Below are 57,466 nucleotides of genomic sequence, written 5' to 3' on the forward strand. Positions count from 1 at the left end.
CCAGTCGCGGCACGAAGGTCGGGCGCAACAAGCGACTGTCGTAGCCGTCCATGCGCCGGGCGTCCTCTTCCAGGCACAGGGCGATGAGTTCGCGCGGTTTGAGCGACTCGCCGATGTCGGCGGTGCCGGTGGCGAGAAAGTTGGCATCGCGGGCCACGCCATCGGTGTCGATGCCCTTGGCGATGGCCACCCGGTCCCAGATCAGCGCGACCCAGACCGCCGCCACGCGCGCATGGAACCACGGACGCTTCCAGAAGGGCAGATTCCGGCGATGCCACGCGAACCAGTTCACGAAGAAGAGGATGTGCCGCGCTTCCTCCTGCACGACGGGTTCGAACGTTTCGACCAGCGCTTCGGGAAAATAACCGGACCGTTGGGCCGAGCGAAACAGCCCGAACGCCATGAAGCTGTCGATGCACTCGCTGAACCCGGTCTTCAACCAGGCCCATTCGGCGTCCCGGGGTGCCGGATAGGCCGGCTCGGGCGCAAGCTCGATGCCGTACACCTGCACCAGCCGTGAGAGCACGACCTTGTGACGCGCTTCCTCCTCGCCGTCCATGACGAGGGCTGCGCGCAGCAGCGGGTCTCGAACCGTCGACGCGTACGTGGCCACGCGGATCGACGCGCGGCCCTCGGTCTGCACGGCGATATCCCAGATAGGCAGCGAAGTGAGACGAGCCAGCGCGTCGGGCGCGAGCGTCGGCCAGTCGATGACGGCAGGCTTGTACGGGTTGTGGGACTCCAGCAGCATGCGGCAGAACATGCGCTTGTGGGAGTCCGAACCGATTTCCACGGGACCGTCGACGTCGTATTGCCAGTGGCGCATGACGTGATCGGCCTGCGCGACGGCAACCGCTTGCGTGTCGGAGATCTCGTCGGGATATCGCATGAAGGATGAGTCTTGTCGGCGTCGTCAAAAATCATAACATCATGCCTGTCCCGCGCGCCGTGCAGACCTGCCTGCCGCCAGCGCCCGACGTGCGTCCCGCCGGCTCAGAACAGATACATCCCGCCGATGAAGATCACGCCGGAGAACAGCAGCGCCGTCACACAGTAGCCCATGATGTCGCGCACCCCGAGTCCGGCGATGGCGAGCGCGGGCAAGGCCCAGAACGGCTGCGCCATGTTGGTCCACGCCTCGCCATAGGCGATTGCCATGGCCGCCTTGCCCATGTCCGCGCCGAGCGCCTGCGCCGCGGGCATCACGAACGGTCCCTGCACCACCCAGTGACCGCCTCCGGAGGGGACTGCGAAGTTGATCACGGCCGAACTCAGGAAGGCGAGCAGCGGGAAGGTATGCACGTTGGCGATTTCGATGAACCAGTTCGTGATGACACCCGCCAGTCCCGAATGATCCATGGTGGCCTGAATGCCCGCATAGAAGGGGAACTGAATCATGATGCCGCTCGCCCCGCGCGCGGCGTTCGCCACTGCGCGCGCGTAGGCCATCGGGGTTCGGTGCAGCAGGATGCCGATGCCGAGGAACGCAATGTTGACGGTGTCGATATCGAGTGTGAAGCCCTTCGTGACGGTGCGCAGTACGAGATATGCCGCGATGAGCAGGAACACGAGCAACGACAGCAGGCGGCTCTCCTCCAGCTTCTCCGCGAGGGTGGCGTCGGGGCCGAGCACGCGTTCATGCGTCGGCTCGTCGACCAGCAGCTTCGGATCGACCGACACCACTTCGTTGGGGCGGGGCATCATGGCGCGCGCGAGCAGCGGCAGCATGACGATCAGGCCGATGGTGATGAACGCGTTATAGCCGGTGAACAGCGTCTGCGACACCGGGATGAGGCCGACGACCTTCTCCATCGGATTGCCGTGCGTGGCCGCCACGAGCGGCACCGAACCGGACAGGCCGCCGTGCCACGTCAAAAAGCCCATGTAGGCGCACGCCACGAGCAGGCGGTAGTCGGTACCCTTGACGCGTCGCGCGACTTCGCGCGCGAACATCGCGCCGAGCACCAGGCCGAAGCCCCAGTTGATCGCGCAGGCCACGCCGGCGAGCAGCGCGACCATCATCGTCGCCTGTGCCGGCGTGCGCGCCGACCCGGCAAGGGCCGACATCGCACGCTTCATCGGCGCTGAGCTGGCCAGTGCGTGGCCGGTCACCAGGATCATCGCCATCTGCATCGAGAACGCGAGCAGGTTCCAGAAGCCGGCGCCCCACAACTGCACGAGATCGCCCGGCGTCTTGGGCGTGAAGCCCAGCGCCAGCGCGAATGTGATGACGGTGAGGAAGATTGCGAAGATGAGCGGATCGGGCAAAAAGCGATGCACGACCTGCGTGAAGAAACGGGAAATACTCTTGACCACGACTGCCTCGTCCTTATTGTTAACATGTTAATCGGCGCATTGTCGCATGCACTTGGCGCGGAGGCATGACGTAAAACTGCTTAATAGACATTGACGGCGGGACATTGACGGCGGGACATCGACGGCAAGACATTGACGGCAGGACATCGACGGCAAATGACTGGCGAAAGGTCCCTGAATCGCCGGCGCGACGCGTGCGCAGGCAGTCACCACCATGCGGTGCGCGCCACGAAGGACTACGAAGCGGCGCAAGAGGCGGGCGGCACGCGAAGCGGGGCGAGACGGTGCGAAGCGGTGATAAAGACGCACGAAACGGTGCGAAACGTTGCGTTGAGAGCGCTTCAGCGAAGCGTGCGATGCGAGACGAAATATTTGGTAATTGTTGCGGGGCGTGCAACGCAGGTCGTCGGCCGGCGACGTTTATCCGACGCGGGTGGGTGCATAGACTGTGGAGTCCGCTGTCGCAGTTTCACAGCTTTCTTGCAATGGAAACCACATGACACCGACCCTCGAGCAACTCTTTCCCCAGCATCGTCCCGAAGGTGACGCCGTGGCCACGGCGCTCGACAGTCACGCTGTCGTTCAGGCGCTCTCGCTGGCTGTCGCGCATCATCCGGTGGCGTTGCTGCGCATGATGTATCCGGCCACCGATGCGACCACGCACCGCAGCCGGGACGAACTCACGGAAGTGCTGCACCGGCACGGCCTGCACCAGGTCGCGGGACTGATCGAGGAGGAGGCGCCGTATCTGCTGTTCAGTTCGGCCGAGCACGCGCATCTCACGCTCGTCGAGATTCGTCGCTATTCGGCGGCGATTGCCGTGCACCTCTACTATCGCGGGCTGGCGGGCGCGGCGGCGGAAGCGCGATTGCGCGCCGACGCCACGGCACCGGCCGACGGCCATTTCCGCCCGTTCGACGGCTTCGCGCGTGCCATGTGATCGCGAACCGCGGGAGGGCGTCGCGAGCGATGCCTGGCGTAGCACTCCCGCGAGCCTTGGCCGCCCGGTGTTCAGGCGCGCGAGTCGTCCGATGCGCGTGCGCCCGCGCTCGCGGACGGTGCTGGGTTCGGTGACGTGGGCGGTGTCGGCGTCATGTCGTCCGGCGAGCGCTCGCCGTCCCACCCGAACGTGACGTGCCGCTGCGCGCGACGCTGCTCGCGCTCGCGCGCCATTTGCTCCTCGAACTGACGTCGGCCTTCCTTCGCGGCGGCGATCATCTTGTTGCGGTCCTGGTAGGCCGGGTACATCTCGTCGGTCAGTTGCAGGTTCGCGCGGCGAAACGCCAGGGTCGCCTCGCGCGCCTCGGCCGGCGGCCACCCCAGTTCCTCGAGCACCGAACGCGCGCTGCGCAACGAAGACTCGAAGACCTCGCGTTCGATGTGCTTCACGCCGCGATCGCGAAGCTGGAACAGATGGCCGACATTACGGGCGCGCGCGACAACCGGCACGTCCGGAAAGTTCTCGCGCATCAGATCGACGATCTCCAGCGACTGGTCGATATCGTCTACCGCCACGACCACCGCGCGCGCATGCGCCACGCCGGCGATGCGCAGCAGGTCGAGTCGCGTGGCGTCGCCGTAGAACACGCGAAAGCCGATCTGGCGCAGGCTCTCGATGGTGTCCGGATCGTGATCGAGCACGGTGACCGACACGCCCTGCGGTACCAGCGCACGCCCCACGATCTGTCCGTAGCGTCCGAAACCGCAGATCACCACATTGGCGGACTGCGGCTCCTCGATTTCCTTCATGCGTGGCGATCCCTTGACGCTGTAACGCGGCAGCAGCCACTTGTCGATGGCAACGAGCAGCAGCGGCGAGATCAGCATCGAAAGCGCGACCGCCCCGATCAGGAACGACGAGACCGCCGGGGGCAGCACTTGCGGGCCGGCGGACTGAAACACCACGAACGCGAATTCGCCGCCCTGTGCGAGCAGGAGCGTAAAGATCGGACGCTCCTGGTAGGGCAGTTGCATCATGCGCGATACGCCATAGATGGCCAGGCCCTTGAGCGCCATGAATCCGATGACCACGGCGATCATGCGCAACGGCTGGGCGAGGAGCACGCCGAAATCGATGCTCATGCCCACGGCGATGAAGAACAGGCCGAGCAGCAGTCCCTTGAACGGCTCGATGTCGGTTTCCAGCTCGCGCCGATACTCGCTTTCCGCGAGCAGCACGCCGGCGAGGAACGCGCCAAGCGCCATCGACAGACCGACGAGTTGCATCAGCGTGGCGATCGCGACGACCAGCAGCAGCGACGTGGCCGTGAAGATCTCGGGGGTGCGGCTGTTGGCGATCCACCGCAGGAGCGGCCGCAGCAGCAGGCGGCCGCCCAGAACGATGGCGGCGATCACGCCGACGATCTTCAGGCCTTCGAGTGCGCGTTGCGCACCGGTCAGCGCATGACTGTCGACATCGTTCGCGAGCAGCGGCAACAGCGCCAGAATCGGAATGGCGGCCACGTCCTGAAACAGCAGAATGGAGAAGCCCGCCTGTCCGCTTTGCGTGGCGAGCAGGTTACGCTCGGCCATCACCTGCAGCGCGATGGCCGTCGAGGACAGCGCGAGCCCCAGCGCGGCCACGAGCGCGATGCGCCAGGGCGCACCGAGCGCCACGCCGGCCGCGAACAGCACGACGGCACATCCGGCGACCTGTGCCGACCCCCATCCGAAGATCGGCCGCCGCAAATTCCACAAACGACGCGGTTCCAGTTCCAGGCCCACGAGAAACAACATGAGCACGACACCGAATTCGGCGAAGTGCAGCACGTCCTCCACGCGCGACACGAGGCCGAGTCCCCACGGTCCGATGGCGATGCCGGCGGCGAGATAGCCGATGATGGCACCAAGGCCGAGCGCACGGGACAGCGGCACGACGATCACCGCCGCCGCAAGGTAGATCAGGCTGGCAAGCAGCCAGGCCGGGACGTGTTCCATCAGGCGGCCCTCCCGGTGTCGGAGTCCGCCGCGCGGTGAAGCGACGCCGCCTGCGCGTCGAGGTCGGCACAGGCGGTGTCGTTCGCGTCGTCGGCGGCGCGCGGCCGGTCCGACGCGGGAATTTCGCAGCACTCGGGTGCGTCGGCCATCGATATCAGCTCCGGCCACTGCGGATAGGTGGCCAGGCGTCCGGCGAAGTCGCTCACGTGGGCGTCGAGCATGGCATCGTCGCTGCGCCGCGCGCCGTGGAACACGTGCGGCGGCAGGAAGCGCATGCCGCACAGTCGCGCAGTCTGCTCGTACGCGGGCAGGAATGCCGAGAAGTCGTGCTGGTTGTAGCCCTCGGGGCGATAGCTTTCCCGAGGTCCGCCGGTGCTGGCCACCAGCCAGAGATCCTTGTTGGCGAGCGCGTGGCCGTCGTGACCATAGGCCCAGCCCCAGGAGAGCACTTCGTCGAGCCAGAGCTTCTGCAACGGCGGCATGCTGTACCAGTAGATCGGATGCACGAGCACGATCAGGTCGGCGCGCGCCACGCGTTGCTGTTCGGTGGCCACGTCGATGCTGAAGTCGGGATATGTCGAGTAGAGATCGTTGACGTCGACGCCGGCGATGCTGCGTGCAGCATCCAGCAGACGACGATTTACACGCGAGTCGCGCCAGCGCGGGTGTGCCACGATGACGTAGGCGCCGCGTCCGGACGGGGCGGCACCGGTGTTCCGGGCGCTCTCGGAAATGGCGGCGAGGCGGGAGGATGCGGGGGCTGTCATGCCGGGGAGCATACCGCATTCACTTGACGCGGGACATCGCGGCGTTGCGTCGTCGGGGCGACGGCCACCCCAGTCATGACAATCATTAAAGACTGCGGTGGCAAAAGCCGTAAAGACTGATTAAGCTCTGGCTGCTATCGAGCGCGCGGGACCGCAACCCGAGTCGCCATGGGACGACCGAAGGCCGGCGAGCGCTCGAGCGCGGACCGATAACAATAATTTTTCGTGCCGGTGCGGCCTGACCGTCGCCTCGCACGCTGACCCGACATGTCGCCGCAAGCCTTTCGTACTACCGTCAATCTGATCTATCACGGCCGCAATGTGGCGTTGGTGCTGTTGCTCGTCGCGTTGCTCTACAACCAGACGTTCTGGGTGTTCGCGAGCGCGGCGGCGGCGGCGTTGTGCACCGGTGCCCTGCATGAGGCGGGGCGCATGCCCGAAGATGAGGATCTGCCGCCGCGTCCGCTCGTGATCCAGGTGCTGCGCATTTCGGTGCCGCTGCTGCTCACGATGTTCGCGCTCGGCTACGGCGCCGTGTGGCTCAACCGGCATCTCGGCTGAGCCATTTTCCTCGGGCATGGGCGCTGACGGAAGTCAGGTCCGCGCGCCGCTTTCCTGCTGGCTCGTGTGGAGCACGGCGTTACGACGGGCGTAGGTGAAATAGATCACCATGCCGATCACGAGCCACACGCCGAAAGCGATCCACGTGGTGGCCTGCAGATGCGCCATGAGGAACAGGCACAGGCCCGCCGAAATGAGCGGCACGACGGGCGCGCCGGGCACGCGAAATGCGCGCGGCAAGTCCGGGCGTGTGCGGCGCAATACCAGCACGGCGACCGACACCAGCGTGAAAGCCGACAAGGTGCCGATATTGATCAGCTCGGCAAGCACGCCCAGCGGCACGAAGCCGGCAATGACGGCAAAAATCACGCCAATGATCCAGGTGCCGGCGAACGGGGTCTTGTGCGTCGGATGGATACTCGAGAGCATCGGCGGCAGCAGGCCGTCGCGCGACATGGCGTAGGTGATGCGCGTCTGGCCGTAAGTCATCACGAGAATCACGGTCGTCATGCCGAGAATCGCGCCCAGGTCGACGAAGCCGGCGACCCAGTTCTGTCCGGCGTATTGCAGCGCCAGAGAAACCGGATGATCGACGCCCGCGAAATGCGCGAACGGCACGATGCCGGTCATGATGGCGGCAACCGCCACGTACAGCACCGTGCAGACGATAAGCGAGCCGATGATGCCGACGGGCAGGTCGCGAGCGGGATTGCGAACCTCCTCGGCAGCCGACGTGACGGCGTCGAAGCCGATGAAGGCGAAGAACACGAGCGCGGCGGCGTTGAACATGCCGCTGGTGCCGAACGGCATGAACGGCGTCCAGTTGGCGGGCTTCACGTGCCACACGCCCACGGCGATGAACAGCAGCACGACGCCGATCTTGATCGCCACCATCAGGTTGTTGATGCGTGCGGATTCGCGCACGCCATACGACAACACCCACGTGATGAGCAGCATGATGACGACGGCCGGCAGGTTGATGAAGGTCGTCACGCCCGGCACGCTGCCCGGCGCCGCCGTAATGGCGGCGGGCAGATGCAGGCCGAACCCGGCGGCCAGCGACTGGAAGTAGCCCGACCAGCCGACTGAAACGGCCGACGACGCCAGTCCGTACTCGAGCATCAGATCCCAACCGATGATCCACGCCACGATTTCGCCGAGCGTGGCGTAGCTGTACGTGTAAATCGATCCGGAGACGGGGATCGTCGACGCGAACTCCGCGTAGCACAGGGCGGCGAAGCCACACGCCATGGCCGCGATGATGAACGAGAGGGTGAGGGCGGGGCCGGCCGTGAGGGCACCGGTGCCCGTCAGAACGAAAATGCCGGTGCCGATGATGGCGCCGATGCCCATCAGGACCAGATCGACGGGGCCCAGCACTTTCTTGAGACTGCCGGTGCGGCCGGCGACCAGCATGTTCTCGATGTTTTTGGTTCGAAAAAGACTCATGACCTGCTGAAGGTTCCTGCAACGTATGCCCTGGCGCTCGCGCGGCGCGCGCCATCGGGAATTCCACGGGAGACATGTCCCGCGACCTGGCTGCAAGGGCACCCGGGCTTGTGGCCGTTCGTTCCCATGCCTGGCGGATCGCCGCAGGGCTTCACGAACCACGTCGTTGCGTACGCGCCGCCGTGCATGCGCACAGCCTCCGGCCGTGGTCGACGTGCGCGGGGACGCGGCCGGCGACGGCATGGCGTTGGGCAATGGACGGCCGCGACGTGCGGCAAGCACGCCGGGGCGGGACGAACACGATGGAGACTGACGGAGGATCCTGCCGGACTGCCGTGGCCGTTGCGACGGTCGCCATGGCAGACCGGAGAACGGTCGGCTGAAGGCCCTGTCCGATGCCGAAGCCGGAATCGGGAGCAGGCGCCTGGTCTTCAATGTGAGAAGCCCGCACACGCGTCGGGCGTGGTGCGGGCATGGGCTCGCTGTCCTGCGGTCCGGCCATCGGCGCCTGATCGGCGCCACCGCCTGGCCGGAATTGCTCACATTTTAAGCGTTTTTTGCGGACCGCGTTCAGGAGCTGCTGAATTCGGGGTCATAAGCATACCCAGGGCGTCGGGGGCATGAGGGGGCCCCGGGGACACCAAGGCCGCTGACGCCCTCGCGGCGGCCGATCGGCGCGAATGCCCGAAAGCGATCAGCGGTCGCCGCCACCGCCCGGCGGGCGCCCCCCGCCATGCCCACCGCCATGTCCGCCACCACCGGGCGGGCGGGAACCGGGCCCGTGGTTACCGCCTCCCGGCGGGCGCGGGCCGGGGCCCGCCCCATGACCGGGTGGGCGAGGGCCGGGGCCTGCGCCGTGTCCGGGAGGCCGCGAACCCGGGCCCGCGCCGTGCCCGGGGGGGCGATTGCCCGAACCATTCCAATGCGGCGGCCGCGGTCCCGGGCCCGGATAGTGTCCGCCTGGCGGCCGGGGTGCCGGGCCGGGATAGTGGCCCGGCGGGCGTGGCCCGGGTCCGCCCCAGTGCGGCGGACGCGGTCCCGGCGGTGGCCGGTTCCAGTAGCGCCGGTCGTGGTACCACGGCCGATTGCGGTAATAGTTGCCCCAGTACGAGCCGATGGAAAACGTGATGATGGGCAGGCCGATCATCGGGCCGTAGTTGAGGATGGGCACCGGATTGCCCTGATACGGATAGCTGAGCAGCGCGGCATAAATCCAGCCGCGCGTGCCGGGCAGGCCGATGTCGCACCACGAATAGTCGGACAGGCAGCCGTAGACGGTGACCGGCATGCCCGGTGCGGCCTGCGCGACGATCGGATAGTCGCTGGCCGGGCCCGCGCGCACGTTGGCCGACGAATTGATCACCGCCTGTCCAGACTGCGCCAGCGCGGTGCCGGGAACTGCCAGCGCAGCGAGCGAGGCGACGCCCGCGAGCGCGAGCGGTAAGGTCCATCGCTTCATTGTCGTCTCCCTTGTTCGAACCACGGCCAGACCATGGCCGAATCATGGGCACCGGCCGCGACCGGCCGGCATCCACCGCATGTCGGTTCGACCGGTCGCCTCGCGCTTTGGTTTGCGGTAATGCGTAACGAAACCGGACGGAATTGTTTTATTTCGTTACGCCATGGCGACATCGGGTCGATGCGACCGCCGTCGCGATCAGTACAGCACGACCGAGCGGATCGATTCGCCGCGCTTCATCAGATCGAAGCCTTCGTTGATCTGGTCCAGTCGCAGCGTGTGCGTGATGAGATCGTCGATGTTGATCTTGCCTTCCATGTACCAGTCGACGATCTTCGGCACGTCCGTGCGCCCCCGGGCGCCGCCGAAGGCCGAGCCCTTCCACTCGCGGCCCGTGACCAGTTGGAACGGGCGCGTGCTGATCTCCTGCCCGGCGGCGGCCACGCCGATGATGAACGACTGGCCCCAGCCCTTGTGGCAGCACTCGAGCGCCTGGCGCATGGTCGTCACGTTGCCGATGCACTCGAACGAATAGTCTGCGCCGCCGTCGGTCAGCTGCACGATGGCATCGACCACGTTCTCGACGTCGTTCGGGTTGAGGAAGTGCGTCATACCGAACTTCTTCGCGAGTTCCACGCGGCCCGGATTGATGTCGACGCCGATGATCTTGTCGGCGCCGACCATCTTTGCGCCCTGGATCACGTTCAGGCCAATGCCGCCCAGGCCGAACACCACGACGTTGGCACCCGCCTCGACCTTCGCCGAATAGACGACGGCGCCCACGCCGGTCGTCACGCCGCAGCCGATGTAGCAGACCTTGTCGAACGGTGCGTCCGAGCGCACTTTCGCCACGGCGATCTCGGGCACGACGATGTAGTTCGAGAATGTGGAGGTGCCCATGTAGTGGAAGATGGGCTTGCCGTCGAGCGAGAAGCGCGACGTGGCGTCGGGCATCAGGCCGCGACCCTGCGTGCTGCGGATCGCCTGGCAGAGGTTGGTCTTGCGCGACAGGCAGAACTTGCACTGGCGGCATTCGGGCGTGTACAGGGGAATGACGTGATCGTCCTTCTTGAGCGTGGTAACGCCGGGGCCGACGTCGACGATCACGCCCGCGCCTTCATGGCCGAGAATGGCGGGGAAAATCCCCTCGGGATCGGCGCCCGAGAGTGTGTAGTAGTCCGTATGGCAGATGCCGGTGGCCTTGACCTCGATCAGCACCTCGCCGGCGCGCGGCCCTTCCAGATCGACTTCCTCGATGGTCAGGGGTTTGCCCGCTTCCCAGGCAATGGCGGCTTTGGTTTTCATGGCGATATTCCTCGTTGCAACGACGTTCGGGGGAGTCCCTTCGCGACGTACCATACCGCGTTCTCAGGGCGCGCGCGAGTCTTGACAGGCCATGCCGTCGGAAATAGCGGGGCCGGGCGCAGGAATCGCGGGGCGCGGCGGGTTATCGCCGGGCTCCGCTGCCCAGCGGCGCGACGATGTGATAGAACCCCTGCATCTCGACCGGGCGGGCGAACCAGAAGCCCTGTGCCTCGTCGCAGCCCAGTTCGGTGAGACGCTGCGCCTGCGCCTGGGTCTCCACGCCTTCGGCGGTAACGCGAAGGCCGAGCGAGTGCGCCATGGCGATGACCGCGTTCACGATGGCGTGACTCGGCGCGTGCGTGAGCATGTCGCGCACGAACGTGCGGTCGATCTTCAGGCGGTCGACAGGGAAGCGGGTCAGGTAGGCGAGGCTCGCGTAGCCCGTGCCGAAGTCGTCGACGGCGATCTCCACGCCCATGTCGTGCAACGAGCGCAGTCCGCCCAGCGCGGCGCTCGAATCGCCGAGCAGCACCGTTTCCGTGATCTCGATTTCCAGGTGGCGCGGCTCCAGTGCGTGGGCCTTGAGCGCACGTTCGACCATGCCTACCACATCCTGCCGGGCGAACTGCTGCGCCGACACGTTCACGGAAATGCGCGGCAACCGGCCACATCGGCGCAGCAGCCGGCTGGCCTCGCGACAGGCGGTTTGCATCACCCACTCGCCCAACGTCAGGATCAGGCCGGATGTCTCGGCAATCGGTACGAACTCGGCCGGCCCGATGGCGCCCAGCGTCGGGTGGCGCCAGCGAAGCAACGTTTCGGCGTGACGGATCTCGCCGTCCGAGAGACTGACCTGCGGCTGGTAGACGAGATGCAATTGCGAATGCGTGCGCTCGTGAACCGCCGCCCGCAACAGGCCCTCCAGCGCGTTGCGCCGCCTCGCCTGCGCGTCCATCTCGCTGCTGAAGAAGCGCAGTCCGCCGCCCGCGGCGCTGGCGATGCCCAGTGCCACGTGGGCGCGCCGCAACAGCGCCTCGGGGGTGTGGCCGTGTTCGGGATAGCTCACGGCGCCGATACTCGCGTCGAGCGCCACCGCACTTTGCTCGACGTCGACCCACTGGGCGAGCCGGGACTGGATGCGCGAGGCGAGCAGACGCGCACCGTCACCCGTTTCATTCGTGACGATGACGAACTGGCTGCCGCCCAGGCAGGCGAGGGCGTCCTCCGGGCCGGTGGCTTCGCGCAGACGCTCCGCGGCGATGCGCAACGCCAGCTCGGCGGCCGGGGCGCCGAAGGTGCTGTGCAGCTTGCGCAGATGGTCGAGTTCGAGGAGCAGCACCGTAAGCCCCACCTGCTGTCGCGCACAACGGTGAATCGCCAGTTCGAGCCGTTCGTTGAGCAATGTCTGGTTGGGCAGGCGCGTGACCGGGTCGTGGTGCGTGACGTACCAGAGGCGCGACGCGACCTGAACCTGTTGCGACAGGTCGAGCACGATGCCCACCCAGCGCCGCTCGCCGGGGGCATGTTCGACGCAGGACAGGGCCAGACGAATGGGCAGCCAGCTGCGCACGTGCGTGAGCAAGTGCCATTCGTCGTCGTACGGCACTGTTTCGTTGGCCGAAAGGCTGGCGAGCGCAGGCAGGCGGCGGCGCGCCAGTTCGGTGGGGTCGAGTAGCGAGAGGAAGCTGCGCCTGCCCACCAGTTCGCGGCTTCCATAGCCCGTCAGGCGCGTGAACGCGGCGTTCATGCGCTCGAGCATGCCGTCGTCGGTGCAGACGAACATGGCATAGGGCGCACTGTCGAGCGCCGCGCGGCTCAACTCGGCTTGTACGTCGGGTACCCGACGAGGCACGGGATCGTTCATGCCCGCACCTCCCGAATGCCGGTCTGGCCGGCGTTCAGGAACGTCATGCAACACCTCCCTGGCGTCGCGATTATTATCTCGAAAATCGAGCGATCGACTCGCCAGATTTCTTTTGATTTTCAAGCGGTTATGATGGTTATTCTGCCACGTTGCGAACGTGTGCGTGCAAGGGAAAACGCGGGGTCGAAAGCGCTTTCGAAAACGCGCCTTCTCGCGCATGCTGCAAGGGAAGTCAGTAACGAGGAACCGCAGTGCCGAGCCGCACGATGCATCGATTGCCGGTGGCCTGAGTCGAAGCCCTTCGGTATGATTCGCCCTGACCTGGGCGGGATGCGGTGAGATCCGTCGCGCGGGACACTTACGGTACCTCAGGACCAAAGACGTTTCAGGAAAAGGAAGACGGCGTTGCATTGCGTGCGGACATCGACGAGCGGTATGGCAACAGGCCTCTGGCGAGCGCGCCGGATGCCTCGTCATCGGCACGCGCTGGCGCTCTGCCTGTGGCTCGCGTGCTGCGTCTGGTATGGCATCGCCCATGCGCAGACGCCGGAGGCCGGTGCCCCTGGCGACAAGGGCAGTGCGACCGGGGACGTGCGCGAGGCCAACGTGCGTCAGGTGGTGCTGGGCATCATCAGTTTCACCCGGTGGCCGACGCCGCCCGCCAAGGTGCGCCTGTGCGTGAGCGGCAACACCGAATATGCGCGCGATCTGCTTGCCGGACCGCTGCCCGCGAGCGGTCTGCCGGTCGAGGCGCGCCGTCTGTCCGCCGCCGAGCCCGCGATTGGTTCGTTGTGCGACGCGTTGTATCTCGGCACGATCGGCGACAGCGAGCGCCGGCAGTTGCTGGTCAACATCGCGGGCCATCCCGTGTTGACGATCAGCGAACGCAATGACTCATGCACCTCCGGGACGATGTTCTGTCTGAACGTCGATGCCGACCGGGTGACCTTCGACATCAACCTCGACACCGTCGCGCGCAGCGGCGTACGTGTCCACCCCAACGTGCTGAAGCTGGCACGAAAGCCGGGGACACCATGACGACCCGACTCCCCCCAACCCACCCGCCACCGCCCGGCGCCGGTAGTGCCGTGGCCGGATTGCTTTCACCCCAGACCACGGCGCCGGACCAGTATTCGACCGGTACCGGGGCTCAGGCAACCTCGGCGTCCACGACGCACTCGCCTCCGTCCGCTTCCCAGCCCGCGGCGCCGCCACGCCACCCGGCGGGGCCGCCCGCCACGACGGGCACGATGGGCCGGCGTCGCCGACGCCCGTCGTTGCAAGGCTTGCTGCGACGTACACACCTGCGCCTGGCGGTCTCGGCGGTCGTGCTGGCAGCCGTTTCGCTCTCGCTTGTGGCATGGCTTGCCCTGCGCAGTTACGCGGAGAACAACCTTCAGCTCATCGGCAGGTCGCTTGCCTACACGGCGGAAGCCGCCGTGGTGTTCGGCGACCGTGTGGCGGCGCAGGAGGCGATCGCGCTGATCGCGAACGACGAGGATGTGGTGCAGGTACGGGTGCTCGACGCCCAAGACAACCAGTTTGCACTGTGGCGTCGCGCGGACGGTGGTACTCTCGCCCGGGTCGAGCGTGTCGTGGCCGACATCGCGCTGCCCGGTCCGGTGACGTCGCCGATTCGTCATGACGGCAAGGACGTGGGCCGTATCGAGGTGCAGGGACAGGGCCATCAGTTCTTCCTGTTCCTGATCAGCGGCATTGGCGGCGTGCTCGCCTGCCTGCTGGTCACCTTCGCCGTGGCGAACCTGCTGGCCAAGCGAATGCACCACGACATCGTCAAGCCGCTGCGGGCGCTGGCCGAAGTGGCCCACGCGGTGCGCCGGGAGCGTGCCTTCCACCAGCGCGTGGCGGCCACGCCGCTCGCGGAACTGAAGGAACTGGGCGACGACTTCAACGCGTTGCTCGACGAATTCGAAGGCTGGCAGAGCCACCTGCGCGCGCAGAACGCGACACTCGCCCATCAGGCGAACCATGATCCGCTCACGGGACTGCCGAACCGGGCGTACTTCGAATCGCGGCTGTCGCAGGCGCTGGTGGACGCCAGTGAGCTCGGCACGCATGTCGCGCTGTTGTACCTCGACAGCGACCGCTTCAAGGAAATCAACGACCAGTTGGGCCATGACGCGGGCGATGCCGTGCTTGTGGCGATCGCCGAAAGGCTGCGCCAGCCGTTGCGCGAAGGCGATCTGGTGGCGCGCCTGGGCGGCGATGAGTTCGCCGTGATGCTGCCGGGCGTGCGTCAGACATCCAATGCCGTGCGTCTGGCGCAGAGTCTGCTGGCCGCGATGGAAAAACCGATTGCGCTGCCCGGTGGCGGCGAAGTCGTCACGTCGATGAGTATCGGCGTGGCGCTGTACCCGACGCACGCGAGCGACGCCTCCGCGTTGCTGCGCGCGGCGGATGCGGCGATGTACCAGGCCAAGCGTGCCGGTGTGGGCACCTGGCATGTTGCGGAAAGCCCCAAGGAATAAGGCGGCGCGCAACACCTTAGCTGCAACGACAAAACCAGAAATGACGACCGGACCATCTACTGCCATGGGGATTCGCTTTGGACTTCGCTGTTGATACAAACAGTCTGCGCGCTCTTGCGCCAACGCCGGCTTCGGCAACGCCGCGCCACGTCGTGTCGGCTCGCCTCACGCGCGCCATTCGCCGCCTGCTTTCCCTCGTCTTCCTGCTGACGTTCGGTGCGCTCGCCGGCTGCCAGACGACGCCCGTTCACGGACTGACGGCCGAGCAGATCGCCGCGCTCAAGTCCGAGGGGTTTGTCCAGACCGACGAAGGCTGGGAATTCGGGCTGTCCGACACAGTGCTCTTCGATACCGACAAATTCGTGTTGCGCGACGCCGCTCGCCAGACGGTGCTGCGCATCGGCGGCACGCTCGTGAAGGTGGGGCTCGACGCGGTTCGCGTCTACGGCTACACCGACTCGGTCGGCAGCGATACGTATAACGAGCAGTTGTCGGCGCGCCGGGCAGACGCGGTGGCTGACGTGCTCGTCGACGCGGGCCTGAAGCGCAACGGCATCCAGTCGATCGGCGCCGGCAAGCGCAATCCGGTGGCCGACAACAGCACCCCGGCCGGCCGCGCACAGAACCGCCGCGTGGCCATCGTGATCTCGACGCGCTGACGGTCACGACTTGCTGCGCGGTCGTGACAAGACGCTCGCGTTACGCCGACGCCGCCCGTGGGGAACGTCTCGCGCGGCGCGCGATCACAATCAGGCAAAATGACGGCAATTTCGGGGCATGCCCGCAAGCGGCTAGCCCCCTCACCGGCTAGTGCCCGGTTGCCTCAACGTTTCCGATCCACTGCGCTTCCTCAGCTGACGGCTCACCCCGAATGCATCGTGCATTACGTGTTTTCCTGAACCTCGCGTGGCTCGCTTTCCTGACGGGCGGCGCGTTGTCGTCTGCGCTCGCGCAGCCTGCGCGCGTCGGCACCTGGGCGACGGCGCCCCAGGCAGTCGCGCAGCATCCCGCGGCGCCTTCGTTCAATCGGGCGCCGGCCGCCGGTGGCCGAACCGTGCGCCAGATCGTTCATCCGACGCTGTCGGGCAACGAGGTACGCGTGCGATTTTCGAACACGTTCGGCGCGCAACCGCTGGAGATCGGGGCGGCAAGTCTCGCGGTGACCATGCGCGGTGCGGACGTCGATGCCGCGAGCCTGCGCGCGCTGACGTTCGGCGGCAGACCGGACGCCACGATCGCGCCGGGGGCGTCGGTGGAAAGCGACCCGTTGGCGTTCACCGTCCGCGCCGGCACACCGCTGGCGGTCAGCCTGTTCACGCGGGAGGCGCGCGCACCGACAACGTGGCACAAGATCGCGCAACAGACAGCGTTCCTGAGCGGCACCGGCAATTACGTCGATGCCGCGCAGGGCTCGGCGTTTCCGACGCGCTTTACCAATACCGTGTGGCTGTCGGGACTCAGCGTGGTGCCCGACGTGCCGGCGCATGCCATCGTTGCCATCGGCGATTCGATCACTGACGGCATGCGCAGCACGCTCAATGCCAACCGGCGCTGGCCGGACGTCCTGGCGCGGCGTCTGGAAGCAGCCGGGCGCCGCGATGTCGCGGTGCTCAATCTCGGCATCAGCGGCAATCGCCTGCTGCACGATTCGGCGTGTTACGGCGAGCGGCTGCTGACGCGCTTTCGCCGCGATGCGCTGGAGCAACCGGGCGTGCGCACGGTCGTGGTGCAGATCGGTATCAACGACATCAACTTCGGCTACGTGCCGCCGCACGCCGGACTCGACTGCGACGTACCGCACGTGATCGTGACCGCCCCGGAAATGATCGCCGGCTATCAGGCGCTGATCGCCGCCGCGCACGCGAAGCACGTACGTATCCTCGGCACCACCATCCCGCCGGGAAAATTACCGCCCGAGCGCGAAGCGGTCCGGGAAGCCGTCAATCAGTGGGTACGCACGAGCGGCGCCTTTGATGGCGTGATCGATTTCGACGCGGCGCTGCGCGACCCGGCGCAGCCCACGCGCATGCAGCCGAGTCTGGACAGCGGCGACGGCACGCATCCGAGCGATGCCGGATATGCCGCGATGGCGGATGCCGTGCCGCTGCCGCTGGTGCTCGGCCCCCAGAAGTAGCGTCGGTCGGGGTGGGCGGGGGAGGGCGTCAGCGCTCGCGCCGCACGCCGACCGTGATCTCCTGCAGGCGTGCAACCTCGGGCGATCGCAGCCACTCCGGATGTTCGAGGCAGTGGCGGAACATTTCGGTCGCATCGTCTCCCCAATACAGCGCGCCGTCGCAGGCAAATGTGGGTACGCCGAACACGCCCGCCGCGATGGCGCTTTCGGTGTTCTCGCGCAAGGCCGTTTTCACGGCCAGGGCGTCTGCCTTCTCGATGGCCTCGTCGGGAGAGAGCCCGAGGCGTTCGCTGAGGACTTGCCACGCCTGCACATCGGTGACGTCGCGCCCTTCCGCCCAGATGAACCGGAAAATCGTTTGCACGACCTCGTGCGTCGCGCCGAGCGCCACGGCTAGGCGCAACACACGGATCGGATGGAACGGATGCACCGGGGGCATGCGAAACGCAATGCCGTCCTGCTCGGCCCGGAATTGCGCCATGCGATAAGTGAAGACGCGCTTGGCGGGAATCTCCGCCGGCCCCTGCGTCTGCACGTGCGCGAGTATCGCGCCCAGCACGATCGGTTTGTATTCGATCGTCAGCGTGGCGGGTAGCGTGCCGAAGCGCTGGAGCTGCAAGTATGCGAAGGGCGAGGCGAAATCGAAATACCACTGTGCCCGGCGGGCGGGAGCAGCTTGCGACATGAGGACGGTCTCCGATAAGGCGATGTTTGAACGCGTCCGCTTAGGCGACAGCCTTGCCGCCTCTCGTGACGCTGAAGGGGGCACCTCCAGGGATGCTTCTCGATGATCTGCAACAGTGTAGCGGGCGGGCAGGCACGGCCCTCGTGCGGCCTGCGCGGTCGCAAAGCAAAAAATGGCGTGAATTCAAATATTTACGTGAGGGTCGTGTAAATATCGGATTTTTTGATGTTTCTTATCCGATATAACGATTTTTATTATTGAAGCGGAGTTTTTAGACTTGCAGTCATTCCACAGGAGTGCCTGCAATGACAACAAAAACCCACACCGAACGCTCTGCCACGGCCAGCCGTCCCGATACACTGGTGCCGGATCGGCACAACCCGTGGGCCGGTTTGATTCTCTCGACGGTCATCGCTTTCGTGGCGTTGTTGCTCGGTCGCCAGATGCCGCTCGTCGGCGGTCCGGTGTTCGGCATCCTGCTGGGCATTCTCGTGCGCAACCTGTTTGCGCCGGGGGCCCGATACGAGGCGGGCATCAAGTTTGCGTCGAAGTACGTGCTGCAGTGGTCCATCATCGCGCTCGGCTTTGGCCTGAGCCTCTCGCAGGTCGCGCACACGGGGCTCGAGTCGCTCGCCGTCACGGCGGTGACGATCACCGCCGCGGGGTTGTCGGCCTGGGGGCTGGGACGTTTGCTCGGCGTGGGCGACAAGCTCAAGTTGCTCATCGGCGTGGGTACGGCCATCTGCGGTGGATCGGCGATCGCGGCCGTCACGCCGATCGTCAAGCCGGACGATCACGAGACCGCGTTCGCCATCTCGACCATCTTCCTGTTCAATATCGCGGCCGTGTTGCTGTTCCCGGTGCTCGGTCACGTGTTGCATCTGTCCGACCTGGGTTTCGGCATGTGGGCGGGCACGGCAATCAACGATACGTCGTCGGTGGTGGCGGCCGGGTACAGTTACAGCAAGGCGGCCGGCGACTACGCAACGATCGTCAAGCTCACCCGTGCCACGCTGATCATCCCGATCTGCCTGACGCTCGCCGCGATCGTGGCCTATCGCGCCAAGCGCTCCGGCGCCGGCAACTTCAGCCTCGCCCGCATCTTTCCGTGGTTCATCCTCGGCTTCCTGATCGCCTCGGGTGTCCGTACGGCTGGGCTGGTACCGAGCGCGCTGCAACCGTGGATTCACGACGCCGCGGAGTTCCTGATCATCGTTGCGCTCACGGCCATCGGTCTGTCGTCGAACCTGCGTCGCATGGCTTCCACCGGGGTGCGTCCCATCCTCCTGGGACTCGGCGTGTGGGCTGCCGTGTCGGTGAGCAGCCTGGCCGTGCAACTGGTGATGGGACAGCTCTGAGACGCACCCATCCGGTGCCAGCACTAAGGGCAGACCCGGCGGGCAAGCCGGGTTTCGTCACCTAGAATGCAATCACGGACGGCCATCGGTCGTCCGTGAAGTCCTTTTGGGACGGCAATTTCAGGCGGCAACTTTAGGCGGCAATTCGGGAGGCGTCATGGGAACGTCATTCGGTGATATCTGGTACACCATCGGCGCGCTGGTGTTGATCGCGGTGCTGGCCGGGATGGTGTGGGAGCTGGGGGTGTGGTGGACGCGTCACCCGAATCACAGCGCGGTGCAGCGGCTCGAGCACGCCTGGGCGAGGATTCGCCACCCGCGGCAATGAGCGCGGGCGCTCCGCGCGCCGGCGACGTCATCGGGAGGGGACGTGCGGCTGACGGTCGTCAGCCGTGAGGGAAGTATGTGCCGCGCGGCTCAGTCGAGCTTGAGGTGGCGCGGTACGTTGCCGTCCCAGCGCTGCAGGTCTTCGAGGGGATACGGCTTGCTGCCGTGAAGCGCGCGCTTGATGCGGCTCTTGCCGCTCGGCTGCGGCACGTTCGGTAACGCGGCGCCCGCGGGCGTACCCGCCAGATCGAGATAGTCGCGCTTGAACTCCGCCTGCGTCATGCCCCACTTCATCAGAAATTCGCGGCTGCCCCGATTCTTCACCACGCGACCGGTGGAGCGGCACCCGAAGTGATAAACGACGCTTTTGCCGACAATGCGGAACGTACGACAGCCGACGAGCCACAGTTTCATGAGGAAGTCGTCGTCGCTGCTCATACCGGGCCCGAACTCGATGCTGTAACCGCCGACGAGATGCCACAGACTACGGCTCACCAAAGTGGGCTGGGTGGGCACGCCATTGACGTCGTCGCGACCCAGCGACGCGGCGAAAGCGAGCAGTGCCGACTCGTCGAACGTCTCCGGCGTCGTGCCGAAATCCTTCGATACCACCTGTTTGCTTACCCCTGCGTTGGGTTCGATCATCACCGATGACAGGTAATAGACCGGCGTGTCGAGGGTACGGGCCGCCTCGATGAGCGCCGTGTCCCAGCCGGGCGTGACGAACATGTCGTCGTTCAGGAACAGCAACTGGTCATGCGAGGCCAGCGGCGCGAGCTGGTTGAGCGCCAGACAGACGCCCACGTTGCCGCTGCTGTGGGTGTATCGCAGTCCCTGTGCCTGCACCCATGCCAACGTACCGTCACTGCCGTCGTTCACGTGGACGAGAATCTCGTGCGCCTCGCCGGAATGTCGGCGCACGCTATCGATGCACAGCTTGAGGAACGGCAGGTTGTTCCAGGTCGGGATCAGGATGCTTAGCATGGAAGGAACGGCGTGGATTACCGGGCAGCCGGCGTCTTATGGTCGGAATCGCCGTCAGGATATGCGAAGGCCGCAAACACCGCCAGCATCGTTGCGTAGAAGGCGACCGTGACCTTCAGATTGAAGGTCTCGACGGTCAGGCCGAAGACCGCGAACGCGACTGCGGTCATCAGCCCCATGAGCGCGGCGCGGTGTTCTTCAGGGCGCTCGCGAATGCGTGACATGCGCAGATAGAAAAACGCCGGGCCCGCATAGACCCCCAAAATCGAAAGCAACCCGAGGATCAGGCCGTAGTCGACCGTGTAGGCCAGAATCTGGTTGTGGACTTCGCCCTTTCCATAATCGGCGGCCATCGGCGTCAACACACCCGATGCCGCCATTTCCGGCATCGCGTTGCGATACCCGTGCGCGCCCAACCCGAGCAAAGGACGCTCGGCGATGAGTTTCGCGGCAGCCTTCCACAGTTCCAGGCGGATGCCGGTGGAGGTGTCCGGTTGCCCGGCCGTCAGGCTGGTAAGGTCGGTGTGGATGGCCTCGAAGCGACTGCGCACCATAGGCGAGGCAAACGTGCTTGCCAGCAATATCGCGGCGACACCCGCGATCGTCACCCGGCGAGCCATGCTCACGCGATGCTTGTGCCAGAAGACCCACACCAGCAGCAGGCATGGCAATGCGATCCAGCCGCCCCGGGACTGACTGGCCCATGACGCATAGCAACCGGCAACGCCGCCCAGCAGCTTGAAGGCGATTGCCCAAGGCCCGTCATGCGACAGCCAGTGAATCGATACTACGGACAGTATGCCCAGCAGCAGGGCGAGGTCGCCGAAGTGAATCGGATTCAGGAATGTACTCCCCGCCCGGAGGGCGAGGAGGTCCGCCTTGGAATAGAGGGCCATGAGCCCCGCGCAGAGCGCGCCGAGAGCGAACGTCAGATCCACCCATTTCGGCACGAATCGGACAACCATGCGTAATCCGAGGAATACGACGACGGCCAGCAGAAAGCGCAGCGGGGAGTCGAGCGTGTTGGCGACGACATGGCCGTGCAGGAGCTCGACGGTCAGAAAGGCGAAAAATGGAAGACAAAGCGAGGCGACGAACACGCGTGTGGGCATGCTCGCGTCCGGCGACGAACGCGGGATGACCGACCGGCGGTGCTTGACCAGCACCACGGCGCCCAGCGCGACCGTAAGAAACATGATCGTGTTCCCGCCGCGGGGAACGACCAGTGCGGCTGCTGGAAACAATAGGAGCAGCGCGCAGAAAAACTTGGCCAAAAGGGGCCGGCTCGTATCGCTTTCCGGCACAGCGGACTTGCTCATTGGATGACTGGCAGACTTCAGGTTTCCTCAGCACGAAGTATGCCAGAAATGCCCTGCCAGCCACGGTTTCGTCTTCCGTGCGCAACGTCCGCCCGCCAGGCGCCCGCGAACAGGCGAATTTACAGGTTCATCGCGCCGAGCACGCCGCACAGGTGCAGGGCCACATGCGTCCAGGCGGCCTCGTCGTAGGCGTCGCCCTCGCGCGCGAGTTGTTGCGCCTCGTGAAACGCGCGCCACAAGGCGGCGGCGCTCGACGGCGTGCCGCCCTCCAACTGATATTGGCGCTGCAAGGCTTCGGCCAGCCAGGGCTGCTCGTGCGCGCAGGCTTCGGCATAGGCTTCGACGGCAACGCGTGCATAGGGGTCGCCGGCCGGATCGAGCACGACCGGCTGGCGGGCCGCGGGCTGTGCGACGGCCGCGAAAACGTGGCGCTCGGCGGCGCTGTGGCGTGTGGAGAGATGCTTCATGTCGGTCTCGTCTCGTTGGCCGCGCCAGGGCGGCTGGCGCGGAATCACTTACGTGGACTCAGTCGTTTTCCAGATTTCGAATAAACACCATCGCGGCTTGCTTGGCCTGGTCGATGCTCGTGAATGTCCGACCATCCATGGGCCAAATGTCGACCAGCACCGCAAAATTGCCGGGCCGCTCGCCCTGCATGATGCGAATGTAGTGCTGTCGGAATACGCAGCGCGCGAGTTCCACGGTCGGATGCGGTCGGCGAAAGTGGGCGGTTGCCATGACAGTCTCCAGAAAATCGGCCCTCCGGCCTCGACGGGCCGTTGCCAGAGGGGCAGCAATTCCCATGCCAGTGCTCTCGCGACGATTAACTGCTTGATTTGTAAGGGGTGGCCGCACATGGTCCGCGTCGGGGCGACGGAAAACGTTACGAAACCGAAACATGGCGGGAACACCGGACCGTAACAACGCCGGGGGGAGTGGCGCGCCAGTCGCGCGCGAGTGCCGAGTGGCGGGCGTGGGCCGATTCTCGCGGATCGCGCATGCGTTCCCGCTAAAATGGGCGCATGAATCTGCGTTTTCTCGAAACCTTCGTCTGGCTCGCCAAGCTGCGCAATTTCCGACTCACCGCGGAGCGCCTGCATACGACGCAGGCGGGGGTGTCGAGTCGGATCGCGTCACTCGAGCAGAGTTTCGGTGTGCGTCTGTTCGATCGCAGCGCGCGTGAGGTCACGCTCACCGCCGCCGGGCAGAAGGCACTGGCCTATGCCGAGCGCATCGTCATGCTCGGTCAGGAGATGAAGCGCGAGCTGAGCGATCCCGACATGCCGCCGGGCGTGCTCAAGATCGGCGTGGTCGAATCGATCGTGCACAGTTGGTTTCCGGACCTGGCCGCGCGCATCCATCGCGAGTATCCGCAACTCGAGATCGAGGTCACCAGCGAGACGACGATCAATCTGTGCAAGCAGCTCGAAGCCGGCACGCTCGATCTCGTGCTGCAGACCGATGTCCAGCATGGCACGGGCATCGAGAACCTCGCGCTGGCGGAATTCCGGATGCGCTGGGTGGCCAGCCCGAAGCTCGGGCTCGAAGGCGAGACGCTGGACGTGTCGGATCTCGCGGCATATCCGCTGGTGAGCTTTTCCCGCAATTCCGGCCCGCACAAGACGCTCGAGCGCATGTTCTCGGTGGCTGCCGAACGTCCGGTGCGCGTGAACTGCATGACCTCCGTGGCGGCCATCATCCGGCTCGTGGCAGACGGCTTCGGGGTGGCGATGCTGCCTCCGGCCATCATTCAGCGCGAGCTGGGCGAACACAGCCTGCACCTGCTGCGCGTGAACGCCAATTTCCCCAGCCTGTCGCTCGTGGGCTCGTTCCGTACCGGGGCGCTGCTCGCGGAGAACGTGGCACGCCTCGCGCAGCGCACTGCCAGCGAGTTCGCGCTGAACATGGGGCCGGACATCGCGATTCCGCCCGCCGCCGCCATGACGGCGCCTGCCTGGGGCGCGGGCGAGGCCTGACCTCCGCCAGGCACCGCGCCGCCGACGGCGGGCGCGGGTCATAAGAATTTGCTGTCGCGGCGAATTTGATTTCTTGTTGGACGCCATTTCCCTCGTTTTGCACACTCGGCAAGACGGTCGGCCCCTGCGCATCGCCGCTTGCCACGCGGCGCGCGCCGGGGTCGATCTCCCCCGATTGTCGAAACGATGGATTGCCTCATGACTGTGACTGCACCGCGCGCCCAACTCTGCATCTGGACGAATATCGACCCGGCCTTCGAAGCCGACTTCAACCGCTGGTACGACCGCGAGCACATGCAGGAGCGCGTGGCGATTCCGGGCTTCCGCTTCGCCCGTCGCTTCAAGGCCGTGCATGAAACCGCCCGCCCGTATCTGGCGCTCTACTGCACGCAGGACGCCTCCGTGTTCACCAGCGAGGCCTATGCCCGGGCATTCCAGAACCAGACGGAATGGTCGCTGCGCAACTTTGCACGCATGCAGGGCACGCAGCGCCGTGTCGGTACGCTCGATGTCGAGGCAGGCGAAGGGCAGGGCGGCATGCTGGCCGCCTTTGTCCTGACCCAGGCCGTCGTGGCGCAGGCCCGGCCGCGACTGGATGCCCAGCTCGCCGAACTGGCGCAAGCCGACGGCATCGTGCGGGCCACCTTGCAGGTCACCGTGCCGGCGTTGTCCGTCTCCCTCACGGCCAAGGACGCGCCGCCGCCCCCGGCCGACGCCGTGGTGCTGATCGAAGGCACCGACCCCGACACCGTGCGAACCGTCGCCGAGACGCTGGCCGCCGCCCATGGCGTGCCGGCTGGCGAGGTGACCCGGTTTGCCATGCTCTGGCGCCTTGGCGCCAACGACGACTGACGCCCCGCCGCCTTTCCGCGAGCGATCCCGCGGACCCACTGGAGACATCCATGACGACTTATTCGAATACCCGCGAAGCCGCGCAAGCGTCGGCCGGGACACACGACGCCGCGCGCGCCGGCCGCGCCAACAAGGGGCGCCTGGCGACGGCCAGCATGGTGGGCACCACGCTGGAATGGTACGACTTCACCGTCTACAACACGCTCGCCGCGCTCGTGTTCAACCATCTGTTCTTCCCGTCGGTCGATCCGCTCGCCGGTACGATCCTGGCACTGTCGACGTACGCCGTGGGCTATGTTTCGCGTCCGCTCGGCGGGTTCGTGTTCGGCAACCTCGGGGACAAGATCGGCCGCCGTGCCGTCCTGGTGCTCTCGCTTGTGGTGATGGGCCTGACCACGGGGCTCATGGGGTTGTTGCCCACGTACGCCTCGATCGGCATCTGGAGCCCGGTGCTCCTCGTGGCGCTGCGCTTCGTGCAAGGGGTCGCGCTCGGTGGCGAATGGGCGGGGGCGGTGCTGCTTTCGGTCGAGCACGGCGATCAGCGCAAGCGGGGATTGAACGCCTCGTGGACGCAGGTCGGACCGTCGTTCGGCACGTTGCTTGCGACGGGCCTCATCGCGCTGATCACGCTCGCGATTTCGCCCGACGACTTCCTCTCGTGGGGATGGCGCGTGCCGTTCCTGCTGAGCCTGGTGCTGGTGGGGTTCGGTTTGTGGGTGCGTCGCGGCGTGGAAGAAACGCCGATGTTCGAACAGATCCAGCATTCGGAGCGCAAGGCCGAAATGCCGATCGCCGACGTTTTCCGCTCGCACTGGCGCAATCTGCTCGTGGCCGGTGGCTCGCGCATCGGCTCGGACGTGCTTTACGCGCTGATGGTCGTCTTCACGCTCACTTACGTGACCGGCACGCTGCATCTGTCGCGCCCGCTCGCGCTCACGGCCGTGCTCGTCGGCACCGCGTGCAACGCGCTCACGGTGCCACTGTTCGGTGCGCTCTCGGACAAGCTCGGCCGCCGTCCGGTATACGGCTTCGGCGTGTTGTGCGCGATGATTTGGGCCTACGGCTTCTTCGTATTGCTCGATACCTCCCATCCGGCGCTCATCGTGCTGTCGGTCGTCATCGGCCTGGTGATCCACGCGATCATGTACGGTCCTCAGGCAGCGTTCGTTACCGAGCAGTTTCCGACCCGCGTGCGCTACGCGGGCGCTTCGCTGGCCTATACGCTGGCGGGGATTCTGGGCGGCGGGTTCGCGCCGCTCATCATCGTGAGCCTGTACAAGGAATACGGCACCACGGTTTCGGTATCGTTGTATGTCACGGCGGCGCTCGCCGTCACGGCCGTGGCGCTGTTCGCGGCGCGCGAGACCGCGCACAAGCCCCTCAGGGACTGACGGACACCGACGTCCCGGCATGACGCGACGGCACGCCCACGGGCGTGCCGTTGTCGTTTGCCGTGCGCGAAGCGGTGCCGGGCAGTGTCGAATGGTGTCGGACGACGCCGGGTTAGCCGGCGGGTGTTTCGCACAATGCGGCGAGCCCGGCCAGATCGCCGCGTTGCGCGAGTTGGTGGACGTGCCGGGCGAAGGCGTCGAACTGGGGCGCCTGATCGCTTAGCTCGCGCGCCCAGTCCATCAGATCGGTGATCGCACCCATCGCAATCAGTTGCCGCGCCTGCGTCAGATGTTCCCGGGACGGCAGTATGCGCGGCAGCTCGCCCGGGGCGTCGGCGTTCGACGCGCTCGGCGATTCGTCGCGCTGCAGATCGAGCAGCCGCGCGAGCGTATTGCGCAGGTCGGCCAGCTCGATGGGCTTGAGCAGGCACGCGTCGTAGCCGCTCGCTTCCACTGCCTGGGGCGAGGCCGAGACGGCGAGTACCGGCACGCCGGGCCAGCGACGCCGGGTGGCACGGGCGACGGCGAGTCCGTCGGCGTTGGGCATCATGTGGTCGGTAAGCACGAGATCCGGCGCCGACGCTTTCGGGTCGCCCAGCGCCGCGATGAGCGCGACGCCGTCGCCGAACGTGCGAACGGTGAAGCCCAGGCTCGCCAGTTCATCGTGCAGGAACTGCCGGATGTCCGGCGAGTCCTCCGCGAGCCAGATGCGATAGCCGCTGCCGTCCAGCGCGGGCAGCGCATGGGGCATGCCCGGGAACGAATACGACACGAGATCCGTTTCGCGCGCGATGCGCAACGCCAGTGTGAACGCCACGCGCGTGCCCTCGTCGGGCGCGCTGTCGATGGAGATCGTGCCGTCCATGCGCTCGACCCATTGCTGCACGATGGCCAGGCCGAGACCCACGCCCGGCACGCGTCTTGCCCGGTCGAGCCGCGCGAATGGCTCGAATACGCGAGGCAGATCGTCGCTCGCAATACCGCAGCCGGAGTCCTCCACCGCGAAGCGCACGTGCACGAGGTCTGCTCGCGATGCGTCCGCGGTGGCGTGCAGCGAAAGCGTGATCGTGCCATTCGACGTGTACTTCGCGGCATTGTCGAGCAAATTGCCAAGGACCTGGCGCACCCGCTTGGCGTCGAATTCGAGCAGTGGCGGCAGCGGTGCGCGCACGTCGAGCACGAACGTGTTGTCATGCTTGCGCGCCAGGCTCATGCCTTCGTGCGCCATGGCGTCGACGAAGGCATGCGTGTAGACGGGGGCGACGTGCAGCGCGTCGGCCGCGCCGCCGCCGGCGTATTCGATCAGGTCGTTGACCATGGCGAGCATGTGATGCGCGCTGCGTCGGATGATGCGGCCCCGGTCGGCGTCTTCGCGGCCGCCGGCCTGCACCAGATCGGCGAAGCCGATGATGGAGGTCAGCGGTGTGCGCAGGTCGTGGCTGATGCGCGCGAGGAAGTCGCTCTTCGCGCTGTTCGCTTCATCGGCCGCGATGAGCGCGGCCTGCAATTCGCGCGTGCGCATGTCGACGGCGTTGGCCAGCCTGACTTGCTCCTCGCGGCGCGTTTGCAGCACTTCATGCTGCGCGGCACGCTGCTCGCGCACGAGCTCGCGCGAGCGGCCGGCCACGATGATCGTGAGCATGAGCAGCACGGAGACATTCGTGCTCCAGGCCATTGCGGTATTGGCCAACCAATCCTCGGGCAGCACGCCATAGATGATGGCCAGTCGCCAGAACAGCACGGCGCATCCCGGCGAGAATGAGAGCAGCGACAACCGCGCGTTGGCGTTGCCGCGCCGCCAGCCGTCGATGAGCGACACCACCCAGATGGCATTGAATGCGGTGAGCAGACGCAGGTGCGTGAGTGCAGCCGCGCGGTGATCGCCGAAAGCGACCCAGAGCGCCATGACGGCCATGCACGCGATCATCGCGCGGTAGGTCCAGCGCCAGATCGCGATGCGTCGCAGGCCGGCGAAGATCATGAGCATCGCGCTGAAGAAGCCCGCGGTGAGCGTGGAGAAGAAGCTCGGCGCCCGCACCACGAATTCCCCACCCTGCGTGAGCAGGTACCGGTAAAGAAAGCCCTGAAACGCCATGTCCTGCGCGACCTGGGTGACGGTGATGAGCGCGAGCAGCACGAACACCGTGTCGCGACGCGCCACGCCGAGCACCATGGCGTACAACGCGATCGAGAGCATCGACCCGGCAAGCAGCATGGCGACCATCGCGTTGTGCGACTCCTCCAGGCGGAAGTCGTCGGGACGCCAGAGCTCGGGCACGATGCTGACCGACGACCGGGACTGCACGCGCACGAGGAACGTCATGCGCTCGCCGGGCGCCAGCGTGATCGGGAAAACCGAGGTTTCCGAGGTGACCGGATGCCGGTCGAGCGGGACGGTGTGACCGGCACGCCACGTCACGGTCGGCTGCGTGCTGCCGAACGGCATCGCGTAGAAGCGCACGTCTTCGAGGCGCACGATGCCCACGCTCAGCCAGCGGGTGACGGGCGCCTTGCCGAGGTTCTCGAAGTGACCCGCGAGCCAGAACGCGGCGCTGCTGTAGCCGGGATTGAGCATGCGCGGCGCAACGTCACGCCATCCGGGGGCGACGAGCGCTTGCGACGGCGTGAGACGCGCGGACGTGTCCTCGAGAATGCGCAGCCGCGTGTCGAGCCTGAGCGGCGACGGCGCGCCGTCGATGTCGATGAACGACGCCGTCGCCGCATTCGCGGATGCTGCGGATGCGGCGGATGCAGCGGACGCCGCGGGGGCGATGCCCGCGCCGGCGAGCAGCACGACCAGCAGGATCCAGCCCGTGATGTTCGCCATGCCGTGGATCACGGGCTGGATGAGCCGTACGAGCCGTACGAGCGGTACGAGCGGTACGAGCGGTAAGGCGGCGCTCCGTCGTCGTGCGCCGACGCGTACGCGCGATGACGCCGCCGTCATGGCGTGGTGGACGTTCCCGGTACGTCCGTTACCGGGGGATTCTGCGGCATGCCCCTAAGTGCGCCCGACGCCCCGAGCTCGCGAAAACCGCTCGGCGGCATGCCGAAGCGTTCGCGAAACGCCGTGGCGAAGTTTGCGGCGCTGGCGAAGCCGACGGCGCCGGCGATGTCCTGGACGTCGAGCGACGTCTCGGAGAGCAGGCGTCGCGCTTCCTTCATGCGTTCCTCTCGCAGAAAGTCGAATACCGTCACGCCGACACACCGGCGAAACGCCAGGTTCAGGCGGCGCGTGTTCGTGCCCACGGCGCTCGCGAGCCCGGCCAGTTCGGGCGTGAGTTCGAGCCTGTCGAGCAGCAGCGCTCGCGTGGCGCGAAAGAGCACGGCGTCGAGCGTGTGCGCCTGCACGGGCAGCGGCGGCGCCTTGCCCGCCTCTGTGGTCGAGCCGGGCAAGGGCGCGGGTGCACCCGCCTTCAGATGGATCGAAAGACGCAGCCGGACTTCTTCGAAATCGTACGGTTTGGTCACATAGTCGACGGCGCCGGCCGAGAGCCCGGCCACGCGCTCGCCGGGCAGGGCCGCCGCCGTCAGGAAGATCAGCGGGATGTGACGCGTGCCCGGGTCGGCCTTGAGCAGACGGCACGCCCCCAAGCCATCGCAGACGGGCATGCGGATGTCCATCAGGATCAGGTCGGGTTGCACCGTGCGTGCCTTCGTGTAGCCGTCGCGGCCATCCTGCGCAATGTAGACGCGGCATCCCTGCTGGCTGAGAAAGTCCATGAGGAGCATGCGGTCGTCCTGATTGTCGTCGACGACGAGCACCCGCACGCCCGAGAGCTGACGGGCGTGCGGCGAGGCGGGCCAGGCGTCGCCCGCCTGACGTGCGGCGGGTCTGACAGGCGGCTGCGGAGGCTGGGGACGATCGCTCATGATGGTCGCCATTCTTTCACATTCGCCGCGTTGCGCCGCGGCGGTTGCGCGCGAAATCCGACCCGCGAGAAATATTTTTCCGTCGCGCAAACGACACGTGCCGTCGGGCAAAGGTACGGGGATTTCAGGCGGGAAGCGCTCGGGTATTGTCGGGCGTCGGGTTCGTCGGAGCGAGGACCGGCGTGCGGGCGATCGGGGGGTTGTCCGCCGGCGGCAAAGCCTACGCGGCGGGCCCGGCCCCCCGCGGGGGAGGCCGGTGGGCCCGGCGCTCATTCCGTGGGTGTCCACACGACGTCGGCGCCGACGGAGCAAAGGTTTTCCACGAAGCGCGGATGCGCACGGCGGATCGGATCGGCGTTCTTGATCGTCGAATGCCCGTCGATGCTTGCCGCGACCATCAGCAACGCAATCGCCACGCGGATGATGTACGGGCTCTCCACCACGGCGGGCGAAAGCGGTACCCCGCCGAAAGTGATCAGGCGATGCGGGTCCGACTGGAACACGTGCGCGCCGAACTTCGAGAGTTCCGTCGACCAGCCCATCGCACCGTCGTACACCTTGTTCCAGAACATGGCGCTGCCTTCGGCCTTGACGCCCAGCGCGATGAAGATAGGCAACAGGTCGACCGGGAAATACGGCCAGGGCGCGGCTTCGACCTTTGTCAGAATGTTCTGCGTGAACGGCGTTTGTACCTTCAGCTTGCCCTGGGCGGTTGCCGTGGACCAGCCGTCGCGATGTTCGACCTTGATGCCGAACTTCGCAAACGTACGGTCGATGAGCGGAAACTGTTCGGGCGCCGTGTTCTTGACCGTGATCTCGCCGCCGGTGATGGCGCCGAGCGCCAGGAACGTGGTGATCTCGTGGAAGTCCTCGGCGAAACGGAATTCGCCGCCGCCGAAGCGCTCCACGCCTTCGATGGCGAGTTGGGACGTTCCCACGCCTTCGATGGGCACGCCCAGCATCTGCATGAAACGGCAGAATTCCTGTACGTGCGGCTCGGACGCCGCGTTGTTCAGCTGCGAGCGGCCGTTGGCGGTGGCCGCGCACAGCACGAAGTTCTCGGTGGTGGTCACCGACGCATAGTCGAGCCAGTGATGGATGGCCGGGCGCGCCTCGTCCGCATGGATGAGCAGCGAGCCTTCGGTGCGCTCCACGCGGCCGCCGAAGTGGCGCAGCACTTCGATATGCGGATCGATCTCGCGCACGCCGAGCGTGCAGCCCTTGATGTTGTCCTCGATGCGCGCCACGCCGAAGCGCGCGAGCAGCGGCGGCACGAGCATGATCGACGAGCGCATCTCTTCCGGCAGATGGTCGGTGCGCGGGTCGAACCGGGTGTGCTTGTGGTGGACGTCGAGCGTGCCCGCGTCGAAATCGACATTCACGTCGCTGCCCAGCTGACGAAAGATGTCGAGGATCTTGCGCACGTCGGTGATCTCCGGCACGCCGATGAGGCGAACCGGCTGATCGGTGAGCAGGGTGGCGCAAAGTACCGGGAGAACGGCGTTCTTGTTGGCTGAGGGGGTAATGCGGCCGCGTAGCGGCTGGCCGCCGTGGACTACCAGATGGGACATGGGCTTCCTTCGGGCTTCTTGCCTTCGTGCATCGTGCGGGGGGAGGAAATGGCGGGCCTGAGGCCTGTCGCAAACAGGCGCAATATACCCCCATTGAAGGGTGTGCGCCACGCGAACCCCCTCGTCCGTGGTGGGATTGCCGCGCGGCTTGACGCGCGACGGACGATGCCATCTCGTCCAGATTCCCCCAGTTCGGCCAGTTCGCCCGATTGGGCGGATTGGGACGATTGGGCCGATCCCGGCGATCCGGCCCGACGCTGCCGGCTTGGCCGGTCCCGGTGGACCGCCGTCGGCCTCAGCGGGCCGCGTCGGCGAAGGCTTCGGCGAAAATCGCGCGGAAGTCGGGCGTCTCCGCCGCTGCCGCGCGCGTGAGCACGCGGGCCTCGAGCTCGTCGAGGTGAGCGGTCGCGAGGGCGATCGCGGCCTCGGTCTCGCCATTGCGCAACTGGTCCACCAGTTGTGCGTGCTCCGTGGGCGCGCAGTGGATGAACTCCGCCGGGTCGTACAGCGCCTTGTAAAGCTCCGTTTTCGCCACGAGCTGGCGCGCGAAGACATCGAGTTCGGCGCTGTCGGCCATACCGATCAACTTCAGATGAAACTCGCCCGCAAGGCGTATCGAGCGCTCGTGCGTGCCGTCGGCATGCGAGCGGGCCTCGGTGGCCACATGCGCGTCGAGTTCGGCCAGCTGGCCGGCGCTCAGTCGCGTGCAGATACTCGCGATCACGCCGGTTTCGAGCACGCGGCGGGCGCGATAGGTCTGGCGGATGTCGTCGAGCGACGGCTGCGGAACGAACGCACCGCGATTGGGCTCGAGCACCAGCTTGCCCTCGAAGCCGAGCCGCGCGAGCACCTTGCGCACCGCACCGCGCGTGCAGTCGAAAGCCTGCGCCAGGTTGCGCTCGCGCAGCGGCATGCCGGGCCGCAGCTTGCCGGAGAGCAAGGCTTGCGAGATGGCCTGATAGACGCGCGCCTCGATGGGCTGCCCCGTACCCGCCGACGCGCCTTCGAGCTTCGATGCGGGATCGTCGGCAGCAGCGGGCGGCGCATCGACGTGCGATGCACCTCGGGACTCACCAGGGGACGCGTCGCGTGGCGACGCCGGTGCTGCATTGCGGCTCAAGCCTCTTCTCCTTCATCCGCGAGGGCATGGGGACGACGCGCTTCGCGTCGGTGTCGGCGAATTGTACCTGTCCCCACGCTCGCGCCACCGCCCCAGGACGGCGATCCCGTGCCGACGCCCCGTGACGGGGCGCCAACCGGTGCCGACACCGCCCGCGTACGTTTGTCGCGCACGCCGCCGCGCCCCTGCCATGCGCCTTCGGCCCCTATCGCAAACCCGCACTCCAACACCGCGACCTTGCATTTCGGCAATTCGTTGCCGATAATGGTCAACAAAAATGGTTAACCATTTTGTGGTGTTTGGTTGATGATATGGCAATTCGTCGTCACTCGCCAGCCACGAAGCGGGCAAGCCATCGGGACACGCCATTGCGGCGGTCGTTCGATTCCTGTTGGGTCTGGAGACGTCATGAAACCTGTACATTGCCTGGCCGCGCTTCCCATCGCGGCCTTCTATAGCGGCGGTTGGCTCGCCGAGCATCTGGGCACCCGGCTCGCCGGGCTGCCGTTCCTGATGACGTGGAACATCGTCTGGCTGCTGCTCACCTCGGCCGTCATGGTCGTGATGTTCCGCTTCGACGGATCGCGCGATGCCGGGCGCAATCCGGGGGTGGGCGACGGTGTGGCGCCCGACGCTTGTGCCAGGCGCGACGGAGCGACGTCATGAATGCCGCGCTGGCCGTCATTGCGGCGTTTCTTGCCTTCGCCCTGTTCGTGGGCATTCGTGCGCGGCGCGGGCGCACCATGAGTCTGGAGCAGTGGGCCGTCGGTGGCCGGGGCTTCGGAACGCTGCTCGTGTTCCTGTTGATGGCGGGCGAGGCGTTCTCGACGTTCACGTTCCTCGGCGCGAGCGGGTGGGCCTACAGCAAGGGGCCGCCCGCGTTCTACATCCTGGCCTACGGCGCGCTGGCCTATCTGCTGGGGTACTGGATGCTGCCGGCGGCGTGGCGTCATGCCACGCGACACCATTGCGTGTCGTTCTCCGACTTCTTCGCCACGGCGTACCGCTCGCGTGCGCTCGGTGTGGTTGTCTCGGTGGTGGCCGTGCTGGGCATGAGTGCGTTGCTGATCATTCAACTGCGTGGCCTGGGCATCATCGTGTCCGAGGCGTCGTATGGCAGCATCTCACCTGCCGTGGCGATCTGGTGTGGTGCGATCGCGATGGTGCTCTACATCACCGTCTCGGGCATTCACGGCTCCGCGAGCATTGCCATTTACAAGGACGTTCTGATTCTCGCGATCGCGGTGTTCCTCGGCATTTATCTGCCGCTGCACTACTTCGGAGGATTCGGCGAGATGTTCGACCGCATCGAGGCCGCGCGACCTGGCTTCCTGCAACTGCCCACGAGTGGCCTCACGCTGTCCTGGTACAACTCGACGATTCTGCTGACGTCGCTCGGCTACTACCTGTATCCGTACGTGTTCACCTCGGTGTATGCGGCCAAGACGGAAAATGCGGTGCGCAAGAACACGATCCTGATGCCGCTCTACCAGATGGTCATTGCGTTCATGTTCTTCGTCGGCTTTGCCGCGATTCTGCAAGTGCCGGGGCTCACCGGCGCGGACTCGGATCTGGCGCTGCTGCGTATCGTCAAGCAGACGTTCTCGCCGTGGTTCGTGGGTGTGATCGGCGGCGTGGGGGTGTTGACCGCGCTCGTGCCGGGTTCGATGATCCTGCTCAACGCCTCGACGCTGATCGCCAAGAACATCTATCGCGACGGCTTCGCTCCCGACGCGAGCGAAGCTGCGGTCGGCAAGCTTGCCAAGCGCGTGCTGCCGGTGTTCGGGCTGGTTGCGGTGTTCTTCGTGCTGCGCGGCGGCGCGACCTTCGTGGCGCTGGCGCTGTTCGCGTCGAGCCTGCTCACGCAGCTGTTCCCGTCATTCGTGGCAAGCCTGCTGCCGCGTCCGTTCGGCAACAAGTACGGCGCATTCGCCGGCATTGGCGCCGGGGCTGTCGTGCTGGCCGCGGCGGTCGGCTTCGACGTCAACCTGCACACGTTGATGCCGAACGCTTCGGCGACGGTCGCATCGATCAACATGGGGCTGGTGGCGCTGGCGGTGAACGGGGTGACGTTCGTGGCGGTGAGTCTGCTCACGCGTTCGCGCAACGTCGCCGGGGAAATCAACCTGAGGAAGGCATGACAATACTGGACATTCGCAACGCACGCGCGCTCGACGGGACGCCGGTGGACGTGCGCGTCGAGGACGGACGGATCGCGGCCATCGGGGCATCGCTACCCCCGGTGTCGCCTCCGTCGGCTCCGTCGGCTTCGCCTCTGGCGGCAGATGGCGTCACGCGCATCGATGCGCGCGGCGCGTTGTTGCTGCCGGGGCTCGTGGAGTCGCACACGCATCTGGACAAGACCGTGTGGGGGATGCCCTGGTACGTCAATGAATGCGGCTCGCGGCTCATCGACCGGATCGACAACGAGCGTCGCTGGCGTGCCGAGAGTGGCCACGACGCGGGCGCGGCATCGCTGGCGCTCGGTCGCGCGTTTCTCGCCGCCGGCACCACGCGCCTGCGCACGCACGTCGACATCGACACCGATGCCGGTCTGCGCCATCTCGAAGGGGTGCTCGCCACGCGCGAGACACTGGCCGACACGCTCGACATGCAGATCGTGGCGTTTCCGCAGTCGGGCGTGCTCGATCGCGAGGGCACCGTGGCCTTGCTCGACGCGGCGCTTGCACGTGGCGCCGACGTGCTCGGCTGGCTCGATCCGTGCGCCATCGACCGCGATCCGAAAGCCTCGCTCGACGCCATGTTCGCGCTCGCGGACAAACACGGATGTCCCATCGACATGCACCTGCATGAACCGGGCGAGATGGGCGTCTTCACATTCGAACTGATGCTCGAGCGCATTGCGGCGCTTGGCATGCAGGGCAGGGTGGTGGTCTCGCATGCGTTTTGTCTGGGGGAACTGGATACGGCGCGGGCCGATGCCATGCTGGCCCGGCTGGCGGATGCCGGTGTGGCACTGATCACCACGGCGCCACCGTCACGCGTCGTGCCGCCGCTCATGGCGTGCCGTCGCGCCGGGGTGCCGCTCGCGGGCGGCAACGACGGCATTCGCGACACCTGGACACCGTATGGCGTGCCCGACATGCTCGAGCGCGCCATGATGATCGGATTGCGTTACAACCTGCGACGCGACGACGAGCTCGAGATGGCGCTCGATTGCGTGACGCACCAGGGCGCGCGCACCTGCTGGTTCGACGACTACGGTCTGCACGTGGGCGCGCGAGCCGATCTGGTACTCGTCGACGCCGTCAATGCGGCGCAAGCCATCGTCACGCGCGCGCCGCGTCGCTGGGTAGTGGCCAACGGACGCGTCGTCGTCAGCGAGGGCGTTGCGGTATGACCCTCTGGCTGGCCATCGTCGCGGTGGGCCTCACGCTGCGCCCGACGCTCACGTCCATCAGTCCCTTGTTGCCGCAAATTCGCTCCGCCACGGGCATGACCTATCCGGTGGCGGCGTTGCTGACGTCGCTGCCCGTGCTGGCCATGGGCGCGGGGGCGTTCGCGGCCGGCGGGCTGACGCGGCGTTTCGGCGAGCGTCGCGGCGTGCTGCTCGGCCTGGCGGCGCTGGCGCTTGCCTGTGGCGTGCGCTTCGTCGCCGACGATACCGTGACCATGATCGCCACCGCGCTTGCGTCGGGCGTTGGCATTGCCATCGTCCAGGCATTGCTGCCCGGCGTGGTCAAGGCGAACTATGGTGCCGCGCGCATGAGCGCGATGATGGGCTTGTATTCCGCCGCGCTCATGGGGGGCGGGGGACTCGGGGCGGCGCTCAGTCCCTGGGCGGCCTCCGGGGCCGGCGACTGGCGCATCGGACTCGGCATGTGGCTGCCGGTCGTGCTGGCGGCGGCGCTCGCGTGGTCGCGCGCGCCGTTGTCGGCGTCGCCGGCCACAGGCGGCGCGCGGGCCGCCATTGCCGTGGAATCGCGCCCCGCGAATGAAGCGGTCGGCGAGCGCGCGACGTCGTCTGCGGATGAAGCGCCGTCCATGTTGCACCTGCTGTGCAACCACCGGGCGTGGACGCTCGCCGTCTACTTCGGCCTCATCAACTGCACCTACACGACCATGGTGGCCTGGCTGCCGCCGTTCTACCAGCAGCATGGCATGAGCGCGACGCGAAGCGGCGCCCTGCTCGCGGGCCTGACCGCGTGCCAGGTCGTGGCCGCCCTCATGCTGCCGTGGCTCGCGCGCCGCAACGTCGACCGGCGCCGCTGGCTCACTCTGGCACTGGCGGCCACCCTGGCCGGACTCGCCGGTCTGGCCTGTGCGCCCGACCTCGCCCCGTGGGCATGGGTCGGCGGCATTGGCTTCGGCCTGGGGGGGACCTTCTCGCTGGGACTCGTGCTGGCCCTCGATCATCACACACAGCCGCGTCACGCCGCCGCGCTTGCGGCCTTCATGCAGGGCGTGGGTTTTTGCATCGCGGCAATTGCGCCGTTCGCGGCCGGTGCCGTGCTCGCCGCGACGGGCAGCTTCCTGCCGTCGTGGGCCGGACTCATCGTCGTCAACATGACGCTGATCGCGCTGACCTGGCGCTTCGATCCGGCCGGCTACGCGGCGGCCCTCCGCCTGGCGCGTGATCGACGACAGGCGCGTCATCAGCGCGCGTGACGTGCGCGCCGGAGGGCTCATGCGTTGCGCACGCGAGACACGATTCGCCAATGCAAAATTCATGCGAATCCCTTCGCAATCCGCGCTAAGATGGCTCATCGTGTGATGTCGCAGCGGGACTTCGGCGCGAGACCGTCGTTGCCGGTCCGGTCGGTGCTCTCGGTCCGCAGGGCCCGATTGGCTGCGTATCTTCAGAGACCAGGCCAAAGGGAGAACGGATGCTCGGAATGTCGCGCGGGACCGTGGGACGATCGTTCGGGACGACACTCGTCACGGTCGGTGCCCGCAGCGTCGGCGCGGCCGCATTGATGCTTGGACTCGGCACGTTCTCCCCCCTCGTTCCGGCTGCTGACACCCTCTTGCCCGGGCGACCGGGCAATCCTGTCGTGCGACCCGCCGCGGCTTCCGCGCCTTCGGCGCCCGTTGCCGCCAGCGCGGCGCCGGCGGCCAAAGCCTCCCCTTCCACCGGCGTCGACCAGCGCGTGTTGCGCAGCGATGGCGCCTATGCCGAACTCCACGTCTTCCGTCCGCCGGCGGCCTGCAGCGGCGTGGCCGTGCTGAGCCCGGGGGCGGGTGACGACCGCGACGCGCTCGCGTGGCTCGGCCGGGCCCTGTCGCAATACGGGTGGCTCGCCGTGACCATGGCACACAAGGAAAGCGGGCGCGACTCCTTGCGCGAGCGGGTGCGAAACGGTGGATTGCGCGATGGCCTGCTCGCACTCACTACGGACCCCGAAGCGTATGACGACCGGTTCGAAGATACCGGGGCAGCACTGCATTGGGCGCGAACGCAATGCCGTGCGGGGCCCTCCGTGCTGGTGGGGCATTCCATGGGGGCCGTCACTGTCATGATCGAGGCGGGGGCGAAGAACAAGCTCGGGCTCGACAGCGACGACCGCTTCGACGGCTACATCGCGTTGTCGCCCCAGGGCAGCGGGCCGATCTTTCCGGCGGGGGCCTGGCACGACGTCCACAAACCCGTGCTGCTCGTCACCGGCACGCGCGACGCGCCGCTCGACGGCAAATGGCAGACGCGCACCGAGCCCTTCGCCGATCTTCCTCCGGGGTGCCATTGGCAGGCTGTCGTCGACAACGCCACGCATTTCAACTTCGCCGGGTTCGGATACGGTCACGGCGACATCGAGGCCAAGGTGCTGCCTATCATCCAGCGCTTTCTCGACAATGTGCGCGCGCACCGATGCGCCGTGCCCACGCCGGCATCCGGCGTGAAATTCGAAGCCAAATAGCGCACCATGGCCGAAAGGGATCTGACGCGCGGCCCCATCGGCAAGACGCTGTTCTGGTTCTCGCTGCCCGTGCTCGGCAGCAATGTCCTGCAGTCGCTCAACGCGTCGATCAACGCCATGTGGATCGGGCATTACCTGGGCGAGTCCGCGCTGACCGCGGCGTCGAACGCCAACATCCTGCTGTTCTTCCTGCTGGGCGTGGTGTTCGGCATCAGCATGGCCAATACCATCCTCATCGGCCAGTCCATCGGCGCCAAGAATCGCGAGCTCACCCAGCGAATCGTCGGCACCAGCGCCACCTTCTTCGTACTGGTCTCCGTGGCTGTGGCCCTGATCGGCTACTGCTTTACGCCCGAACTGCTGCACATGCTCGGCACGCCGGGCGACGCGCGCGACTTCGCCGTCGCTTACCTGCGCATCATCTTCGTGGCCTTGCCGGTCATGTACTTCTACAACTTCGTCATGATGGCGTTACGGGGGGCGGGCGATGCGCGCACGCCGTTCCGGTTCATGCTGCTTTCGGCCGGCCTCGACGTCGCGCTCAATCCGTTGTTCATCTTCGGGTGGGGACCGGTCCCGCCATTCGGCATCGCGGGCTCGGCGGGCGCGACCCTCGTGGCGCAGAGCGTGAGTCTCGCGGCGCTCCTGTACACCCTCTATCGCCGGCGCGATCCCTTGTGGCTGCAGCGCAAGGACTGGAAATACCTTCGCATCGATCCGGGGTTGCTCAGGCTCATCGTCGTCAAGGGCTTGCCGATGGGGTTGCAGATGGTTGTGATCTCGTCGTCGGCCATGGTCATGATGGGATTCGTCAATGGGTACGGATCGCAGACCACGGCAGCGTACGGTGTTGCTTCCCAGTTGTGGACCTACGTGCAGATGCCGGCGCTGGCCATCGGTGCGGGTGTGTCATCCATGACCGCGCAGAACGTGGGGGCGGGGTTGTGGAATCGCGTCTCGCGCATCGGCCGGGTCGGCGTGGGTCTCAACTTCGTCATGACCGGCGCGCTCGTCATTGCCATCCTCGTGTTCAATCGCCAGTTCATCAACGCCTTTCTGCCGGGCGACGGCTATGCCATCTCCGTTGCGCAGCACATCAACACCGTAGTGGCGTGGTCGTTCGTGCTGTTCGGCGTGACCATCGTGCTGTTCGGTGTCGTGCGTGCGACGGGCGCGGTGGCGGCGCCGCTCGTCATCCTGTTCGTCTCGCAGTGGATCATCCGGTTGCCGTTTGCGTGGCAGATGCAGAAACACTGGGGGGCGGAGGCGATCTGGTGGAGTTTCCCGCTGGGCTTCGCGGTCTCGCTCGTCATGGCGCTCGCCTACTACAAGTGGGGCCGGTGGCGGGGCATGCGGATGCTGCCCGGTGGCGCGAGGCCGGCCGTGGCGCCGGTCAAGGATGCCGTGAGTGCCCCGGCGGGGCCGTCGCCGGCGCCCGTCGCGTCGCCTTCGCCGGGCGAGTCGCTGACTGGCGATCCTCGCCGTCCCTTCGATTCACGCGAAGCGCCGGGCGAATCCACCGAAACGCGTCCCTGACAGGAGGGGCATCAGCGAGCGTTGGCAGTCCATCGGGCGGCTGACGCGGCCAATTCCGTGCGTAGCCATTCCACCAGCGCGGCGCTTGCCGGGTGGGATGCCGGGGGCGTACGCGACAGGGCGACATAGGTCGAACCATCGCGAACGAAGCCGTGGGGGGCGACGAGGCGCCCGGCTTCCAGTTCATCGCACACCATGTACACCGAGCCGATCGCTGCGCCGAGACCGGCGCCGGCGGCTTGCAGACTCAGATAAAAGTGTTCGAACGGTGGAGCGCCGGGTTGGCTGGGTGGGGCGGGTCGATTGGCGTTGCGCATGGCGCGGTGCCAGTCTTGCCAGGCGAGGGGGCGGGTGCGGGTATTGAGTTGTGGTGGATGAGGTGACGCGAACGAGGCGGGCAGGCCGACTGGGCCGATCCATTCCTCGGCCAGGGGTTCGGCGACCAGTGCGTGACTCCAGAAAAAGTCATTGCGGCGGATGGCGATGTCCACGCCGGCGGTGTCGAGGTTGAGTGGTCCGCCGGCGGAATGCAGGTGGAGGGCGATGTCCGGGTGGAGTTGGGAGAAGGCGCCGAGGCGGGGGATGAGCCAGCGCATGGCGAGGGTGGGTTCGCAGGAGACGACGAGAGTGTGAGAGGTGGGGGAGGGTTGGAGGTTGGAGAGGGTGGTGGCGAGTTGATCGAACATTTGCCGGGTGGTGGCGTGGAGGCGTTCGCCGGCGGGGGTGAGGAAGACGGCGCGGTTGCGTCGTTCGAAGAGGGGGATGCCGAGGGCGACTTCGAGCGAACGGATTTGGCGGCTGACTGCGCCGTGGGTGACGAAGAGGCGTTCGGCGGCGCGGGCGAAGCTGAGTTCGCTGGCGGCGACGTCGAAGACGCGGAGCGCATTGAGGGGAATGGAGTGATGCATACGTGAAAAAATATCACGAATAGCGGCGAAAAATCATCGCTTTTGGGTGATGAGAAAGGGGCAGAAAATACAAACATCGCGGACAAAAGGAGGGGAAGGGGTGGGGAAAGAAAGATGAGTCAAAGGGTGCGAAGAGCGGCGGATCGGGGGCCTGTTCCGAACCGAGTTGGGTCAATGTTTGAGGGGCGGAATAGGTCCCCGGTCCGCTGCGGGGGGAGGGATGGGGAGTGGGGTGGGGAGTGGGGTGGGAGTAAAAGAGAGAAAGGGTGAGAAAAAATCATGCAAGAGTTAGTGGCGGTGATGACGATCACGGTGTTGGCGGTGATCAGTCCGGGGGCGGATTTCGCGATGGTGACGCGATCGAGCTGGCGGGATGGTCGGCGGGCGGGGATGTGGGTGGCGGTGGGGATTGCGGCGGGCGTGCAGGTGCATGTGTTTTACACGTTGGTGGGGGTGGGGATATTGATCGCGCGGGTGCCGTGGATGTTTGGGGTGATCAAGTGGGTGGGGGCGGCGTACCTGGTGTACATCGGTTGGCGGACCTTGCGGGATCGGTCGCTGGTGGTTGATGTGGTGCGGGAGGGCGAGTCGACGGGGGGCGTGGTATCGGGTGGGGGATTGCAGCGCGCGGACTGCGGAGGTGGACGCCGGTTTCGGGGGAGGGCGATGGTGGCGGTGCGCACGGGGTTTTTCACGAACGTGTTGAATCCGAAGACCACGTTGTTTGTGGTGAGTACGTTCACGCAGGTTATCCATCCCGGGGCGGGTTGGGGGCTGGGGTTGGCGTATGGGGTGTTCATGTCGCTGGCGCATTGGGCATGGTTCAGTCTGGTCGCGTTGGGCTTTTCGGCGGGATGGATGCGGGCGGCGATGGTGCGTCGCCAGCGGGCGGTTCGCCGGACCATTGGTGGGGCGCTCATGGCGTTGGGGGGATTGCTGGCCGTGGCCAGTCGCTGAAGCAGGGGGCGGCGCAGGGAGCGACGAAAAATGCGGGTCCGGCCGATGCATGACACTCACGTTATAACGTCATGATAATTTGGTGGTAATTATCCGAATCGCTCCGGAATGCTGCAGGAATGACGCGAAAATGGCGGTTGAATGGCGGGAATCCGGCAAAAAGGAAAAGAAATCCTTTCGAAATGTCCGTTAGTCACAAATAGTCACAAATTTATGACCGCCGTGAAGTGCCGTCATAGCTGACGATCGGGGTAATGTGAGTGCCTGCTTCGAAGGTTTTGCCGATGCGCCTTTAGTCAATCGGGAAATGAACGGGTAAAATTGCGCGTTCGGCGCACGCTGGCTGCGGTCAGCACGCGCATTACATGCCACTCCTCACTGCCGATGGAATTCCTGTCCACCGCGAGTTTCCGCGTGATATCCCGCCGTGTCCTGCGCCTGGCGCTTGCCGGCGCGCTCGGCATTTGCGCGTTGTGCTCCGGCGCCGCCCATGCCTTCTCGTTCGACGACGTCGCCAAACAGGCGCGCACGCTGGCGAACAATCGGTACAAGCCCAAGGATCCGAACCTCCCCAAGGAGCTTCAGAACCTCTCGTACGACCGGTACCGCAACATCCGCTTCAAGCCTGAAAAGGCACTTTGGCGCGCGCAGAAACTGCCGTTCGAGTTGATGTTCTTCCACGAAGGCTCGTACTACGACCGGCCGGTCAAGATCAACGAAGTGGTCGGCAACGCCGTGCGCGAAGTGCGCTACAGCCCCGACATGTTCGAGTTCGGCGCGCTCAAGGTCGACCCGAAGCAGCTCAAGGGTCTCGGCTTTGCGGGCTTTCGCATTCACTACCCGGTCAACGCACCCAAATACAAGGACGAAGTGATGGTGTTCCTCGGCGCGAGCTACTTCCGCGCGCTGGGCAAGAACCAGACCTACGGCCTGTCGGCACGTGGCCTCGCGCTCGACACCGCGCTGAACTCCGGCGAGGAGTTTCCGCGGTTCACCGAATTCTGGATCCAGCGGCCCGCGCCGGGCGCCAAGGAACTGACCATCTACGCGCTGCTCGATTCGCCGCGCGCCAGTGGCGCCTATCGCTTCACGCTGCGACCCGGCGTCGACACCACCGTCGACGTCAAGGCCGAACTGTTCCTGCGCGAGAACGTCACCAAGCTCGGCATTGCGCCGCTCACCAGCATGTTCTTCTTCGGCGAGAACCAACCGGCCGCCGTGCCCGACTATCGCCCCGAAGTGCACGACTCCGACGGCCTGTCCATCCAGTCCGGCACCGGCGAATGGATCTGGCGTCCCCTCGTCAATCCCAAGCGCCTGCTGGTCTCCTCGTTCGCCTTGTCCAACCCGGCGGGGTTCGGGCTCATGCAGCGCGATCGCGACTTCAGCGACTACCAGGACCTCGAGGACCACTACGAGTCGCGTCCGAGCGCCTGGGTCGAACCCAAGGGCAAGTGGGGACAAGGCCGCGTCGAACTCGTGCAGATTCCCACGCCGGACGAAACCAACGACAACATCGTGGCGTACTGGGTACCCGATGCGCCGCCCAAGCCCAAACAGCCGTATTCGCTCGAATACCGACTGTCGTGGCAAAAGGATAACGACAAGCGCCCGCCGATGGCGTGGGTGTCGCAAAGCCGTCGCGGCCATGGCTACCGGGGAAAACCAGACGACAGTCTGCTGTTCGCGCTCGATTTCGAAGGCCCGGCGCTCAAGAAACTGCCGGAAGACGCCAAGGTCGAAGGGAATGTGTCCATCGACGGCAATGGCAAGATCCTCGAAGTGCAGACGCAGCGCAATGACGTCACGGGAGGTTATCGCGTCATGCTGCGCATGCGCCGCCTCGATTCCGAGAAACCCGTCGAAATGCGCGCCTACCTGCGCAACGGCAGCAATACCCTATCCGAAACGTGGAGCTACCTGTTACCCCCCGAGTGAGCGACCGCTCCGACATTCCGGTCGACGAGTTGTACATCGACCGGTTGCCCCTGCCCGCTGAAAAGCGTCGCGCGCTGCTCGCCCAGGCGAAGCGCGACGGCGGCGATTCGCTCGACGTTCTGACGCGCTTGCAGCGCTTGCTCGCCGCGCGCCTGACGCACCCCGCGAGCGACGCGGCGCCGGACGTCGACCCCGCGCATGCGACACCCATGGTGGGCTCGCCCGAGGGCGACGCCGGCAATTCGAGCCAGGGCGCCACAGTGACCGATGCCCACGTGGCAACCGCCGCGTGGCACCCGCACGACCTCGCCGAGATCGAATCCGACAGCGCGGCCGTGCTCGACTCGCAGCCCGCGCGTCTTGCCCTGGCCGAAGGCGGTTCGCTGGCGAGCGCGGCCGGCCTGAACGAAGTGCGCGGCGTGCAGACGCTGCGCATCGCACCGCCCGTGCGTCGCGCATCCCTCATTCCGCGCGAATGGTCGCTCAATCCGCTCGCTCGCCTGTGGCGCAAGCTCATCGGCCGCGAAGACCCCGATCCGCTCGTGCGCGACGCGCCCGACCCCAAGGGGAAATGGTCGCAGGCCGGCCGCCGCCGCCGCTGGATGCTGCTCGCGCTGATGATCGCGCAGACCGCGCTCGCCACGCACTTCATGGCATCCGTGTTGCCCTACCATGGCGCCGATCCGCTCGAATTCGCCGTGCTCGTGCTGTTCGTGCTGCTCTTCGGGTGGGTGTCGGCCGGCTTCTGGACGGCCGTCTTCGGCTTCTTCGTCCTGCTGTTCGGCGGCGAGCGTCACATGATCTCGAAGATGGCCGCCGGCGATGCGCCGATCGCGCCCGATGCGCGCACGGCGATCGTCATGCCGATCTGCAACGAAGACGTCGGTCGCGTGTTCGCCGGTTTGCGCGCGACCTACGAGTCGCTCGCCAAGACCGACTCGCTCGATCGCTTCGACTTCTTCATCCTGTCCGACTCCAACGAGGCGGACAACTGCACCGCGGAAGTCGACGCCTGGCAGGCGTTGTGCCGCGAAGTCGGCGGGTTCGGACGCATCTTCTACCGCCGCCGCCAACGGCGTGTGAAGCGCAAGAGCGGCAACCTCGACGACTTCTGCCGTCGCTGGGGCAGCAACTACCGCTACATGATCGTGCTCGATGCCGACAGTGTGATGAGCGGCGAATGCCTGACCAAGCTCGTGCGCATGATGGAATCCCATCCGGGCGCCGGCCTGATCCAGACCGCGCCGCTCGCGGCCGGTCGCGAAACGTTCTATGCGCGCCTCCAACAGTTTGCCGGCCGCGTCTACGGTCCGCTCTTCACCGCCGGCCTGCACTACTGGCAACTGGGCGAATCCCATTACTGGGGGCACAACGCGATCATTCGCCTGAAGCCTTTCATGGACCATTGCGCGCTCGCCCCATTGCCCGGCAAGGGCGCGATGTCCGGTGCGATTCTCTCGCACGACTTCGTCGAAGCCGCGCTCATGCGACGTGCGGGCTGGGGCGTGTGGATCGCCTACGACCTGCCCGGCAGCTACGAGGAAATGCCGCCGAACCTGCTCGACGAGCTCAAGCGCGACCGCCGCTGGTGCCAGGGTAATCTGATGAACTTCCGGCTGTTCCTCGCCGAAGGCATGCACCCCGTGCATCGCGCGGTGTTCGTCACGGGCGCCATGGCGTATGTGTCCGCGCCGCTATGGTTCATCTTCCTGATTCTCTCGACGTGCCTGCTCGCCAAGCACACCCTCGTGGTGCCCGAATACTTCACGGCGCCTCGCCAGCTGTTTCCGGTCTGGCCGGAGTGGCACCCGGAGCGCGCGCTGGCCTTGTTCTCGGCGACGGCAACACTGCTCTTCCTGCCGAAGATCCTGGCCGTGCTGCTGATCTGGGTGAAAGGCGCGAAGCGCTTCGGCGGCTGGTTTGCCGTGACCGTGAGCATGTTCATCGAGATGGTGTTCTCGGCCCTGCTCGCGCCCGTGCGGATGCTCTTTCACACCCAATTCGTGCTCGCGGCGCTTACCGGCATTGCCATCCAGTGGAAGTCGCCGCCGCGCGAGGACGCCGAAACGCACTGGAGTGAGGCGATTCGTCGCCACGGTCTGCAAACCGTCATCGGTATGGGCTGGGGGGCGGTCGTCTACTGGCTCAATCCGGACTTCATCTGGTGGCTCATGCCGATCGTCGGTTCGATGATGATCTCGATTCCGGTGTCCGTGTTCTCGAGCCGAGTGTCGCTCGGACGCGCGCTCAAGCGCGCCCGCCTGTTCCTGATTCCCGAAGAGTCGTGGCCACCCAAGGAACTGCGCATGACGGAGAAGTACACGGACGAGGCGGGCAAGCATGTCGACTTCGTCGACGCCGTGGTCGATCCCATGGCCAACGCGCTGGTCGCGTCGAGCGTGGCGCCGACCCGCGACGACGCCAAGCGCGGCGCCTTGCGCGCCGGGCGCGTGGAGACGGCGTTGCTCAAGGGGCCCACCCGTCTGACCAACACGCAGAAGTGGGAATTGCTCAACGACCCGCGCGGTCTCGCGGCGCTGCATCTGCTGGTGTGGACCGATCCGCGGGCGCATCGGGAATGGCGCGACGCCCGGGCCAACGGACTGTCGCAGGGATTTCTCGCATCCGCCTGAACGCGGGGGGCAAGGCCTGCGGGACGGCGTTGCGCCGCGCGCAACAAAAGAACGGCAAGGCATTGCGCCTTGCCGTTTTGCCATCATGACGTCACGCGGGTCAACGCGATGGCAGGAAGTCTCTCGGGTTGAACGGCGTGCCCTTCTGGCGCACCTCGAAATGCAGCTTCACCGTGCCGTGCGAGTCGGTGTCGCCCATCTCCGCAATCGTCTGGCCCTTGCTCACCGACTGGCTTTCCTTGACCAGAATCGCCCGGTTGTGGGCATAGGCGGTCAGATAGCCGTTCTCATGCTGGATCATCACCAGGTTGCCGTATCCGCGTAAGCCGTTGCCGGCGTAGACCACCTTGCCCGCGGCGGCGGCGTAGATCTTGTCGCCCGGCCGCCCGCCGATGTCCACGCCCTTGTTACTGCTGCCGTTGAAGTTGGCGAGCACCGGACCGTCGGCGGGCCAGATCATCGGGATCTTGTTCGTGGCGACGCGTGGCGCGGCCGGCGCGGGCGCCGGGCGAGCCGCTGGCTTGGTCTGCGGGCGCGGCCGGGCGGTCGAGGGCGACGTACTGCCGCTCGACGCCGCGGCCGTGGCAGGCGCACCGGCCGCGGCGTTCGCGCCCGCGGGCGGCACGACGCGCAGCACCTGACCGACCTCGATCTTGTCCGGATCGGTCAACCCGTTCCAGCGCACCAGATTGGCCGTGCTCGTGTTGTTCGCGCGGGCAATGCCGTAAAGCGTGTCGCCCGACTGGACGCGATAGCTGCCCGCGGGTACCGGGCCATAGGTCGGTGAACCGGCACAGGCGGCGAGCGCCAGACAGACGGTCAGACTGAGCGTGTGCGTGCGGCAACGGGCGAGCCAGCGGGATTGGCTTGTCGTCGGGACTGCAGATTGCGATCGATCGGATCGCGTGAGGCGGTTAGGCTCCATCCGTAGGCAGGTGAGAGGCCCAATGGCGAGGGCGCAACGTGGCAGCGAGGGCGTCAAGGAAAACAGCGCTGGATCCGGGAACGGAGAAAGAGGGGAAACACCCCCGAAAACGGCTTCGGACAGCACAAAACGCGGGCCAGACGCGCGACAACGGCATAGGCGCGGAACAAAACGCCCATTGTACGGGCAGCGACGCGGGGTCGGACCACCGATGAGCGTCCAAATTCCCCGTCAATTGGGAAAATTGTTACTTAATTTGCGGTATTTCTCCTGTTGACAAGCGCGAGCGGGCCACGTATAAAACGAACTGCAGATTGTCAAGCCGCGAAGTTGTTGTCCGACGTAGTTTTCCTGCTTCTCGCTGGTTTCTAGTCCTTCATTTTCCCTTGATTGTCAGCGCTGGACGGGGTCATTCCGATCCCAGGCTATTGTTTTATTAGGAAAAAACATGGAAACCGGTATTGTTAAGTGGTTCAACGACGCAAAGGGCTTCGGCTTCATCACCCCGGACGCCGGCGGTGAGGACCTGTTCGCTCACTTCTCGGAAGTGAAGGTTGACGGCTTCAAGTCGCTGCAAGAGAACCAACGCGTGTCGTTCGAGGTCAAGGTTGGCCCGAAGGGCAAGCAAGCCGCGAACATCAAGCCGCTGTAAGCGTCTTGCTCGCATTCACGTGATACCGCGCCAGCCCTTCGGGCGAGGCGGAATCCCGCGATAGACAGGCCCGATGACGAAAGTCATCGGGCCTGTTTGTTTTCCGGTCGCGCCCATCGCGCAGCCCGGCCGCGCCGTGGCAGCGGGAGGTGCACGCGAACCATGTCACCGTCGCGGTTCGACGCTACAATGCCAGATCGAATTTCCGTCGGCATTCTTTCGAGGCAATCATGAGCCTGCAAACCTGGTGGCTGTATGTCGTCACCGTTTTTTTCGTCTCCGCGACGCCGGGTCCGAACATGCTGCTCGTCATGACGCACGGTGCGCGCCATGGGCTGCGGCCGTCGCTTGGCACGATGGCAGGTTGCATGACCGCACTCATCGCGATGATGTCGATTTCGGCCGCCGGTCTCGGTGCCGTGCTCAAGGCATGGCCGATGCTGTTCGACACGCTGCGCTACATTGGCGCCGCCTATCTCGTCTATCTCGGCTACAAGAGCTGGCGCTCGCCGGTCGACACGAATGAGGCCGCCGCCCGGCTCCGGGCGCCGCTGGCCACCGAGTCGAGTTTCGGCAAGCTCTTCAAGGCGGGTTTCCTCGTTGCCGGCAGCAACCCGAAGGCCATTCTCTTCGCCGCCGCGTTCCTGCCGCAGTTCATCGATCCGACGGCCGCCAAGCTGCCACAGTTCTCGATTCTGCTCGGCACGTTCGCCGTGATCGAGGTGAGTTGGTACCTGGTGTACGCGACCGGCGGCCTTCGCATCGCACCCTACCTGCGCGAGGCGCGCGTGCTCAAGGCGTTCAACCGCATCAGCGGCGGGGTGTTCATGGGGTTTGGCGCCTTGATGGCAGCGGTTCACCGCTGAGTCGTCGGGGCAACTACGGGCGTGGAGACACGCCTGAGCGGGGCGCACGGCACGGGGAGCAGTAGGTTCGTGCGCCGCAGTGATGCTCAATATTTCCGGCCGGCGACCGTTAACGTCCGTGAACGTCGTTGACCACGCCCATGACCCCGTCCACGACCCGAGGCATGGCGCAGTAGCGAGGTAGCGCGTTTCGCAAAGGCTTACATTCGTACGGTCCGCGCCGCAAGGCAGCCGTCACGGGAACAAATAAAAGATCAGGTATGGAAACGACAGAACCGCAGGTGACACCGGCGCCCACGGACGACGAGTCTCAACTGCACGACTCGTATCGCATCAGCAATCCGCTGGAAATCGGCGGTGTGCTACGTCATCTGGCGACGCGCGGCGATTTCATGACGGTGTACTTCGCCAACGGCCAGCGTCAGCTCGTCACGCGATTGCTCAAGGTGGAGCCGCAGGCGCGCGGATTCTATTTCGACTGGGGCGGTGTGGAGTCGGAGAACCGGGCGCTGCTCGCGAACAAGCGCGCATTGTTCGTCGGCGTGCCCGAGGGGATTCAGGTGCACTTTCCCATCGGCGATGTGGAAGAGCGCGAGTACGAAGGCTATCCGGCGTTCTATTCGTCGTATCCCGAGACGCTCGTGCGTCTGCAGCGACGCGACAACTTCCGCGTGAAGACCCCGATCCTCGATCCGTACCAGTGCACGGTCAAATTCCCGGATGACACGCCGATGCGCCTGTCGGTGTTCGACCTGTCGCTCGGCGGCGTAGGGCTGCGCACCAAGGCGGAAGTGGCTGCCGAGATCCCCAAGGGGTCGATGCTCATGCAGGCCGAGATCGAATTGCGCGATTACGGTACCGTGCCGGTCGACCTCGAAGTGTGCGCGATTCGCAGTGTGCCGCTCGCCAAGGACGTCGAGTATCACATCGGGTGCCGCTTCATCGCCCTGTCGCGCGCGGCAGAGTCGCGCCTGCAGAAGCTCATCACGCAACTCGAACTCAACCGCAAGGCGTTCGCGCGCGGCTGACGTTTCCCGGACGTTTCCCGGCATGCGTGTCTCGACGCATTGCACCCAAAGGGCGGCCCTGAGGCCGCCCTTATTCGTTTCCATTGCGTAGCTCGCGCCGACCGTGCCGTCAGCGGCCAGCGAAGGTCAAGCCGCTCAGTGCTCGTGGTGCTGCATGGTCGCGTGCGGCGATTCGCCGCGCGCTTCGCGTACCCCGTCGGGGTAGACGCGCACCAGCACGATGCGTGGGCCCTGCATCTTCTTCACGACGACGGAGAAGCCGTCGAAGTCGACCTTCTGACCCTCACGAGGCAAGTAACCCAGCGCGTTCATGATCAGTCCGCCGACGGATTCCGCATGCTCGCTGGGAATCTCCAGGCCCAGGGCGCGCTCCAGCGTGAGGATCGGCAGGCTGCCGCGGCCGATGAGCGTACCGTCTTCCATGCGCGTCCAGTCGTCTTCGGTCTGACGGAATTCGTCGCGGATCTTGCCGACCAGTGCGGACAGCAGGTTGTCGAGCGTCAGAAAGCCGATCGGCTTCTGATCGGGCCATCCGACGATCGCGAAGTGGGGCGCGCCTCGGCGAAAGCGGCTGAAGAGCTCGCGCGCGGGCATGTCAGGCTTCACGCGTTCGACCGGGCGGGCCATGCTGCCGAGGTCGTCGATGGACTGGCCGTGGTGTTCGGCGAGGAACAGATCCTTCAGGTGAACGACGCCTAGTACCGTCTCGCCGTCGTTATCGAAGAACGGATAGCGGCTATAGCGGTGACGATAGGCCGTATCCATGTTCTGCGCGAACGTCGCGTCGCGGTGAAATGCCGCGACTTCGCTCATCGGACGCATCAGGTCGGACACGGTCAGATCGCTGAAGTCGATGGCATAGGCGACCACGTTCCAGTCATCGCGCGAGAGCTTTTCACTCGTGGCGCCCCGGCGCACGATCAACTTGATTTCGTCGGCCGAATAATGCGCGTCGGTACCGTGCGACGGATCGAGTCCGGTCCAGCGCAGCAGGCGGTTGGCGCTGTGGTTGAGCACCCAGATCGCGGGGAACATCAACCAGTAGAAGCCATACAGCGGCGCGGCCGTCCATATCGAAATCGCTTCGGGCATGCGCAACGCCATCGATTTCGGTGCGAGTTCGCCCACGACGATGTGCAGATACGAAATCGTGAAGAAGGCGATGAAGAACGCCAGCCCGTGAATCAATTCCGGCGAGCTGATGCCCAGTGCGGCGAACAGCGGTGTAAGCACGCGGGCGAATGCGGGTTCACCGATCCAGCCCAGACCGAGCGACGCGAGGGTGATGCCGAGTTGGCACGCGGAGAGGTAGGTGTCGAGCTGGCCGTGCACCTTGGCCAGGATACGGCCGCGCCAACCGCGTTGGCGGGCAATGACATGAACGCGCGTCTGGCGCAGTTTGACGAGGCCGAATTCCGCCGCCACGAAGAAGCCGTTGAGCAACACGAGCAGGATCGCAGCGACGATCAGTAAGAAGTTTTCCAAAATATCAGTAATGGGACAACAGGCCCGTCAGTATAAGTGACATTTGCCCGGCGTCATAATTTTCCGTGAAGTTCTGGTGTTTTGTCGGCCGTTGACCGGCCATTCAGGGGGCTTTCGCGGCGGATGCAGGAAGATTCGTGGTGCGCGCGTTCTCGTCGAGCGCCCGCCAGCCGGGCATGGCAAACGCCTCGACAAGGAAGTCGATGAGCACGCGGACCTTGGCGCTCAGGTATTTGCGCGTGGGATACACCACGTAGATGCCCGTCTCGCCCTGCGTGTATTCGGGCAGGAATTCGACGAGTTGGCCATCGCGCAGGGCGTCCTGCACCAGAAACGCCGGTTGCAGGATGATGCCCGCGCCGGCCACGGCGGCCGCCAGGCAGGTGTCGCCGTTGTCGGCGATCAATCGCGCATGTGTGCGTACCGAGACGGGCCCGTCGGGGCCGTCGAAACGCCACTCGCGTCGATGGGAAAAGTAGCTGTAGCCCACGGTCTCGTGATGCGCCAGCTCACTGGGATGCTGGGGGATGCCATGCCGCCCCAGATAATCGGGGGACGCGCACAGCACCATCCGGGTTCCGGCCAGCCGGCGGTGCACCAGCGACGAGTCGGGCAGCCGCGTGATCCGGATCGCCAGATCGAAGCCCTCGTCGACGATATCCACGAGGCGGTCACTGAGCGTGATGTCGAGCGAGACCTGCGGGTGCCGTGCGAGAAAAGTCGGCCAGAGCGGCGCGAGATGCAGCACGCCGAACGTGTGTGGCGCGTTGATACGCAGCGGCCCGGCCGGTTGCCCGTCCTGCTCGCCTGCCATGGCATCCGCTTCGTCGAGTTCCGCGAGGATCTGGCGACAGCGCTCGACGTATCGCTGCCCGGGCTCGGTGAGCGACAGCCGGCGCGTGGTGCGCTGGAGCAGACGCGTGCCGAGGCGCGCCTCGAGATCGGCGACGTAGCGCGAGATCGCTGTCTTCGAGATGCCGAGCGTGACCGCGGCTTTCACGAAGCTGCCCGATTCGACGACGGCGATGAAGCACTCGATCTCGCGAAGTTTGTTCATGCCGGGTACAGGCTCCTCGGAATGGGATGGGCGGGGGGCCGCCGGACGCGCTCGCGGGCGACGGCGGAGCGAGCGAGGGAACCACCGTTCCCTCGTCGTCCCTCCATCCCCCGCAGGGCTCCGCTATCGGCGTCGATGCCGCTATTGTGCCAGCGCGCTCACGTCCGCGAGCGACGGGGCGGCATCGCCGAATGCGAAGGCGTCCATGCGCAGTGCGCCGTAGGTCGAGCCCGTGTCGAAGTGCGTTTGTTGCGCGGCATTGTCGGCCGCACCCAGCGCAATGTAGAGCGGTAACAGATGCTCGTCCGTCGGATGCGCGCGCTCGGCATGCGGGGCGCGCGCCCGATAGTCGAACAGGGCGTCGAGATCCATGGCGGCGAGATGCGACGTGAACCAGGCGACGAACTCCGACAGATACGGTGCTTCGGCACGATCTTCCGACGGCGCACGGAACACCTCGTGCAGGTTGTGCGTGAAGCTGCCCGACGCCACGATCAAGACACCTTCGCGCGCGAGCGGCGCGAGGCGCTGCCCGAGCTGATACTGGTATTCGGGACCCATGTGCCGTTGCAAGGACAACTGCGTGACCGGTACGTCCGCATCGGGGTAAAGGTAGCGCAGCGGCACCCAGGCGCCGTGATCGAGCCCCCATTGGTCGTCGGTGGATGCGGGCAATCCGGCGTCGCGCAGCAATTGCACCGTACGCCCGGCCAGCGCGGGCGCGCCGGCCGCCGGATACTCCAGTGCGTAGAGTTCGCGAGGGAAACCGCCGAAGTCGTGGATCGTGCGTTGTTGCGCGAGACTGCCCACGCGCGGCGTCGGTGTCGACCAGTGCGGGGAGATCACGAGAATCTCCTTCGGACGCGGCACCGCACGTCCCAACGCCGTCAACAACGGGCCGGTGCGGCCCGGATCGACCGCGAGCAGCGGCGAGCCGTGAGAGACGAAGAGGGTGGGAAGGGCAGACATGGCAATCACTCCGGCAAGTACGGCAATAACAGCATTAACGGCAATACGGGCGGCGAAGATGGCTTCGCCGCCGCCGCCGTCGTTCAGGCAGTGCGCGCGCGACGGATCGCGAAGGCGCCGTCACCCAGCAGGGCCACGACGAGCAACGCGACGAGCCAGAACGCGGGGAACTCCCAGCCACCGCCCTTGTTGGCGAACATCCAGCCATTGTGCCCATGCACCGAGACGATGGTGCCGAGCATCAGTGCGGCCAGGGGCAGGGCGGCCCAGCGGGCGTAAAAGCCGGTGATCAGCATCAGGCCGCCGACGAACTCCAGCGCCATGGTCGCATAGGCGACGACCGGCGGCAGGCCCAGCGAGCCCATGAAGCCGACGAAGCCGGGAACGGTGAACACGAACACCTTGAGCGAGAGGTGCGCGAGGAAGAGGATACCCAGCGAGACACGCAGCAACAGCGCGGCGTACGGGGCGGTTTTCGTATCGATCATGACAGGCTCCGGAAGGGAAATCGGGGGAAGCGTGGGCTCGGCAATCCGGCGGATCGCCGACACAACCCCGATTCTAGGGAGCGTCATCGTTCAGATAAACGAGGGGATGAGGGATTGATTGTCCCGCATGTCGGGATAATATCCGCGACGAACGCGGACGCCACGGAAGGCGTGCGTGTCCGTCGCGAGGTGCGGCCTGCGACCCGAGGGCCTATGCCGTTGCGATCATGCGGTCGAGCAGCTCGATCCAGTGCTGGACCGGCGCATGATCGCGTGCATGCTCGCCCTTGGCGGTCGCCTGCAGGTGACAGATGCATCCGACGTTGGCCGAGACGACCAGCTCCGGCGCCAGGGCGTCGAGCGACTTCCATTTGGCATCGCGCAACTGATGGGACAGCCCGGGCTGCGTCACCGAATAAGTGCCTGCCGAGCCACAGCAGATATGGCTGTCCTGCGGCAGCACCACGTTCACGCCCACGCCGGCGAGCACCTTCTCCACCACGCCCTTGAGTTGCTGGCCGTGTTGCAATGTGCACGGCGGGTGGTACGCGATCTTGCCAAGCTTGCGATTCGGGACGCGGCGCTGGAGGGCTTCGAGGTTGTCGAGGAGCACTTCGGACAGATCGCGCGCGAGTTCGGCGACGCGTTGCGCCTTGCCCGCATACTTCGGATCGTGTCGGAGCAGATGGCCGTATTCCTTGACGGTCGCGCCGCAACCGGACGCATTGATCACGATCGCCTCGGCGCCGGCTTCGATGTCGGGCCACCAGGCGTCGATGTTGCGGCGCACGTCGTCGAGACCGTCGTCGTGATAGTTCAGGTGCAGGCGGATGGCACCGCAGCAGCCGGCCGACGCGGGGCGGATCATCTCGATGCCGAGCGCGTCCATGACCCGCGCGGTGGCCTTGTTGACGTTGGGCAGCATGCCCGGCTGCACGCAGCCCTCGAGCATGAGCATGCGTCGGGCGTGCTTGCCCTGCGGCCAACTGCCGGAGCGCTGCCGATGAGGCACCTTCTCGCGCAGCGAGCGCGGCAGCAAGGTGCGGAACTGCTGGCCCAGACGCAGTGCCGGTGTGAACAGGGCGCGGTTGGGCAGCACGCGTGCGAGCGTCCAGCGCAGGGCGCGTTCCCCGGCCGGTCGGCCCACTTGCGCGTCGACATGACGACGGCCGATGTCGGCCAGACGTCCGTACTGCACCCCCGACGGACACGTCGATTCACAACTGCGGCAGGTCAGGCACCGGTCCAGGTGGCGCTGGGTCTCGCGCGTCACGCTCTGGCCTTCGACCATTTGCTTGATGAGGTAGATGCGACCGCGCGGGCCGTCGAGTTCATCGCCCAGCAACTGGTATGTCGGGCAGGTCGCGGTACAGAATCCGCAATGCACACACTTGCGGAGAATGGCTTCGGCTTCGTCGCCATCCGGGGTCTGACGGAGGAATTCTGCGAGGTTCGTTTGCATCGTCTTCTTTAGCAATACAGCCGATGGCGGTTGAAGATGCGGCTCGGGTCGAAAGCTTGCTGCAATCGTTCGCCGATAGCGTGCAACGCGGCCGGTGGTGGGGTGAACACCCCTGCCGACTTGTCGCCATGGCGAAACAGCGTAGCATGACCGCCCGCGGCTGCGGCAATCGCGCGGACTTCGGCGGCGTCGCGCGGCGTGATCCACCATCGCTGCGCGCCGCCCCATTCGATCAGTTGCTCGTCGCCATGCACCAGCGGCGGCGTGGTCGGCGGCACCGACAGTCGCCACAGCGGCTGGCCGTCACCGGCGACCGGCGCCGCCGAGAAGAACGGATGTGTCTGCTCGCGCAGCGACTGCCAGAAGCCATGCGCCGCGATCGCGTCGAGCGGCTCGCCGCCCATGGCGGCGCGTGCCGCGGCAATCGCGGCCGCGGCGCCACCCAGACGCACGCTCAACATGCCGTCGTGCCACGCGGAGCCCATGAGCGGCAACGGCTGACCGCCCCAGCGATTGAGTTGTTCGATCGCCTGCGCCTGCGTCATCGCGAAGCGCAACGTGGCCTCGGCCACGGAGCAGGGCAGGACCTTGATGGACAGTTCGAGGAGCACGCCCAGTGTGCCGAGCGATCCGGCGAGTACACGCGAGACGTCGTAACCCGCCACGTTCTTCATGACTTGTCCACCGAAATGCAGCACCTCGCCCCGGCCATTCATCACCACGGCGCCGAGGACGAAATCGCGCGGCGCCCCCACGTGCGGGCGCCGCGGGCCGGCCAGACCGGCGGCGATGCAGCCGCCCAGGGTGGCGTGCGGGCCGAAGTGCGGTGGCTCGAACGGCAGTATCTGGCCCCGTTCGGCCAGCGCCGCCTCGATCTCGGCGAGCGGCGTGCCGGCACGCGCGGTAATGACCAGTTCGGCCGGATCGTACGAGACGATGCCGCGATAGGCGCGCATGTCGAGCGCCTCGCCCGATGGGGCCTGGCCGTACCAGCGCTTGGTGTTGCCGCCGCGAATGTCCAGCGGTGTCCCGCTCGACGTGGCCGCAAGGACCCGCTCGCGGATGGCCGCGAGCGCCTGCGCGGCGGCTTGCATCGGAAGGGGCGCCGCGTTGCGCGATGCGGGCGCCCGGGGGACTTCAGGGACCTGAGGCACGTGAGGCACGTGAGGTGCGTGAGGTATGTGAGGTACGTGGGGGACTTGCGACATCAGAACCTCGGCAGTTCGGGGTGAGGCAACAGTCCGCCGCGCACGTGCATCTTGCCGTACTCGGCGCAGCGCGCGCGTGTCGGAATCGCCTTGTCGGCGTTGAGCAGGCCGGCCGGATCGAAGGCGCGCTTCACGGCAAAGAAGGCGTCGCGTTCCTCCGGCGAGAACTGCACGCACATCGAATTGATCTTCTCGATGCCCACGCCGTGCTCGCCGGTCACCGTGCCGCCGAGTTCGACGCACGCCTCGAGAATGTCGCTGCCGAAGGCTTCGGCGCGGTGCCACTCGTCGAGATCGTTGCCGTTGAAGAGAATCAGCGGGTGCATGTTGCCGTCGCCGGCGTGAAAGACGTTGATGCAGCGCAGACCGTATTGCACTTCCATGGCTTCGATGCGCTTGAGCAACGTGCCGATCGTGCGGCGCGGGATGGTGCCGTCCATGCAGTAGTAGTCGGGCGAGATGCGCCCGGCGGCGGGAAAGGCGTTCTTGCGCCCCGACCAGAAACGCAGACGCTCGGCCTCGGACGTCGAGACCTGAATGCGCGTCGCGCCCGAGGCGCGCAGCACCGCCGAGACGCGCGCAATTTCTTCGGCGACCTCTTCAGGGGTGCCGTCCGACTCGCACAGCAGGATGGCCGCGGCGTCGAGGTCGTAGCCCGCGTGAACGAATTCTTCCACGGCCTGCGTCGCGGGCTTGTCCATCATCTCCAGACCTGCCGGGATGATGCCCGCGGCGATGATC

Annotated in this window: 49 protein-coding genes (2 of these 49 running past the window's edge); 23 read left to right on the plus strand and 26 right to left on the minus strand. The window is 66.1% G+C overall.

Annotated features, from left to right (window positions below; all coding sequences use genetic code 11):
- On the minus strand, nt 1-826 hold the 5' portion of the coding sequence (locus tag LV28_RS28205; protein WP_115344574.1) for a ferritin-like domain-containing protein. The gene continues 32 nt to the left of window position 1, outside the view; the window shows 826 of its 858 coding nt (coding positions 1-826); it begins with the start codon at nt 824-826; the stop codon falls past the left edge of the window.
- A 167-nt stretch (nt 827-993) separates the two neighbouring features.
- Complete coding sequence (locus LV28_RS28210) at nt 994-2,316, minus strand: TIGR00366 family protein (RefSeq protein ID WP_023594340.1); 1,323 nt, start codon at nt 2,314-2,316, stop codon at nt 994-996.
- A 496-nt stretch (nt 2,317-2,812) separates the two neighbouring features.
- Here LV28_RS28210 and LV28_RS28215 point away from each other — a divergent pair, with 496 nt between their 5' ends.
- On the plus strand, nt 2,813-3,256 hold the full coding sequence (locus tag LV28_RS28215) for a hypothetical protein (protein WP_023594341.1): 444 nt from the start codon (nt 2,813-2,815) through the stop codon (nt 3,254-3,256).
- Between the two features lie 71 nt (nt 3,257-3,327).
- Here LV28_RS28215 and kefC read toward each other — a convergent pair whose 3' ends face one another.
- Both kefC and kefF read right to left on the minus strand, forming a co-directional pair.
- On the minus strand, nt 3,328-5,253 hold the full coding sequence (kefC, locus tag LV28_RS28220) for a glutathione-regulated potassium-efflux system protein KefC (RefSeq protein ID WP_023594342.1): 1,926 nt from the start codon (nt 5,251-5,253) through the stop codon (nt 3,328-3,330).
- Nucleotides 5,253-6,020, minus strand: coding sequence for a glutathione-regulated potassium-efflux system oxidoreductase KefF (gene kefF, locus LV28_RS28225; protein WP_255315183.1), 768 nt, complete (start codon nt 6,018-6,020; stop codon nt 5,253-5,255). Before kefF ends, kefC begins: the two co-directional genes overlap by 1 nt.
- A gap of 267 nt (nt 6,021-6,287) precedes the next feature.
- On the opposite strand from kefF, the gene LV28_RS28230 reads away from it, so the two are divergent.
- Complete coding sequence (locus LV28_RS28230) at nt 6,288-6,581, plus strand: hypothetical protein (RefSeq protein WP_023594344.1); 294 nt, start codon at nt 6,288-6,290, stop codon at nt 6,579-6,581.
- A gap of 33 nt (nt 6,582-6,614) precedes the next feature.
- Here the strand turns inward: LV28_RS28230 and bcaP are convergent, their stop codons facing one another.
- The 4 genes from bcaP to LV28_RS28250 all read right to left on the minus strand — a co-directional run bounded on the left by bcaP (nt 6,615) and on the right by LV28_RS28250 (nt 12,658).
- Nucleotides 6,615-8,030, minus strand: a complete 1,416-nt coding sequence (gene bcaP / locus LV28_RS28235; RefSeq protein ID WP_023594345.1) for a branched-chain amino acid transporter BcaP — start codon at nt 8,028-8,030, stop codon at nt 6,615-6,617.
- A gap of 694 nt (nt 8,031-8,724) precedes the next feature.
- Entirely contained in the window at nt 8,725-9,489 is a 765-nt protein-coding gene (locus tag LV28_RS28240) for an SH3 domain-containing protein (RefSeq protein WP_038618711.1), read from the minus strand.
- 198 nt (nt 9,490-9,687) lie between these two features.
- On the minus strand, nt 9,688-10,794 hold the full coding sequence (locus LV28_RS28245; protein ID WP_038618708.1) for an S-(hydroxymethyl)glutathione dehydrogenase/class III alcohol dehydrogenase: 1,107 nt from the start codon (nt 10,792-10,794) through the stop codon (nt 9,688-9,690).
- 142 nt (nt 10,795-10,936) lie between these two features.
- Entirely contained in the window at nt 10,937-12,658 is a 1,722-nt protein-coding gene (locus LV28_RS28250; protein WP_023594348.1) for a putative bifunctional diguanylate cyclase/phosphodiesterase, read from the minus strand.
- A 465-nt stretch (nt 12,659-13,123) separates the two neighbouring features.
- Between LV28_RS28250 and yfiR the strand changes: the two genes are divergently transcribed.
- The 4 genes from yfiR (at nt 13,124) to LV28_RS28270 (ending at nt 17,281) form a co-directional block, all read left to right on the plus strand.
- Nucleotides 13,124-13,696: a regulatory sequestration protein YfiR gene (yfiR, locus tag LV28_RS28255; protein WP_023594349.1), complete on the plus strand. Its 573-nt coding sequence runs from the start codon at nt 13,124-13,126 to the stop codon at nt 13,694-13,696.
- A 212-nt stretch (nt 13,697-13,908) separates the two neighbouring features.
- The gene (gene dgcN / locus LV28_RS28260) at nt 13,909-15,147 is read left to right on the plus strand and encodes a diguanylate cyclase DgcN/YfiN (protein WP_023594350.1); all 1,239 of its coding nucleotides are present in this window, start codon (nt 13,909-13,911) and stop codon (nt 15,145-15,147) included.
- 152 nt (nt 15,148-15,299) lie between these two features.
- Nucleotides 15,300-15,806 (plus strand): outer membrane lipoprotein YfiB, encoded by a 507-nt coding sequence (yfiB, locus tag LV28_RS49470; protein WP_038618705.1) that lies wholly within the window; start codon nt 15,300-15,302, stop codon nt 15,804-15,806.
- A gap of 212 nt (nt 15,807-16,018) precedes the next feature.
- Entirely contained in the window at nt 16,019-17,281 is a 1,263-nt protein-coding gene (locus LV28_RS28270) for an SGNH/GDSL hydrolase family protein (RefSeq protein WP_052408615.1), read from the plus strand.
- A 28-nt stretch (nt 17,282-17,309) separates the two neighbouring features.
- Here LV28_RS28270 and LV28_RS28275 read toward each other — a convergent pair whose 3' ends face one another.
- On the minus strand, nt 17,310-17,966 hold the full coding sequence (locus LV28_RS28275) for a 2-hydroxychromene-2-carboxylate isomerase (protein WP_038618702.1): 657 nt from the start codon (nt 17,964-17,966) through the stop codon (nt 17,310-17,312).
- 305 nt (nt 17,967-18,271) lie between these two features.
- Here LV28_RS28275 and LV28_RS28280 point away from each other — a divergent pair, with 305 nt between their 5' ends.
- Together LV28_RS28280 and LV28_RS48640 are read left to right on the plus strand one after the other, a co-directional pair.
- Nucleotides 18,272-19,324, plus strand: coding sequence for a YeiH family protein (locus LV28_RS28280; protein ID WP_023594354.1), 1,053 nt, complete (start codon nt 18,272-18,274; stop codon nt 19,322-19,324).
- A gap of 157 nt (nt 19,325-19,481) precedes the next feature.
- Nucleotides 19,482-19,652: a hypothetical protein gene (locus LV28_RS48640; protein WP_023594355.1), complete on the plus strand. Its 171-nt coding sequence runs from the start codon at nt 19,482-19,484 to the stop codon at nt 19,650-19,652.
- 89 nt (nt 19,653-19,741) lie between these two features.
- Here LV28_RS48640 and LV28_RS28285 read toward each other — a convergent pair whose 3' ends face one another.
- The 4 genes from LV28_RS28285 to LV28_RS28300 form a co-directional block, all read right to left on the minus strand.
- The gene (locus tag LV28_RS28285) at nt 19,742-20,635 is read right to left on the minus strand and encodes a glycosyltransferase family 2 protein (protein WP_023594356.1); all 894 of its coding nucleotides are present in this window, start codon (nt 20,633-20,635) and stop codon (nt 19,742-19,744) included.
- A 17-nt stretch (nt 20,636-20,652) separates the two neighbouring features.
- Nucleotides 20,653-21,954, minus strand: coding sequence for an O-antigen ligase family protein (locus tag LV28_RS28290; protein WP_025250308.1), 1,302 nt, complete (start codon nt 21,952-21,954; stop codon nt 20,653-20,655).
- Between the two features lie 119 nt (nt 21,955-22,073).
- Nucleotides 22,074-22,421: a hypothetical protein gene (locus LV28_RS28295; RefSeq protein ID WP_058371626.1), complete on the minus strand. Its 348-nt coding sequence runs from the start codon at nt 22,419-22,421 to the stop codon at nt 22,074-22,076.
- 58 nt (nt 22,422-22,479) lie between these two features.
- Complete coding sequence (locus LV28_RS28300; protein WP_023594359.1) at nt 22,480-22,692, minus strand: hypothetical protein; 213 nt, start codon at nt 22,690-22,692, stop codon at nt 22,480-22,482.
- Between the two features lie 284 nt (nt 22,693-22,976).
- Here LV28_RS28300 and LV28_RS28305 point away from each other — a divergent pair, with 284 nt between their 5' ends.
- The 3 genes from LV28_RS28305 to LV28_RS28315 all read left to right on the plus strand — a co-directional run bounded on the left by LV28_RS28305 (nt 22,977) and on the right by LV28_RS28315 (nt 26,173).
- The gene (locus LV28_RS28305) at nt 22,977-23,930 is read left to right on the plus strand and encodes a LysR family transcriptional regulator (RefSeq protein WP_023594360.1); all 954 of its coding nucleotides are present in this window, start codon (nt 22,977-22,979) and stop codon (nt 23,928-23,930) included.
- 198 nt (nt 23,931-24,128) lie between these two features.
- Nucleotides 24,129-24,782, plus strand: a complete 654-nt coding sequence (locus LV28_RS28310) for a DUF4286 family protein (RefSeq protein WP_023594361.1) — start codon at nt 24,129-24,131, stop codon at nt 24,780-24,782.
- A 50-nt stretch (nt 24,783-24,832) separates the two neighbouring features.
- Nucleotides 24,833-26,173: an MFS transporter gene (locus tag LV28_RS28315; RefSeq protein WP_255315182.1), complete on the plus strand. Its 1,341-nt coding sequence runs from the start codon at nt 24,833-24,835 to the stop codon at nt 26,171-26,173.
- Nucleotides 26,174-26,285: 112 nt separating this feature from the next.
- Here the strand turns inward: LV28_RS28315 and LV28_RS28320 are convergent, their stop codons facing one another.
- From LV28_RS28320 to LV28_RS28335, 4 genes are all read right to left on the minus strand, one after another.
- Nucleotides 26,286-29,000, minus strand: coding sequence for a hybrid sensor histidine kinase/response regulator (locus tag LV28_RS28320; protein WP_160117959.1), 2,715 nt, complete (start codon nt 28,998-29,000; stop codon nt 26,286-26,288).
- A gap of 116 nt (nt 29,001-29,116) precedes the next feature.
- The gene (locus tag LV28_RS28325; RefSeq protein ID WP_231107102.1) at nt 29,117-29,905 is read right to left on the minus strand and encodes a response regulator transcription factor; all 789 of its coding nucleotides are present in this window, start codon (nt 29,903-29,905) and stop codon (nt 29,117-29,119) included.
- 410 nt (nt 29,906-30,315) lie between these two features.
- Nucleotides 30,316-31,617 carry a UDP-N-acetylglucosamine 1-carboxyvinyltransferase gene (locus tag LV28_RS28330; protein ID WP_023594365.1) on the minus strand — a complete coding sequence of 434 codons (1,302 nt, stop codon included), beginning with the start codon at nt 31,615-31,617 and terminating at the stop codon, nt 30,316-30,318.
- Between the two features lie 295 nt (nt 31,618-31,912).
- A complete protein-coding gene (locus LV28_RS28335; RefSeq protein WP_024788638.1) occupies nt 31,913-32,737 on the minus strand; it encodes a GntR family transcriptional regulator in 825 nt (274 codons plus the stop codon).
- 408 nt (nt 32,738-33,145) lie between these two features.
- Between LV28_RS28335 and LV28_RS28340 the strand changes: the two genes are divergently transcribed.
- From LV28_RS28340 to LV28_RS28365, 6 genes are all read left to right on the plus strand, one after another.
- Complete coding sequence (locus LV28_RS28340; RefSeq protein WP_023594367.1) at nt 33,146-33,403, plus strand: DUF3311 domain-containing protein; 258 nt, start codon at nt 33,146-33,148, stop codon at nt 33,401-33,403.
- Entirely contained in the window at nt 33,400-34,878 is a 1,479-nt protein-coding gene (locus LV28_RS28345) for a sodium:solute symporter family protein (RefSeq protein ID WP_023594368.1), read from the plus strand. The genes LV28_RS28340 and LV28_RS28345 overlap by 4 nt, the downstream gene beginning before the upstream one ends.
- The gene (locus LV28_RS28350; RefSeq protein ID WP_038618699.1) at nt 34,875-36,098 is read left to right on the plus strand and encodes an amidohydrolase family protein; all 1,224 of its coding nucleotides are present in this window, start codon (nt 34,875-34,877) and stop codon (nt 36,096-36,098) included. Before LV28_RS28345 ends, LV28_RS28350 begins: the two co-directional genes overlap by 4 nt.
- The gene (locus LV28_RS28355; protein ID WP_048806734.1) at nt 36,095-37,366 is read left to right on the plus strand and encodes a cyanate transporter; all 1,272 of its coding nucleotides are present in this window, start codon (nt 36,095-36,097) and stop codon (nt 37,364-37,366) included. The genes LV28_RS28350 and LV28_RS28355 overlap by 4 nt, the downstream gene beginning before the upstream one ends.
- A gap of 227 nt (nt 37,367-37,593) precedes the next feature.
- On the plus strand, nt 37,594-38,613 hold the full coding sequence (locus LV28_RS28360; RefSeq protein WP_155765746.1) for an alpha/beta hydrolase family protein: 1,020 nt from the start codon (nt 37,594-37,596) through the stop codon (nt 38,611-38,613).
- Nucleotides 38,614-38,619: 6 nt separating this feature from the next.
- Nucleotides 38,620-40,149: an MATE family efflux transporter gene (locus tag LV28_RS28365; RefSeq protein ID WP_081326813.1), complete on the plus strand. Its 1,530-nt coding sequence runs from the start codon at nt 38,620-38,622 to the stop codon at nt 40,147-40,149.
- A gap of 11 nt (nt 40,150-40,160) precedes the next feature.
- Here LV28_RS28365 and LV28_RS28370 read toward each other — a convergent pair whose 3' ends face one another.
- Entirely contained in the window at nt 40,161-41,057 is an 897-nt protein-coding gene (locus LV28_RS28370; protein ID WP_038618696.1) for a LysR substrate-binding domain-containing protein, read from the minus strand.
- Nucleotides 41,058-41,336: 279 nt separating this feature from the next.
- Here LV28_RS28370 and LV28_RS28375 point away from each other — a divergent pair, with 279 nt between their 5' ends.
- From LV28_RS28375 to mdoH, 3 genes are all read left to right on the plus strand, one after another.
- Nucleotides 41,337-42,014, plus strand: a complete 678-nt coding sequence (locus tag LV28_RS28375; RefSeq protein WP_038618693.1) for a LysE family translocator — start codon at nt 41,337-41,339, stop codon at nt 42,012-42,014.
- Nucleotides 42,015-42,398: 384 nt separating this feature from the next.
- Nucleotides 42,399-43,952 carry a glucan biosynthesis protein G gene (locus LV28_RS28380; protein ID WP_023594375.1) on the plus strand — a complete coding sequence of 518 codons (1,554 nt, stop codon included), beginning with the start codon at nt 42,399-42,401 and terminating at the stop codon, nt 43,950-43,952.
- Nucleotides 43,953-44,161: 209 nt separating this feature from the next.
- Nucleotides 44,162-46,585, plus strand: coding sequence for a glucans biosynthesis glucosyltransferase MdoH (gene mdoH / locus LV28_RS28385; protein ID WP_081326993.1), 2,424 nt, complete (start codon nt 44,162-44,164; stop codon nt 46,583-46,585).
- Between the two features lie 100 nt (nt 46,586-46,685).
- Here the strand turns inward: mdoH and LV28_RS28390 are convergent, their stop codons facing one another.
- On the minus strand, nt 46,686-47,510 hold the full coding sequence (locus tag LV28_RS28390) for a peptidoglycan DD-metalloendopeptidase family protein (RefSeq protein ID WP_023594377.1): 825 nt from the start codon (nt 47,508-47,510) through the stop codon (nt 46,686-46,688).
- Nucleotides 47,511-47,958: 448 nt separating this feature from the next.
- On the opposite strand from LV28_RS28390, the gene LV28_RS28395 reads away from it, so the two are divergent.
- The 3 genes from LV28_RS28395 (at nt 47,959) to LV28_RS28405 (ending at nt 50,056) form a co-directional block, all read left to right on the plus strand.
- Complete coding sequence (locus tag LV28_RS28395) at nt 47,959-48,162, plus strand: cold-shock protein (protein ID WP_023594378.1); 204 nt, start codon at nt 47,959-47,961, stop codon at nt 48,160-48,162.
- Between the two features lie 230 nt (nt 48,163-48,392).
- On the plus strand, nt 48,393-49,028 hold the full coding sequence (locus LV28_RS28400) for a LysE family translocator (protein WP_023594379.1): 636 nt from the start codon (nt 48,393-48,395) through the stop codon (nt 49,026-49,028).
- Between the two features lie 260 nt (nt 49,029-49,288).
- Complete coding sequence (locus LV28_RS28405; RefSeq protein WP_023594380.1) at nt 49,289-50,056, plus strand: flagellar brake protein; 768 nt, start codon at nt 49,289-49,291, stop codon at nt 50,054-50,056.
- 135 nt (nt 50,057-50,191) lie between these two features.
- On the opposite strand, the gene LV28_RS28410 is transcribed toward LV28_RS28405, so the two are convergent.
- The 7 genes from LV28_RS28410 to LV28_RS28440 all read right to left on the minus strand — a co-directional run.
- Nucleotides 50,192-51,541, minus strand: a complete 1,350-nt coding sequence (locus LV28_RS28410) for a hemolysin family protein (RefSeq protein ID WP_023594381.1) — start codon at nt 51,539-51,541, stop codon at nt 50,192-50,194.
- Nucleotides 51,542-51,644: 103 nt separating this feature from the next.
- On the minus strand, nt 51,645-52,598 hold the full coding sequence (locus tag LV28_RS28415; RefSeq protein ID WP_023594382.1) for a LysR family transcriptional regulator: 954 nt from the start codon (nt 52,596-52,598) through the stop codon (nt 51,645-51,647).
- Between the two features lie 141 nt (nt 52,599-52,739).
- Nucleotides 52,740-53,567, minus strand: a complete 828-nt coding sequence (locus LV28_RS28420; RefSeq protein WP_023872222.1) for a dioxygenase family protein — start codon at nt 53,565-53,567, stop codon at nt 52,740-52,742.
- An 83-nt stretch (nt 53,568-53,650) separates the two neighbouring features.
- A complete protein-coding gene (locus LV28_RS28425) occupies nt 53,651-54,055 on the minus strand; it encodes a DoxX family protein (RefSeq protein WP_023594384.1) in 405 nt (134 codons plus the stop codon).
- Between the two features lie 211 nt (nt 54,056-54,266).
- Entirely contained in the window at nt 54,267-55,517 is a 1,251-nt protein-coding gene (gene glcF / locus LV28_RS28430) for a glycolate oxidase subunit GlcF (protein ID WP_023594385.1), read from the minus strand.
- An 8-nt stretch (nt 55,518-55,525) separates the two neighbouring features.
- Nucleotides 55,526-56,611 carry a glycolate oxidase subunit GlcE gene (glcE, locus tag LV28_RS28435; protein WP_038618690.1) on the minus strand — a complete coding sequence of 362 codons (1,086 nt, stop codon included), beginning with the start codon at nt 56,609-56,611 and terminating at the stop codon, nt 55,526-55,528.
- 113 nt (nt 56,612-56,724) lie between these two features.
- A protein-coding gene (locus LV28_RS28440; protein ID WP_025250318.1) for an FAD-linked oxidase C-terminal domain-containing protein crosses the window boundary here: on the minus strand, nt 56,725-57,466 show its final stretch. 851 nt of this gene lie beyond the right edge of the window; the window shows 742 of its 1,593 coding nt (coding positions 852-1,593); its start codon lies beyond the right edge, outside the window; the stop codon is at nt 56,725-56,727.

Origin of the sequence: Pandoraea pnomenusa (assembly GCF_000767615.3) — a bacterium.
GTDB classification, from domain to species: domain Bacteria; phylum Pseudomonadota; class Gammaproteobacteria; order Burkholderiales; family Burkholderiaceae; genus Pandoraea; species Pandoraea pnomenusa.

What these genes read in the sequence shown, in the direction of transcription:
- LV28_RS28215 (WP_023594341.1), top strand. Translation starts at nt 2,813, where the DNA reads ATGACACCGACCCTCGAGCAACTCTTTCCCCAGCATCGTCCCGAAGGT.
- LV28_RS28270 (WP_052408615.1), top strand. Translation starts at nt 16,019, where the DNA reads ATGCATCGTGCATTACGTGTTTTCCTGAACCTCGCGTGGCTCGCTTTC.
- LV28_RS48640 (WP_023594355.1), top strand. Translation starts at nt 19,482, where the DNA reads ATGGGAACGTCATTCGGTGATATCTGGTACACCATCGGCGCGCTGGTG.
- kefC (WP_023594342.1), bottom strand. Translation starts at nt 5,253, where the DNA reads ATGGAACACGTCCCGGCCTGGCTGCTTGCCAGCCTGATCTACCTTGCG.
- LV28_RS28355 (WP_048806734.1), top strand. Translation starts at nt 36,095, where the DNA reads ATGACCCTCTGGCTGGCCATCGTCGCGGTGGGCCTCACGCTGCGCCCG.
- LV28_RS28400 (WP_023594379.1), top strand. Translation starts at nt 48,393, where the DNA reads ATGAGCCTGCAAACCTGGTGGCTGTATGTCGTCACCGTTTTTTTCGTC.
- glcF (WP_023594385.1), bottom strand. Translation starts at nt 55,517, where the DNA reads ATGCAAACGAACCTCGCAGAATTCCTCCGTCAGACCCCGGATGGCGAC.
- LV28_RS28245 (WP_038618708.1), bottom strand. Translation starts at nt 10,794, where the DNA reads ATGAAAACCAAAGCCGCCATTGCCTGGGAAGCGGGCAAACCCCTGACC.
- LV28_RS28345 (WP_023594368.1), top strand. Translation starts at nt 33,400, where the DNA reads ATGAATGCCGCGCTGGCCGTCATTGCGGCGTTTCTTGCCTTCGCCCTG.
- LV28_RS28380 (WP_023594375.1), top strand. Translation starts at nt 42,399, where the DNA reads ATGGAATTCCTGTCCACCGCGAGTTTCCGCGTGATATCCCGCCGTGTC.
- LV28_RS28425 (WP_023594384.1), bottom strand. Translation starts at nt 54,055, where the DNA reads ATGATCGATACGAAAACCGCCCCGTACGCCGCGCTGTTGCTGCGTGTC.
- LV28_RS28240 (WP_038618711.1), bottom strand. Translation starts at nt 9,489, where the DNA reads ATGAAGCGATGGACCTTACCGCTCGCGCTCGCGGGCGTCGCCTCGCTC.
- LV28_RS28295 (WP_058371626.1), bottom strand. Translation starts at nt 22,421, where the DNA reads ATGAAGCATCTCTCCACACGCCACAGCGCCGCCGAGCGCCACGTTTTC.
- glcE (WP_038618690.1), bottom strand. Translation starts at nt 56,611, where the DNA reads ATGCAAGCCGCCGCGCAGGCGCTCGCGGCCATCCGCGAGCGGGTCCTT.
- LV28_RS28325 (WP_231107102.1), bottom strand. Translation starts at nt 29,905, where the DNA reads ATGCTCCTCATGGACTTTCTCAGCCAGCAGGGATGCCGCGTCTACATT.
- LV28_RS28280 (WP_023594354.1), top strand. Translation starts at nt 18,272, where the DNA reads ATGACAACAAAAACCCACACCGAACGCTCTGCCACGGCCAGCCGTCCC.
- bcaP (WP_023594345.1), bottom strand. Translation starts at nt 8,030, where the DNA reads ATGAGTCTTTTTCGAACCAAAAACATCGAGAACATGCTGGTCGCCGGC.
- LV28_RS28340 (WP_023594367.1), top strand. Translation starts at nt 33,146, where the DNA reads ATGAAACCTGTACATTGCCTGGCCGCGCTTCCCATCGCGGCCTTCTAT.
- LV28_RS28330 (WP_023594365.1), bottom strand. Translation starts at nt 31,617, where the DNA reads ATGTCCCATCTGGTAGTCCACGGCGGCCAGCCGCTACGCGGCCGCATT.
- kefF (WP_255315183.1), bottom strand. Translation starts at nt 6,020, where the DNA reads ATGACAGCCCCCGCATCCTCCCGCCTCGCCGCCATTTCCGAGAGCGCC.
- LV28_RS28370 (WP_038618696.1), bottom strand. Translation starts at nt 41,057, where the DNA reads ATGCATCACTCCATTCCCCTCAATGCGCTCCGCGTCTTCGACGTCGCC.
- LV28_RS28350 (WP_038618699.1), top strand. Translation starts at nt 34,875, where the DNA reads ATGACAATACTGGACATTCGCAACGCACGCGCGCTCGACGGGACGCCG.
- LV28_RS28320 (WP_160117959.1), bottom strand. Translation starts at nt 29,000, where the DNA reads ATGGCGAACATCACGGGCTGGATCCTGCTGGTCGTGCTGCTCGCCGGC.
- LV28_RS28315 (WP_255315182.1), top strand. Translation starts at nt 24,833, where the DNA reads ATGACGACTTATTCGAATACCCGCGAAGCCGCGCAAGCGTCGGCCGGG.
- LV28_RS28305 (WP_023594360.1), top strand. Translation starts at nt 22,977, where the DNA reads ATGAATCTGCGTTTTCTCGAAACCTTCGTCTGGCTCGCCAAGCTGCGC.
- LV28_RS28230 (WP_023594344.1), top strand. Translation starts at nt 6,288, where the DNA reads ATGTCGCCGCAAGCCTTTCGTACTACCGTCAATCTGATCTATCACGGC.
- LV28_RS28290 (WP_025250308.1), bottom strand. Translation starts at nt 21,954, where the DNA reads ATGAGCAAGTCCGCTGTGCCGGAAAGCGATACGAGCCGGCCCCTTTTG.
- yfiR (WP_023594349.1), top strand. Translation starts at nt 13,124, where the DNA reads ATGCCTCGTCATCGGCACGCGCTGGCGCTCTGCCTGTGGCTCGCGTGC.
- LV28_RS28415 (WP_023594382.1), bottom strand. Translation starts at nt 52,598, where the DNA reads ATGAACAAACTTCGCGAGATCGAGTGCTTCATCGCCGTCGTCGAATCG.
- LV28_RS28360 (WP_155765746.1), top strand. Translation starts at nt 37,594, where the DNA reads ATGTCGCGCGGGACCGTGGGACGATCGTTCGGGACGACACTCGTCACG.
- LV28_RS28285 (WP_023594356.1), bottom strand. Translation starts at nt 20,635, where the DNA reads ATGCTAAGCATCCTGATCCCGACCTGGAACAACCTGCCGTTCCTCAAG.
- LV28_RS28420 (WP_023872222.1), bottom strand. Translation starts at nt 53,567, where the DNA reads ATGTCTGCCCTTCCCACCCTCTTCGTCTCTCACGGCTCGCCGCTGCTC.
- LV28_RS28375 (WP_038618693.1), top strand. Translation starts at nt 41,337, where the DNA reads ATGCAAGAGTTAGTGGCGGTGATGACGATCACGGTGTTGGCGGTGATC.
- LV28_RS28390 (WP_023594377.1), bottom strand. Translation starts at nt 47,510, where the DNA reads ATGGAGCCTAACCGCCTCACGCGATCCGATCGATCGCAATCTGCAGTC.
- LV28_RS28310 (WP_023594361.1), top strand. Translation starts at nt 24,129, where the DNA reads ATGACTGTGACTGCACCGCGCGCCCAACTCTGCATCTGGACGAATATC.
- LV28_RS28365 (WP_081326813.1), top strand. Translation starts at nt 38,620, where the DNA reads ATGGCCGAAAGGGATCTGACGCGCGGCCCCATCGGCAAGACGCTGTTC.
- LV28_RS28405 (WP_023594380.1), top strand. Translation starts at nt 49,289, where the DNA reads ATGGAAACGACAGAACCGCAGGTGACACCGGCGCCCACGGACGACGAG.
- LV28_RS28275 (WP_038618702.1), bottom strand. Translation starts at nt 17,966, where the DNA reads ATGTCGCAAGCTGCTCCCGCCCGCCGGGCACAGTGGTATTTCGATTTC.
- LV28_RS28395 (WP_023594378.1), top strand. Translation starts at nt 47,959, where the DNA reads ATGGAAACCGGTATTGTTAAGTGGTTCAACGACGCAAAGGGCTTCGGC.
- LV28_RS28300 (WP_023594359.1), bottom strand. Translation starts at nt 22,692, where the DNA reads ATGGCAACCGCCCACTTTCGCCGACCGCATCCGACCGTGGAACTCGCG.
- mdoH (WP_081326993.1), top strand. Translation starts at nt 44,162, where the DNA reads ATGGTGGGCTCGCCCGAGGGCGACGCCGGCAATTCGAGCCAGGGCGCC.
- LV28_RS28250 (WP_023594348.1), bottom strand. Translation starts at nt 12,658, where the DNA reads ATGAACGATCCCGTGCCTCGTCGGGTACCCGACGTACAAGCCGAGTTG.
- dgcN (WP_023594350.1), top strand. Translation starts at nt 13,909, where the DNA reads ATGGGCCGGCGTCGCCGACGCCCGTCGTTGCAAGGCTTGCTGCGACGT.